The sequence below is a fragment of the Stenotrophomonas sp. GD03680 genome, from assembly GCF_029844625.1.
In the GTDB taxonomy this organism is placed as follows: Bacteria; Pseudomonadota; Gammaproteobacteria; order Xanthomonadales; family Xanthomonadaceae; genus Stenotrophomonas; species Stenotrophomonas maltophilia_P.
This window is the reverse complement of record NZ_JAOCKC010000007.1, coordinates 1-57,671: the sequence shown is the minus strand read 5'-3', so window position 1 is coordinate 57,671 and position 57,671 is coordinate 1. Positions and strand designations below refer to the sequence as shown.

Annotated in this window: 43 protein-coding genes and 1 riboswitch (1 of these 44 running past the window's edge); of the genes, 23 read left to right on the top strand and 20 right to left on the bottom strand. The window is 67.6% G+C overall.

What is annotated here, in order from left to right; all coding sequences use genetic code 11:
* Positions 1–281 carry the 3' portion of a ferritin-like domain-containing protein gene (locus N5J29_RS10705; RefSeq protein WP_164151590.1) on the top strand. It extends 295 nt beyond the left edge of the window, so 281 of the gene's 576 nt are visible here — the last part of the coding sequence; its start codon lies beyond the left edge, outside the window; the stop codon is at positions 279–281.
* A 42-nt stretch (positions 282–323) separates the two neighbouring features.
* Here N5J29_RS10705 and pbpC read toward each other — a convergent pair whose 3' ends face one another.
* From pbpC to prpB, 7 genes are all read right to left on the bottom strand, one after another.
* A complete protein-coding gene (pbpC, locus tag N5J29_RS10700; protein WP_164151588.1) occupies positions 324–2,705 on the bottom strand; it encodes a penicillin-binding protein 1C in 2,382 nt (793 codons plus the stop codon).
* 49 nt (positions 2,706–2,754) lie between these two features.
* Positions 2,755–7,662, bottom strand: a complete 4,908-nt coding sequence (locus N5J29_RS10695; protein WP_193396763.1) for an alpha-2-macroglobulin — start codon at positions 7,660–7,662, stop codon at positions 2,755–2,757.
* Between the two features lie 179 nt (positions 7,663–7,841).
* The gene (locus N5J29_RS10690; RefSeq protein ID WP_164151584.1) at positions 7,842–9,302 is read right to left on the bottom strand and encodes a bifunctional 2-methylcitrate dehydratase/aconitate hydratase; all 1,461 of its coding nucleotides are present in this window, start codon (positions 9,300–9,302) and stop codon (positions 7,842–7,844) included.
* Positions 9,303–9,401: 99 nt separating this feature from the next.
* A complete protein-coding gene (gene prpF / locus N5J29_RS10685; RefSeq protein WP_053518644.1) occupies positions 9,402–10,586 on the bottom strand; it encodes a 2-methylaconitate cis-trans isomerase PrpF in 1,185 nt (394 codons plus the stop codon).
* Between the two features lie 51 nt (positions 10,587–10,637).
* Positions 10,638–13,256 carry a Fe/S-dependent 2-methylisocitrate dehydratase AcnD gene (gene acnD, locus N5J29_RS10680; protein WP_164151582.1) on the bottom strand — a complete coding sequence of 873 codons (2,619 nt, stop codon included), beginning with the start codon at positions 13,254–13,256 and terminating at the stop codon, positions 10,638–10,640.
* Between the two features lie 98 nt (positions 13,257–13,354).
* Positions 13,355–14,512 (bottom strand): 2-methylcitrate synthase, encoded by a 1,158-nt coding sequence (prpC, locus tag N5J29_RS10675; protein ID WP_053518648.1) that lies wholly within the window; start codon positions 14,510–14,512, stop codon positions 13,355–13,357.
* A 36-nt stretch (positions 14,513–14,548) separates the two neighbouring features.
* Positions 14,549–15,442: a methylisocitrate lyase gene (gene prpB, locus N5J29_RS10670; protein ID WP_053518670.1), complete on the bottom strand. Its 894-nt coding sequence runs from the start codon at positions 15,440–15,442 to the stop codon at positions 14,549–14,551.
* A gap of 155 nt (positions 15,443–15,597) precedes the next feature.
* Between prpB and prpR the strand changes: the two genes are divergently transcribed.
* Positions 15,598–17,181, top strand: a complete 1,584-nt coding sequence (prpR, locus tag N5J29_RS10665; RefSeq protein WP_111186368.1) for a propionate catabolism operon regulatory protein PrpR — start codon at positions 15,598–15,600, stop codon at positions 17,179–17,181.
* Positions 17,182–17,228: 47 nt separating this feature from the next.
* On the opposite strand, the gene aacA is transcribed toward prpR, so the two are convergent.
* The gene (gene aacA, locus N5J29_RS10660; protein WP_164151580.1) at positions 17,229–17,696 is read right to left on the bottom strand and encodes an aminoglycoside 6'-N-acetyltransferase; all 468 of its coding nucleotides are present in this window, start codon (positions 17,694–17,696) and stop codon (positions 17,229–17,231) included.
* Positions 17,693–18,292: a pyridoxamine 5'-phosphate oxidase gene (gene pdxH, locus N5J29_RS10655; protein WP_164151578.1), complete on the bottom strand. Its 600-nt coding sequence runs from the start codon at positions 18,290–18,292 to the stop codon at positions 17,693–17,695. The genes aacA and pdxH overlap by 4 nt, the downstream gene beginning before the upstream one ends.
* Before the next feature lie 40 nt (positions 18,293–18,332).
* Between pdxH and N5J29_RS10650 the strand changes: the two genes are divergently transcribed.
* The gene (locus N5J29_RS10650) at positions 18,333–19,160 is read left to right on the top strand and encodes a kinase (RefSeq protein WP_111186370.1); all 828 of its coding nucleotides are present in this window, start codon (positions 18,333–18,335) and stop codon (positions 19,158–19,160) included.
* 6 nt (positions 19,161–19,166) lie between these two features.
* Here the strand turns inward: N5J29_RS10650 and N5J29_RS10645 are convergent, their stop codons facing one another.
* Complete coding sequence (locus tag N5J29_RS10645) at positions 19,167–19,370, bottom strand: dodecin family protein (RefSeq protein ID WP_053518657.1); 204 nt, start codon at positions 19,368–19,370, stop codon at positions 19,167–19,169.
* Positions 19,371–19,468: 98 nt separating this feature from the next.
* Between N5J29_RS10645 and N5J29_RS10640 the strand changes: the two genes are divergently transcribed.
* The 5 genes from N5J29_RS10640 to mdtD all read left to right on the top strand — a co-directional run bounded on the left by N5J29_RS10640 (position 19,469) and on the right by mdtD (position 24,092).
* Positions 19,469–20,011 (top strand): shikimate kinase, encoded by a 543-nt coding sequence (locus tag N5J29_RS10640; protein WP_065174808.1) that lies wholly within the window; start codon positions 19,469–19,471, stop codon positions 20,009–20,011.
* Entirely contained in the window at positions 20,008–21,120 is a 1,113-nt protein-coding gene (aroB, locus tag N5J29_RS10635; protein WP_164151576.1) for a 3-dehydroquinate synthase, read from the top strand. The genes N5J29_RS10640 and aroB overlap by 4 nt, the downstream gene beginning before the upstream one ends.
* A 121-nt stretch (positions 21,121–21,241) precedes the next feature.
* Positions 21,242–21,481 carry a WGR domain-containing protein gene (locus N5J29_RS10630; protein ID WP_053518663.1) on the top strand — a complete coding sequence of 80 codons (240 nt, stop codon included), beginning with the start codon at positions 21,242–21,244 and terminating at the stop codon, positions 21,479–21,481.
* A 36-nt stretch (positions 21,482–21,517) separates the two neighbouring features.
* Entirely contained in the window at positions 21,518–22,591 is a 1,074-nt protein-coding gene (hemE, locus tag N5J29_RS10625) for a uroporphyrinogen decarboxylase (RefSeq protein ID WP_164151574.1), read from the top strand.
* A 91-nt stretch (positions 22,592–22,682) separates the two neighbouring features.
* Entirely contained in the window at positions 22,683–24,092 is a 1,410-nt protein-coding gene (gene mdtD, locus N5J29_RS10620; RefSeq protein WP_164151572.1) for a multidrug transporter subunit MdtD, read from the top strand.
* A 21-nt stretch (positions 24,093–24,113) separates the two neighbouring features.
* On the opposite strand, the gene N5J29_RS10615 is transcribed toward mdtD, so the two are convergent.
* Both N5J29_RS10615 and N5J29_RS10610 read right to left on the bottom strand, forming a co-directional pair.
* Positions 24,114–27,644 (bottom strand): hybrid sensor histidine kinase/response regulator, encoded by a 3,531-nt coding sequence (locus N5J29_RS10615; RefSeq protein ID WP_164151570.1) that lies wholly within the window; start codon positions 27,642–27,644, stop codon positions 24,114–24,116.
* 96 nt (positions 27,645–27,740) lie between these two features.
* Positions 27,741–31,289, bottom strand: coding sequence for an ATP-binding protein (locus tag N5J29_RS10610; RefSeq protein ID WP_164151568.1), 3,549 nt, complete (start codon positions 31,287–31,289; stop codon positions 27,741–27,743).
* 164 nt (positions 31,290–31,453) lie between these two features.
* Here N5J29_RS10610 and N5J29_RS10605 point away from each other — a divergent pair, with 164 nt between their 5' ends.
* Genes N5J29_RS10605 through N5J29_RS10595 form a run of 3 tightly spaced genes read left to right on the top strand, consistent with a single transcriptional unit; the run spans position 31,454 to position 33,243 of the window.
* Entirely contained in the window at positions 31,454–32,098 is a 645-nt protein-coding gene (locus N5J29_RS10605) for a YceI family protein (protein WP_065174806.1), read from the top strand.
* Positions 32,095–32,667 carry a cytochrome b gene (locus N5J29_RS10600; protein WP_053519880.1) on the top strand — a complete coding sequence of 191 codons (573 nt, stop codon included), beginning with the start codon at positions 32,095–32,097 and terminating at the stop codon, positions 32,665–32,667. The genes N5J29_RS10605 and N5J29_RS10600 overlap by 4 nt, the downstream gene beginning before the upstream one ends.
* Positions 32,668–32,670: 3 nt before the next feature.
* Positions 32,671–33,243 carry a YceI family protein gene (locus N5J29_RS10595; RefSeq protein WP_053519881.1) on the top strand — a complete coding sequence of 191 codons (573 nt, stop codon included), beginning with the start codon at positions 32,671–32,673 and terminating at the stop codon, positions 33,241–33,243.
* Positions 33,244–33,312: 69 nt separating this feature from the next.
* Here N5J29_RS10595 and N5J29_RS10590 read toward each other — a convergent pair whose 3' ends face one another.
* Positions 33,313–33,498 carry a thioredoxin family protein gene (locus tag N5J29_RS10590; RefSeq protein ID WP_053519891.1) on the bottom strand — a complete coding sequence of 62 codons (186 nt, stop codon included), beginning with the start codon at positions 33,496–33,498 and terminating at the stop codon, positions 33,313–33,315.
* Between the two features lie 141 nt (positions 33,499–33,639).
* Here N5J29_RS10590 and N5J29_RS10585 point away from each other — a divergent pair, with 141 nt between their 5' ends.
* Positions 33,640–35,022: an L-serine ammonia-lyase gene (locus N5J29_RS10585; protein WP_053519882.1), complete on the top strand. Its 1,383-nt coding sequence runs from the start codon at positions 33,640–33,642 to the stop codon at positions 35,020–35,022.
* 74 nt (positions 35,023–35,096) lie between these two features.
* Complete coding sequence (locus N5J29_RS10580) at positions 35,097–36,092, top strand: alpha/beta hydrolase (RefSeq protein WP_164151566.1); 996 nt, start codon at positions 35,097–35,099, stop codon at positions 36,090–36,092.
* 97 nt (positions 36,093–36,189) lie between these two features.
* On the opposite strand, the gene N5J29_RS10575 is transcribed toward N5J29_RS10580, so the two are convergent.
* The 3 genes from N5J29_RS10575 to N5J29_RS10565 are packed head-to-tail and all read right to left on the bottom strand — an operon-like array spanning position 36,190 to position 39,517.
* A complete protein-coding gene (locus N5J29_RS10575; RefSeq protein WP_164151564.1) occupies positions 36,190–37,257 on the bottom strand; it encodes a homoserine dehydrogenase in 1,068 nt (355 codons plus the stop codon).
* Positions 37,254–38,489, bottom strand: a complete 1,236-nt coding sequence (locus tag N5J29_RS10570) for an O-succinylhomoserine (thiol)-lyase (RefSeq protein ID WP_053519885.1) — start codon at positions 38,487–38,489, stop codon at positions 37,254–37,256. The genes N5J29_RS10575 and N5J29_RS10570 overlap by 4 nt, the downstream gene beginning before the upstream one ends.
* Positions 38,486–39,517 (bottom strand): homoserine O-succinyltransferase, encoded by a 1,032-nt coding sequence (locus N5J29_RS10565; protein WP_053519886.1) that lies wholly within the window; start codon positions 39,515–39,517, stop codon positions 38,486–38,488. The genes N5J29_RS10570 and N5J29_RS10565 overlap by 4 nt, the downstream gene beginning before the upstream one ends.
* Positions 39,518–39,594: 77 nt before the next feature.
* Positions 39,595–39,713, bottom strand: a riboswitch (SAM riboswitch).
* A gap of 135 nt (positions 39,714–39,848) precedes the next feature.
* On the opposite strand from N5J29_RS10565, the gene N5J29_RS10560 reads away from it, so the two are divergent.
* The 4 genes from N5J29_RS10560 to N5J29_RS10545 all read left to right on the top strand — a co-directional run bounded on the left by N5J29_RS10560 (position 39,849) and on the right by N5J29_RS10545 (position 45,252).
* Complete coding sequence (locus N5J29_RS10560; protein ID WP_164151562.1) at positions 39,849–40,733, top strand: M23 family metallopeptidase; 885 nt, start codon at positions 39,849–39,851, stop codon at positions 40,731–40,733.
* Positions 40,734–40,799: 66 nt separating this feature from the next.
* Complete coding sequence (locus N5J29_RS10555) at positions 40,800–42,404, top strand: peptide chain release factor 3 (protein WP_164151560.1); 1,605 nt, start codon at positions 40,800–40,802, stop codon at positions 42,402–42,404.
* A gap of 150 nt (positions 42,405–42,554) precedes the next feature.
* Complete coding sequence (locus N5J29_RS10550; protein WP_053519889.1) at positions 42,555–43,193, top strand: hemolysin III family protein; 639 nt, start codon at positions 42,555–42,557, stop codon at positions 43,191–43,193.
* Positions 43,194–43,278: 85 nt separating this feature from the next.
* Positions 43,279–45,252: an AsmA family protein gene (locus tag N5J29_RS10545; protein WP_164151558.1), complete on the top strand. Its 1,974-nt coding sequence runs from the start codon at positions 43,279–43,281 to the stop codon at positions 45,250–45,252.
* Positions 45,253–45,546: 294 nt separating this feature from the next.
* Here the strand turns inward: N5J29_RS10545 and N5J29_RS10540 are convergent, their stop codons facing one another.
* Genes N5J29_RS10540 through mtgA form a run of 3 tightly spaced genes read right to left on the bottom strand, consistent with a single transcriptional unit; the run spans position 45,547 to position 47,752 of the window.
* Positions 45,547–45,978, bottom strand: a complete 432-nt coding sequence (locus tag N5J29_RS10540; RefSeq protein WP_164151556.1) for a CBS domain-containing protein — start codon at positions 45,976–45,978, stop codon at positions 45,547–45,549.
* Entirely contained in the window at positions 45,938–46,957 is a 1,020-nt protein-coding gene (locus N5J29_RS10535) for a glycosyltransferase family 2 protein (RefSeq protein ID WP_053520200.1), read from the bottom strand. Before N5J29_RS10535 ends, N5J29_RS10540 begins: the two co-directional genes overlap by 41 nt.
* Positions 46,958–47,002: 45 nt before the next feature.
* Positions 47,003–47,752: a monofunctional biosynthetic peptidoglycan transglycosylase gene (gene mtgA, locus N5J29_RS10530; RefSeq protein ID WP_164151554.1), complete on the bottom strand. Its 750-nt coding sequence runs from the start codon at positions 47,750–47,752 to the stop codon at positions 47,003–47,005.
* A gap of 77 nt (positions 47,753–47,829) precedes the next feature.
* Here mtgA and N5J29_RS10525 point away from each other — a divergent pair, with 77 nt between their 5' ends.
* The 3 genes from N5J29_RS10525 to N5J29_RS10515 all read left to right on the top strand — a co-directional run bounded on the left by N5J29_RS10525 (position 47,830) and on the right by N5J29_RS10515 (position 52,819).
* Positions 47,830–48,723: an Hsp33 family molecular chaperone HslO gene (locus N5J29_RS10525; protein ID WP_164151552.1), complete on the top strand. Its 894-nt coding sequence runs from the start codon at positions 47,830–47,832 to the stop codon at positions 48,721–48,723.
* A 117-nt stretch (positions 48,724–48,840) separates the two neighbouring features.
* Positions 48,841–49,689 carry a hypothetical protein gene (locus tag N5J29_RS10520; RefSeq protein ID WP_053520197.1) on the top strand — a complete coding sequence of 283 codons (849 nt, stop codon included), beginning with the start codon at positions 48,841–48,843 and terminating at the stop codon, positions 49,687–49,689.
* Between the two features lie 385 nt (positions 49,690–50,074).
* Positions 50,075–52,819 carry a TonB-dependent receptor gene (locus N5J29_RS10515; protein WP_065174797.1) on the top strand — a complete coding sequence of 915 codons (2,745 nt, stop codon included), beginning with the start codon at positions 50,075–50,077 and terminating at the stop codon, positions 52,817–52,819.
* 139 nt (positions 52,820–52,958) lie between these two features.
* On the opposite strand, the gene N5J29_RS10510 is transcribed toward N5J29_RS10515, so the two are convergent.
* On the bottom strand, positions 52,959–53,561 hold the full coding sequence (locus N5J29_RS10510) for a TetR/AcrR family transcriptional regulator (protein WP_053520195.1): 603 nt from the start codon (positions 53,559–53,561) through the stop codon (positions 52,959–52,961).
* Positions 53,562–53,702: 141 nt separating this feature from the next.
* On the opposite strand from N5J29_RS10510, the gene N5J29_RS10505 reads away from it, so the two are divergent.
* The 3 genes from N5J29_RS10505 (at position 53,703) to N5J29_RS10495 (ending at position 57,636) form a co-directional block, all read left to right on the top strand.
* Complete coding sequence (locus N5J29_RS10505) at positions 53,703–54,620, top strand: alpha/beta hydrolase (RefSeq protein ID WP_065174796.1); 918 nt, start codon at positions 53,703–53,705, stop codon at positions 54,618–54,620.
* Positions 54,617–57,094, top strand: a complete 2,478-nt coding sequence (locus tag N5J29_RS10500; protein ID WP_065174795.1) for an acyl-CoA dehydrogenase — start codon at positions 54,617–54,619, stop codon at positions 57,092–57,094. Before N5J29_RS10505 ends, N5J29_RS10500 begins: the two co-directional genes overlap by 4 nt.
* Positions 57,095–57,168: 74 nt before the next feature.
* A complete protein-coding gene (locus N5J29_RS10495) occupies positions 57,169–57,636 on the top strand; it encodes a hotdog fold domain-containing protein (protein ID WP_065182618.1) in 468 nt (155 codons plus the stop codon).
* Positions 57,637–57,671 lie beyond the last annotated feature (35 nt).

Genomic DNA, 57,671 nt, shown 5'->3' with positions numbered 1-57,671 from the left:
TGGCCGAACGCATCGTCCAGCTCGGCGGCGAGCCGGACCTCAATCCGGACACGCTGAGCGCGCGTTCGCATGCCGAGTACAAGGAGGGCAGCGACCTGCGCGACATGGTCCGCGAGAATCTGGTCGCCGAACGCATCGCCATCGACAGCTACCGCGAGATGATCGACTTCATCGGTGATCGCGACACGACCACCAAGCGCATCCTCGAGGAGATCCTGGCGCAGGAGGAAGAACACGCCGATGAGTTCGCCGACCTGCTGGACGGGTGGATCGGGGAATAGCGCTGCGCGTATCGGATATCGCGTGCCGGCCGGGGCCGGCACCTACCGGAGGACGTTGAAACGCACCTGCGTCCATGCGCCATCGGCGGCCAGTGCGGTCAGCGTATGGGCGCCCGGCTCGGCGAACTCGCGCTGCATCAGCTGAGATCCCCGGGTCTGTGCGATCCAGCGGCCATCCAGCAGCCAGTCCACTGCCTGCTCGCTGCCCAGCGCGCGCAGCTGCAGGCGCACGCCGTGTTCGGCATTGGGCGCGCGCGCCAGCGTGGCCCCGTCATTCAGACCGTCCACGTGCAGCGCCACGCTGGCCTCACGGCCATCGTCGCGGCAGTCCGGTGACAGCGCCGGCAGCTGCGACAGCTCCCGGGTCGCCTTCGGCAGCCACGGCGACAGCAGCGCCGGCCAACGGGCGATTTCGCGCGCCACCTCCTCATGGGGCAGACGACAATCGGCCGAGACGCGCAGACCGGTGCGTGCATCTGCCAGGTAGCGCTGACGGCCCGGTTGCCAACGCCGGGCTTCGCGCTCGGGGAACGTGAGCGGTACGGCGCCGTCGAGCAGGTACGCCGGCATCCGCCGCTGGCACACGGCCGGCGGCAATCCTTCGGCGCGTTCACCGGTCGGCCAGCAGATGTCGCCCAGGCTGACGCTGGCCGGCATCGGTGCCGCCGCCGAATCGCCACGCTGGCGCGGCAGACTGTCGACCACCTCGAACATCAGCGGCAGCGCGGTGACCGCGCCGTACTGGCCCGGCAGGGGCGTGCCGTCGGGCCGCCCCACCCATACGCCCACGGTGTAATGCCGCGTGCTGCCGATGGCCCAGGCATCGCGGTAGCCGTAACTGGTCCCGGTCTTCCAGGCAACGCGGGGGCGCCCTCCCACATCGAAGGTGCCCACGCCATACCCCGGACGCGGGTTCGACTCCAGCATCTCGCGTACGATCCAGCTCGCCCCCGGCGACGCCAGCCGCCGCTCGATCATCGGCTCGTCATCGGTGTAGCGCACGCGGCCGGCGATACCGTTGCGGTTCAGTGCGGCGAATGCCCCGACCAGATCTTCCAGCCTCGCGCCGGTGCCACCGAGTATCAGCGAGAGATTGGGGGGGCTGCCCGCGGGAAAACGCAGCTGGATGCCGGCGTGTGACAGGCGCGCGGCAAAGCGCGCGGCGCCGACCCGCTGCAGCAGGTCCACCGAGGGTACGTTGAGCGACAGACGCAACGCACTGGAGGCGCCGATCGGGCCATTGAACGCCATGTCGAAGTTGCCCGGGCGGTAGCTGCCGAAGCTCTGCGGCGCGTCAACCAGCAGGCTCTCCGAGTGGATCAGGCCGTCATCCAGCGCCATCGCGTACAGGAACGGCTTGAGGGTCGAACCCGGCGAGCGCCAGGCCTGCACCATGTCGACGTGGCCCAGGCGCTGGCGGTCGCCGAAGGACAGCGTTCCCACGTAGGCGCGCGCCTGCAGGGTCTGGTTGTCGACCACCAGCAATGCCGCCGACGTCCGCTCCGGCAGGCTCGAGAAATAGCTGGCCACGCGCTCTTCCAGTGTACGCTGCAGGCCGATGTCGATGCTGCTCCGGATGCGCGCCTGGCCGGGGTGTGCCGCATGCAGCCGCTGCGCCAGCAATGCCGCATGCAGCGGCGGTCGCAGCGACCGCGCCACCACGTTCTCGATGCGTGCATCCTCCACCTCATCCGGTGTCCACGCCCCCCGTTCGGCCATGCGTGCCAGCACCTTGTCACGTGCCTTCTGCGCCGCTTCCGGATGGCGGTCCGGGCGCAGGCGGCTGGGTGCCTGTGGCAGCACCGCCAGCAACGCGGCCTCGGCATGTGACAGCTGCGCGGCCGGCTTGCCCAGGTAGGCCCAGCTGGCAGCCTCCACGCCCTCGATGGTGCCGCCGTAGGGCGCACGCTCCAGATACAGGGCCAGGATCTCCCGCTTGGAAAGATGCACTTCCAGCTGCAGGGCCCGCAGCACCTGCTTGAGCTTGCCCCACGGGGTACGCGAATGCGGGTCGAGGATGCGTGCCACCTGCATGGTCAGGGTCGAGCCACCGGAAACGATGCGGCCGCCGCGCAGCAGCTGGCCGCCGGCACGCAGGATCGCCAGCGGGTTGATGCCCGGATGGCGCCAGAACCAGCGGTCCTCGTAGGTCAACAACGCCTGCAGGTACAACGGCGAGACGCTGTCGATCGAGGCCGGATAGCGCCACACGCCCTCGGCATCGGCGAACGCACGCAGTGGCGTGCCGTCGGCAGCCACCACCAGGGTGCTGGTGTCGCGCTGCTTCGGCAGTGGCGGCGGGAAAACGACGTCCAGTACCAGCAGCAGCGTCAGCAGACCCGCCGTTCCCCAGCGCAGCCACGGCCACAGCGGCCGCAGCCGGCGGCGCAGGTCCGCCCGCCGGGTCGTCATCGCGTTCTTCATTGCAGGTTGCCAGCAGGACGGGCCGCGCCGTCGCGGCCCGTCCGCGCGGTCACGGCTGCACCACCGTGATCGTGGTCGGGTTGCTGCGGCCGACGCCACGCAGCTGCGGCCGGTACATGTCTTCCACCAGCGGCGGCGGCACCGAGTAGGTGCCCGGGGTCACCGCACGCACCAGGTAGAACACATTGGCCTTTCCGCCGCGCGAGAGCTTGAGCGCAGCCACGTAACGGTCGTCGCGGAACTCCTCATGCTTGGTATCGGCCGCGTCACCGCGGTCGCTGATGGTGATGCCATCGACGACCACGTCCGCCCACTGCTTGGCATCGCCCAGGTTGAAGTTCTCGATCTCCAGGCCGGCCGGCAGCAGGTCGGTCAGCAGCGCATCCGGCATGGTGGTGTCGGCACTGACGGTGACCCGCACGATCAGCGCTTCTCCTTCCTTCAGCGGGCGCGGCGACCACGGCTTGCCGTCGGTACCGAAGTAGCTGCGCTCGACACCGATCACACTGTTGTCCGGCGCGGGCGCACTGCGCGGGATGCCCGCCACATCGATGCTGGCGAACATCGGGGGCTGGCCCTGCGGAGTGAAGCGCACTCCGCTGGCCAGTTCGCTGGCGCTGAAGGTGCGGCCGAACAGCTTGCGCTCGCTGATCGATTCACTGTTGCCACCGATCACCAGCTCGCCGGCCACCAGTGCCTTCTGGTTGGCCGCCAGCGCCTTGCCGAGGCGGGCAATGGCGACCTGCTCCTGCGTGCTCAGCCACATCCAGCCGGCGTTGCGGCGCGCATCCAGGCCGCGGCCGAGATCGACCGCACGCGCATCCCATGCCGGCTTCGCCAGCTTGTTCTCGTGGGTCAGCGCGATCATCAGCGCATCATCACGGATCGCGCTGCCGTAGTCGCCGAAGTACGACGGGCGCTCGCTGCTGGACTTGGCGAAGGCAGCTTCCAACGCGGCCTGGCCACGCTTGGCGTCGCCCTGCAGCGACAGCGCCACGCCCAGGTGGACCAGCGACAGGCCGCCAACCGCCTTGCTGCGCTCGTTGTCGTACAGCGTACGCAGCGTACCCAGCGGCGCACGGTTGACCCGGGCCAGCACGTAGCCGGAATACGCCTGGTTGGCGAACTTCAGTTTCTCGCGCTCGTCCTGCCCGTAGAACGGGTTGCCGCCGGACAGCAGATCCTCGCTGAGACGGTTCAGTGCCTTCTGCAGCACGTTGTCCGGTACGGCGAAGCCGGCATCCCGGGCATCAAGCAGGAACTCGGCGATGTACGGGGTCAGCCACGGGTTCACATAACCATCGTCGCCCCACATCGAGAAGTTGCCGTTGGCCACCTGCATCGACGCCAGGCGGCCGAACGCGCCCTCCATGCGTTCGCGGCGGGTCTTGGCATCCAGGCCGTCTGCGCCGAGCATCGACGACGTGGCCTGATCCAGGATCAGCGCAGCGTAGCCCTTGCTGGTGGTCTGCTCGGCGCAGCCATACGGGTAATTCAGCGCGCCCTGCAGAGCACTGGCAAACGGAATCGGGGGCAGCGGGCTGACCAGCAGGCGCGCATTGACCGACTCGGACATCAGGCCATCGGCCAGACCGCTGTCGAGGCTGACCGCCGCCAGCGGGTCGAGCGTGCGGACCTGCGAGCGCAGCACCTGCGGCCATGCCGCACGCACCGGCAGGTCGTAGCGGCGGTCGGCCTTGAAGCCATTGCCTTCCACCCGCACCCGCACCTTGGCCACGCTGTGGCCTTCGCGTGCCGACAGCGGGAAGCTCAGCGTGGTCTTCGCATCGGCGTTGAGCTGCACGCTGCGGCTGCCCTCGCCCAGGGCCAGCGGTCCCTCGCTGTCCACGCGCACGTTGAACTGGCCCGGCTTGCCGGTGAAGTTCTGCACATCCAGCGTCACGGTGCTGCGGTCGCCCGGGGCGAGCACGCGCGGCATGCTGGCCTCGGCCAGGATCGGTGCACGCACCACCGTTTCCACGTCGCGCTTGCCGTACTGGTCATCGCTGTACACCAGCGCCGACACGCGCAGCGTGCCGTTGAAGTCCGGAACTTTGAGGCGGATGCGGGCATTGCCCTTGGCATCAAGCTGTACCGGGCCGGAGAACAGATCCACGGTCTGCACGCGCGCGGTCGGCCGCTTGGCCTGAGGCAGGGACTGCAGCGCCATGTCACCGCCGAACTTCAGCTTGCCGGCGCCGCCGTCGAAGCTCTCGATCACCCGGCTGTAGATGTCATAGGCATCGATGCCGAGGCGGCGCTGGGCGAAGAAGTGCGCGCCGGCATCGGGCACGGGGAAACGGGTGATGTTGAGGATGCCCACATCCACCGCCGACACGGTGACGTGCGCAGCCTTGCCGGCCAGCTGCGGTGCGCTGACCGTCACCGGCAGATCCTGTTCCGGGCGCATCTGCTTCGGCGCCACCAGGCCGACGGCCACGGTGCGGCCCCTGCGGTCCATCGGTACGTGCACCACGCCGACAGCGCGCGCCGGGGTGATCTTGCTCGGCGCACTGCCGCCCCGGAACACCAGCGCGGTGATGTAGACATCGTGGCGCTCCCAGTCAGCGGTGACCGGGATGTTGAAGGTGGCACCGGGTTTGGCGTCGATGTCCTGCACGTACAGCATGCGATCGGTCTCGACCATCAGGATGCCCTTGCCGGCATGCGGCGGCGTCACCGTCACCTGCAGGGTGTCGCCCGCCTTGTAGCCGGTCTTGTCCAGGCCCAGCTTGACCTTGTCCGGACGCGCATCGAGACCGCGATTGTCATCGCCCCAGCTCCAGCCGGCACGGAACGGATAGCGACTGGTCAGGCCGGTGCCCGGATCGAACACGTCCACCCGGTACTCGCCCCACTCGACCGGGACATCGAACGCCACCGCGCTGCTGCCGGCATCGACCGTGCGGGTTTCCTTGTTCTCGAACCGACGGGTGAAATCGTAGTCCCAACGGTTGTCGTTGAAGGTCCAGTGATAGTCACGCAGCTCGCGCACCAGGGTGATCTTCAGGCCCTTGGCCGGCTGCGGCCGGCCGGCCGCGTCCACGCGCACCAGTTCGAAGCGTGCGTTGCTGTTGGAGTCGGCACCATCGTCGGGGTTGAACAGCGGACGCACGCCGACCAGTGCATTGGCCGGCCACATCACCCGCTTCAGGGTGCGGGTCACGGTCCGCCCACCGGTCTCGTACAGGCTGCCGGACAGCACCACCGCGATCGGCGCCTTGGCCTTGGCCGCTTCTTCCGGCAGCGTCACGTCCTCGCGCAGCTGGCCGTTGGCCGGCAGCGTCGTGTCGATCACGTCCTTGGCCTCGCGCGGAAGCTGCAGGGTCGGGTCGCCGAAGAAGTAGCCCGGCAATCCCTCGACCGGCTGCTGTTCGGCTGCCACGGCCAGGCGCGCGGTGAAGCGGTTGCCGTCAGCCGGCGCGCCGTACAGATACGCGCCATCGGCCTGCAGACGAAGATCTTCGCCCGGCTTGAGCGTCTTCTGCGGGCTGTCCAGGTCCAGCTTCATCCGTTCGGGCAGGAACTCTTCGATGCGCAGGGTCATGCCCTGGATCGCTTCCTTGCTGGCCGGATCGGTACGGAACTCCACCTGCCAGCGTCCTGTCGGCGCCTCGGCCGGGATGACCTGCTCGAAGGCGATGTAGCCCTGCTCGCCCGGCTGCAGGCGGGTCTCGCGGAAGGTCTTGCCGTCGGGCTGCTTCAGGCGCAGGAACACCGGCTGCGACTTGACCGGCTTGCCATCATTGTCGCGCAGCAGCGCGGACAGGCGCACGGTCTCGCCCGGCCGATAGAGGTCGCGGCCGGACCATGCGTAGACATCGAACCAGGCATTGTCGCGGCCGGCAACGGCAAACTCGCTCAGGTCCAGGGCCGGCTGGTTGAAGGGCAGGAAGCTGGTGTCGCGACCACTGCTGGCCACCAGCACGTGGGTGGCGTCGAGCGTGTAGTTCAGCAGCGCATTGCCGTTGCCATCGGTACTGCCCTTGAGCACCACCTCGCCTTTGCCGTCGAGCACGCGCAGCTCGACGTTCTTCAGCGGTGCTCCGTCCTTCAGTCCGGCGGTGTGGACGAACAGCTTGTCCTTGTAGGCGCGCGTGTGCAGGCCGATGTCGCTGACCGAGAAGAACGCGGTGTCGAACTCGCCCTCGTAATCGCCCGTGCGCTTGAGCAGTGCGAAGTACAGGCCCGGCTCCTGCAGCTCCTTGATGTCCTGGGTTGGCAGGTAGGTCAGCACCCGCTCGTTCTGCTTGCCGCCGAGGATGAAGCGGTTGACGTAGACCGGCTCGGCCAACGCATTGATCGGGCTGCGCTCGTAGTCGCTGCTCAGTTCCCAGCTGCCACGACGGCCGCCACGCTGGTACTGGCTGAAGAAGGTCGGCAGATCCTTCTCGCGCACGCGCAGGAATTCGACGTCGACCTCGGGAACATTCACGGAGACAACCGGCAGGCCGCGGCTGTCCTTGGCCGGCAGCACGCTGCCCTGCGAGGCGAAGCCGGCCACCGGCTTCAATTCGCCACTGAACACCTTCTGTTTCAGCTCCTTGCCCAGCCGGCTGCCATCGGCGGCCAGCAGGTCCGGCGATACCACCAGGCTGAACTCCTTGCCGGCTTCGACGAACGGATAGCGCAGGGTCAGTCCGTCATCGGACAGGGTCCAGCTGCTGTCGTCGGTGCCGACCTTCTCCTCGAAGCGCACCAGCGTGTCGAAATCCTGCGTGCCGACCAGCGGGCGCGAGAACTCCAGCGCCAGCGACAGGCCGTCATTCTTCTGGTCCGGGTAGGCGCGCAGCAGGGTGAAATCCTTCACCTGCTCGGCCTGGGTGGCAATGGCCTCGCCACTGGCCTTGGGCAGCTGCCCGCTGTCGTTGCGGCAACCGGCCAGACCCAGCAACAGGCCTCCTGCCAGTACCGCCGCCGCCCATCCCCACCGCTTGCGCCGTGCCGGACCGCTCATGTCGTCACTCCTTGATCGAGGCGGCCATTATAGGCGCGCCGCGTCAAGGTGTTGGCGCGGATCCGGCAGGAATACATCGGAACGGTAGCGCCGGGCCATGCCCGGCGGTCCCGGTAGCGGCCGACCTTGGTTGGCGTTGGGCCCGTGCCAACCAAGGTTTGCAACTACCAAGGCGCGCCCTACCCCGGCCGGTACAGATCCACGTAGTCGGTCACCGGCATGGCCGCCAGCGCCACCGGGTCCAGCGAGGCCGCCAGGATGCGCTGCTGCTGGGTGGTGGGGAACCGATGGGCCAGATGCCGCCGGAACTTGTCCATCAACAGGGGCATGCCCTCGTCGCGTCGCCGGGCGTGGCCGAGCGGGTACTCGACCAGGACCTCCGGCAGTTCGCTGCCGTCGTTGAAGCGGACGGTCAGGCCGTTGGCGATACTGCGCTTGTCCGGGTCCAGGTAATCCGCGCTGAGCTGCGGGTCTTCGTGGCAGGTCATTCGCGCGCGCAGCGCATCGATGCGGGGGTCAGCAGCAACATCGTCCTCGTAGTCCTCAGCCACCAGCCGCCCATGCAGCAGCGCGATGGCGACCATGTACTGCACGCAGTGGTCGCGGTCGGCCGGATTGTGCAGCGGGCCGCGCTTGTCGATGATGCGGATGCAGGCCTCCTGCGTGCGGATGGCGATATGCGCGATGTCATCGACGCTGCGCCCGCCTGCCCGCAGCTGCGCGTGCAGCGCGACCGCGGCCTCCACTGCGGTCTGGCCGTGGAACTCGGCGGGAAAACTGATCTTGAACAGCACGTTCTCCATCACGTAGCTGCCCAGCGGCCGCCCCAGCGTCACCGCCTGACCATGCATGGAGACCGCTTCGAAGCCCCAGGTGGGAGCGCTCAACACGCTGGGATACCCCATCTCGCCGCTGGCCGCCATCAGCGCCAGGCGCACGCCGCGACTGGTGGCATCGCCGGCGGCCCAGCTCTTGCGCGAACCGGTGTTGGGCGCATGCCGGTAGGTCCGCAGCGCCTGGCCATCGACCCAGGCCAGCGACAGCGCATTGAGCATGCGCTCGCGATCCAGGCCAAGCAGGCGGGCGACCACGGCGGTGGTGGCGACCTTCACCAGCACCACGTGGTCCAGCCCAACCCGGTTGAAGGAATTCTCCAGGGCCAGCACGCCCTGGATCTCGTGCGCCTTGATCATCGCCACCAGCACATCGTGCACGGTCGGCGGTGGACGACGCAGGGCCGCGGCATTGCGGCCCAGCCAATCGCAGACGGCCAGGATGCCGCCGAGATTATCCGACGGATGACCCCACTCGGCGGCCAGCCAGGTGTCGTTGAAGTCGAGCCAGCGCACCATCGCGCCGATATTGAACGCCGCCTGCACCGGATCCAGCACGTAGTGCGTTCCCGGCACGCGCGCGCCGTTGGTCACGCTGATGCCCGGCACCAGGGGCCCGAGCAGCTTGCTGCAGGCCGGGAAGGACAGCGCTTCCAGGCCGCAACCGAGGGTATCCAGCAGGCAGTAATGCGCGGTCTGGAATGCCAGTGGCGAGTCGATGCGCACGTCGCGCACGTAATCGACGATGTCCTCCAGCAGCGCATCCCACGTGGCACGTTCGTTGGACGGGGTGTGGCTGTCGGACATCGTCTGTTCTCCGCTGACGCCGGACCACGCCCGGCGGTTCATGGGCGGGCCCTGCCGCGCTCGCCGGGCATGGCCCGGCGCTACCGCCATGGTCCCGCGTTACAAGGTGTCGGCCGGTACCCGCACGCTGCCTTCCATCAATACACGGGCGCTGCGGCTCATGATGGCCTTGGTCACTGTCCACTGGCCGTCAACGAGACCGGCCTGGGCGCCCACGCGCAGCGTGCCGGACGGATGCCCGAAGGTCACCGCCTCGCGCTGGCCACCGCCGGCGGCACGGTTGACCAGCGTGCCCGGAATCGCAGCAGCGGTACCGATCGCCACGGCGGCAGTGCCCATCATCGCGTGATGCAGCTTGCCCATCGACAGCGCACGCGCATGCAGATCGATGGCCGATGCCGGGATTGCCTTGCCGCTGGACGATACATAGTCCTGTGCCGGTGCCACGAACGCCACTTTCGGCGTGTGCTGGCGGGTCGCCGCCTCTTCCAGCGTCGAGATCAGGCCCATGCGCAGCGCACCGTGTGCACGGATGCTCTCGAACTTCTGCAGGGCAGCCTTGTCGTCGTTGATCGCCGGCTGCAGCTCGGTACCGCTGTAGCCCAGATCGGCCGCATTGAGGAAGATGGTCGGGATGCCGGCGGTGATCATCGTCACCTCGAAACTGCCCACGCCCGGCACATCCAGGGTATCGACCAGGTTGCCGGTCGGGAACATCGCGCCCGCGTCGCCATCATCGGAGGGATCTATGAACTCAAGCTGGATCTCGGCGGCCGGGAAGGTCACGCCATCCAGCTCGAAATCACCGATCTCCTGCACCTCGCCATTGCGCATCGGCACGTGGGCGATGATGGTCTTGCCGATGTTGGCTTGCCAGATGCGCACGGTGCACAGGCCGTCGCGCGGCACCCGGGCCGGATCGATCAGGCCGTTGGCGATGGCGAACGGACCCACCGCAGTGCTGAGGTTGCCACAGTTGCCGCTCCAGTCGACGAACGCGGTGTCGATCGAAACCTGGCCGTACAGATAGTCCACATCGTGATCGGGCACGGACGCACTGGAGATGATCACGCACTTGCTGGTGCTGGACGTGGCCCCGCCCATGCCATCGGTGTGCTTGCCATAGGGATCGGGCGACCCGATCACGCGCATCAGCAGCGCATCACGTGCCGGGCCCGGCACCTGTGCGGCTGCGGGCAGGTCCTGCAGGCGGAAGAACACGCCCTTGCTGGTGCCACCGCGCATGTAGGTGGCGGCAATGCGGAGTTGCGGAAGAAAGCTCATGGAACGGTTCCTTGCAATGAAAGACGGCCCGTTGCCGGGCCGTCGGTTGTCTCATGCCACCCGGGCACCTTCGAGGAAATCCTGGGCGAAGCGCTGCAGTACACCGCCCGCTTCGTAGATCGCCACTTCCTCGTCGCTGTCCAGGCGACAGGTGACCGGCACGATGATGTCCTGCCCATCGCGGCGGTGGATGACCAGGGTCAGGTCGGCGCGCGGCGTGCGCTCGCCCACCACGTCGAAGGTCTCGGTACCGTCGATGCCCAGGGTCAGCCGGGTGGTGCCCGGCTTGAACTCCAGCGGCAGCACGCCCATGCCGATCAGGTTGGTGCGGTGGATGCGCTCGAAGCCTTCCGCCGCGATCGCTTCCACGCCGGCCAGGCGCACGCCCTTCGCCGCCCAGTCACGCGAGCTGCCCTGGCCGTAGTCGGCACCGGCGATGATGATCAGCGGCTGCTTGCGCTCCATGTAGGTCTCAATCGCCTCCCACATGCGCATCACCTTGCCCTCCGGCTCCACCCGCGCCAGCGAGCCCTGCTTCACGCTGCCGTCGTCGTTGCGCACCATCTCGTTGAACAGTTTCGGGTTGGCGAAGGTGGCGCGCTGCGCGGTCAGATGGTCGCCGCGGTGGGTTGCGTAGGAATTGAAGTCCTCTTCCGGCAGGCCCATCTTCGCCAGGTATTCGCCGGCGGCACTGGAGGCCAGGATCGCGTTGGACGGCGACAGGTGGTCGGTGGTGATGTTGTCCGGCAGCACCGCCAGCGCGCGCATGCCCGCCAGCGTGCGTTCACCGGCCAGCGCCCCCTCCCAGTACGGCGGGCGGCGGATGTAGGTGCTCTGCGGGCGCCAGTCGTACAGCGGACTGACCGCCGCACCCTGCTCCACGCGCACGTTGAACATCGGGTTGTAGACGCTGCGGAACTGCTCGGGCTTCACCGCCGCCTTCACCACTGCATCGATCTCGGCATCGCTCGGCCAGATGTCCTTCAGGCGCACCTCGTTGCCGTCGGCGTCCACGCCAAGCACGTCCTTCTCGATGTCGAAGCGCATGGTGCCGGCAATGGCATAGGCGATCACCAGCGGCGGCGATGCCAGGAAGGCCTGCTTTGCGTAAGGATGGATGCGGCCATCGAAGTTGCGGTTACCCGACAGCACGGCCGTGGCATACAGGTCGCGGTCGATGATTTCCTGCTGGATCGCCGGATCCAGCGCACCGCTCATGCCGTTGCACGTGGTGCAGGCGAACGCGACGATGCCGAAGCCGAGCTTTTCCAGCTCCGGCAGCAGGCCGGCCTCTTCCAGATACAGCTGCACCGCCTTTGAACCCGGGGCCAGCGACGACTTGACCCACGGCTTGCGCAGCAGGCCGCGCTCGTTGGCCTTGCGCGCCAGCAGGCCGGCGGCGATCACGTTGCGCGGGTTGGAGGTGTTGGTGCAGCTGGTAATGGCGGCGATGATCACCGCGCCATCAGGCATCAGGCCCCGCAGCTGCTCGGCCTTGCCGGCATCGAGCTTGGCTGCGTCGGCGATGCCGCGCTCGGCCAGCTCGGCCACCGGCAGGCGGCGATGCGGATTGCTCGGGCCCGCCATGTTGCGGACCACGCTGGACAGGTCGAAGCGCAGCACGCGCTCGTACTGCGCCGTGGCCAGCGCATCGGCCCACAGACCGGTGCTGCGTGCGTAGTTCTCCACCAGCGCCACCTGCGATTCCTCGCGGCCGGTCAGGCGCAGGTAATCGATGGTCTGCCCGTCGATGTAGAACATCGCCGCGGTCGCGCCGTATTCCGGGCACATGTTGGAGATGGTGGCACGGTCACCGATGGTCAGCGCGGCCGCACCCTCGCCGAAGAATTCAAGCCAGGCGCCCACCACGCGTTCCTTGCGCAGGAACTCGGTCAGGGCCAGCACCACGTCGGTGGCGGTGATCCCTGGCTGTGGCCGACCGGTCAGTTCCACGCCGATGATGTCGGGCAGGCGCATCCACGACGCGCGGCCGAGCATCACGTTCTCGGCCTCCAGGCCGCCGACACCGATGGCGATCACGCCCAGCGCATCGACGTGCGGCGTATGGCTGTCGGTGCCCACGCAGGTATCCGGGAAGGCCACGCCGTCCTGCACGTAGATCACCGGCGACATCTTCTCCAGGTTGATCTGGTGCATGATGCCGTTGCCCGGAGGAATCACATCCACGTTCTGGAACGCCCGCTTGGTCCAGTCGATGAAATGGAAGCGATCCTCGTTGCGGCGATCCTCGATGGCGCGGTTCTTCTCGAATGCCTGCGGATCGAAACCACCGCACTCCACCGCCAGCGAGTGATCAACGATCAGCTGTACCGGCACCACCGGGTTGACCTTGGCCGGATCGCCGCCCTTGTCGGCGATCGCATCGCGCAGGCCGGCGAGATCCACCAGCGCGGTCTGGCCGAGAATGTCATGGCACACCACGCGCGCCGGGAACCAGGGAAAATCCAGGTCGCGGCGACGTTCGATCAGCTGCGTCAGCGAGGCGGTGAGCATCGCCGGATCGCAACGCCGTACCAGGTTCTCGGCCAGCACGCGCGAGACATACGGCAGCGTGGCGTAGGCGCCGGGCTGGATCGCATCGACCGCAGCGCGCGCATCGAAGTAGTCCAGCGGGGTGCCGGGGAGGGTCTTGCGGTAATCGGTATTCATGGGCTGGCGGAATGCTTGGGGCGGGCCGGATGCCGGCGAGCGGCAATGAAGGCATCCGGCCGGCACCTGGCCGACCGGATGGAGGGATCACGCGGCGGTCAGGCGCGCTTGTCGATGGCCACGAACTCGCGATCTTCTGGGCCGATGTAGTTCGCGCTCGGACGGATGATCTTGCCGTCGATGCGCTGCTCGACGATGTGCGCGCTCCAGCCGGCGGTGCGGGCGATGACGAACAGCGGGGTGAACATCGCGGTCGGCACGCCCATCATGTGGTAGCTGACGGCGCTGAACCAGTCCAGGTTCGGGAACATTTTCTTGATGTCCCACATCACCGTCTCCAGGCGCTCGGCGATGTCGTACATCTTCATGCTCGACTGCTCTTCGGACAGCTCACGGGCGACGTCCTTGATCACCTTGTTGCGCGGGTCGGACACGGTGTACACCGGGTGGCCGAAGCCGATCACCACTTCCTTGCGCTCGACGCGGGCCTTGATGTCCTCTTCGGCCTCATCCGGGCTGTCGTAGCGCTTCTGCACCTCGAAGGCCACCTCGTTGGCGCCGCCGTGCTTGGGGCCGCGCAGCGCGCCGATGCCACCGCAGATCGCACTGTACATGTCGCTGCCGGTACCGGCGATGACACGGCAGGTGAAGGTGGACGCATTGAACTCGTGCTCTGCGTACAGGATCAGCGAGGTGTGCATCGCCTTCACCCACGAATCCTGTGGCTTCTCGCCGTGCAGCAGGTGCAGGAAGTGGCCACCGATGGAATCGTCATCGGTCTCCACGTCGATGGCGCGGCCGTTGTGGCTCCAGTGGTACCAGTACAGCAGCATCGAGCCGAGGCAGGCCATCAGCTTGTCGGCGATGTCGCGTGCACCCGGATGGTTGTGGTCATCCTTTTCCGGCGCCACGCAGCCGAGCACCGACACGCCGGTGCGCATCACATCCATCGGGTGTGCCGACGGCGGCAGTTCTTCCAGCGCGGCTTTCACCGCGGCCGGGATGCCACGCAGCGACTTCAGCTTGGCCTTGTACGAGACCAGCTCGGCGCGGGTCGGCAGCTTGCCGTGCACCAGCAGGTACGCGATTTCCTCGAATTCGCTGGTGTTGGCCAGATCCAGGATGTCGTAGCCACGGTAGTGCAGGTCATTGCCGCTGCGACCGACGCTGCACAGCGCGGTGTTGCCGGCGGCAGTGCCGGACAGGGCGACGGATTTCTTCGGCTTGAAGGTCGGGGTTGCGGTCGTATCGTTCATGTTTCCCTCCGAAAACTTGATGGTGCAGGGTACTGCTTATTTCTTGGCGGCGAACAGTGCGTCGAGCTGCTGCTCGAACGCGTGGTAGCCGATGCGGTCGTACAGTTCTTCGCGGGTCTGCATGGCGTCGACCACGCTGCGCTGGTGACCGTCGCGGCGCACCGCCTGGTAGACGTTCTCCGCCGCCTTGTTCGCCGCGCGGAACGCCGACAGCGGGAACAGCTGGATGGCGACCCCGGCCGAGGCCAGCTCGTCGCGGCTGAACAGCGGCGTCGCACCGAATTCGGTGATGTTGGCCAGCACCGGCACCTTCACTGCATCGACGAAGCGGCGGTAGGTGTCCAGATCGTAGGCGGCCTCGGCGAAGATGCCATCAGCGCCCGCTTCGACACAGGCGATGGCGCGCTCGATGGCCTTGTCCACGCCGTCCACCTGGATGGCATCGGTGCGTGCGATCAGGAAGAAATCCGGATCGGTCTTTGCATCAGCGGCGGCCTTCACGCGGTCGACCATCTCACCCTGCGAAACGATCTCCTTGCCGGGACGGTGACCACAGCGCTTGGCGCCCACCTGGTCCTCGATGTGGCAGGCGGCCGCGCCGGCCTTGATCAGCGACTTCACGGTGCGCGCGATGTTGAACGCGCTGGGTCCGAAGCCGGTATCGATGTCCACCATCAGCGGCAGGTCGCAGACGTCGGTGATGCGGCGCACGTCCACCAGCACGTCTTCCAGGGTGTTGATGCCCAGGTCCGGCAGGCCCAGCGAGCCTGCGGCAACACCACCGCCGGACAGGTAGATGGCGCGGAAGCCGGCGCGCTTGGCCAGCAGGGCGTGGTTGGCGTTGATCGCACCGATCACCTGCAGCGGCGATTCGGCGGCCAGAGCCTCGCGGAAGCGGGCACCGGCGGAAGAAGGGGCGGAAGCGGTCATGCGGCAATCCATGTTGAGGAACAGGTGGGTAGGCGCAAGCACCATGCCAAGCTGCAAGCGATTGATTTCAAAGGCATGATCGGCTAACAGCGATGAAACATATGAAACATTGAAACAGATGTATCATGAAACACTCCTGTCCCGGTGGCCGCCCCATGTACCTGCCCCGCTCGCCCCTGCGCCATGCCGACGCCGACCCCGGTCGCCCGGTGATCTGGACGGTCAGCGTTTCGCGGCTGACCGGCCTGCTGGGTGACGTCATTCCCGAGTTCGACCGCCGCGCGCGCATCGAGCAGATCAACCTCGGCTTCGAAGAGGCAGTGGAGGTGATCGGCCAACGCCTGCGCCGCGAGCACTGCGACGTGGTGATTGCCGGTGGCTCGAACGCGGCCTGGCTGCGCAGTCGGCTCGACCTGCCGCTGGTGCCGATCCAGGCCAACGGCTTCGACTTGATGGAGGCTCTGGCGCGCGCGCGCCGCATCGCCGCACGCATCGGCCTGGTCACCCATGCCAGCGACGTGCCGGTGTTCAGCGGCTTCCAGCAGAGCTTCGGCCTGGATATCGAGCACCGCCGCTTCGTCACCCGCGAAGATGCGCGCGACTGCATCGCCGATCTGCGTGCCAACGGCATCGAAGTGATCGTCGGCACCGGGATGGCCATCGACCATGCCGAGCAGGCCGGGCTGCCGGGCGTGCTGCTGTATTCGGCCGACTCGGTACGGCAGGCCTTCGAGCATGCGCTGGAACTGACCCAGACCCTGGCACGCTCGGTGGGTCCACGCCCCACCATGCGGCGCAGTGCCGCCCCGCGCGGCGATGCATACGCGCTGCTCGGCGACAGCGAGGCGATGGCGCAGGTGCGCGCACAGATCGCGCTCTATGCACCGCACGACAGCACCGTGCTGGTCACCGGCGAGACCGGTACCGGCAAGGAACTGGTGGCACGGCAACTGCACGCCGCCAGCGGCCGGCGCGGTCGTTTCGTCGCGCTGAACTGCGGCGCGATCAGCGAATCGCTGCTGGAAGCCGAACTGTTCGGCTACAGCGATGGCGCCTTCACGGGCGCACGTCGTGGCGGCCGGGTCGGCCTGGTCGAAGCGGCCGATGGCGGCACACTGTTCCTTGACGAGATCGGCGAGCTGCCCTTGCCGCTGCAGACCCGCCTGCTGCGCGTACTGGAAGAACGTGAAGTGCTGCGCGTCGGCGCCACCGAACCAACACCCGTGGACCTGCGGGTGGTGGCCGCGACGCTGCAGTCGCTGGAGCATCGCGCAGCTGCCGGCAGCTTCAGGCGCGACCTCTACTACCGGCTGGCGGCACTGCGCATCGCACTGCCCCCGCTGCGTGCCCGGCGCGCTGACATCCCGCTGCTGACCCGGCACTTCTTCCGCCAGCTGCGCGGTATCGACGCCCCCCTGGACCAGGACGCGATGGCAGTGCTGGGTGCCGCCGACTGGCCGGGCAATGTGAGAGAACTGCGCAATCTGGTCGACCGCCTGCGCATCCACTGGCAGCCGGCAGACGGGATGATCGACGCTGGGCGCCTGCTGCAGCTGGCGCCGGAACTGGCGCGCGAAAGCACCCCGTCCCTGCGGCTGGAAAGCAATGGCAGGCGCCCGGCACGGGCCCAGCTGCAGGCGCTGCTGCAGGAACACCGCAATGACCGCGAAGGCATGGCCCAGGTGCTCGGCGTGTCACGCACCACCTTGTGGCGCTGGCTGCGCGCGGAAGGACTGTAGGCAGGCGCAGCGCGGACCGCGCGGCGCGCCGCCAGCCAAGATTGGCACTACCCCCGCGTGGCCGCGTCCAGCTGCATGCGGAAATAGACCACCCGCTCGGTCTCTTCAAAGCCACAGGCGCGGTGTGCCGCGTGCGCCTCTACGTCCTCCAGGCGGCTGTCCGAGGCCAGCTCGCTGCAGCCCGCGTCCCGCGTCCACGCCTGCACTTCCGCCAGCAGGGCACGGCCGACAGCGCGGCCCTGCCACTGCGGCGTTACATACCAGCCTTCCAGGAACCCGACCGGCGAGGAACCGGTGCCGTTCACATAGTTGTGGCGCAGGCGCACCTCGGCGAAACCGACCGCCTCACCATCAGCCGCGCACGCCAGGAACACCGCACCTTCCGGATCGGCCAGCGACTGCGCCAGCTCCTCCAGTGGATCATCGGCGTCGGGCCACAGGCCCACGCGCAGCTGCGACCATGCAGCGGCATCGGCCGGTGTGGCCTGGCGGATCGTGGCAGCGCAGCCGCTCACGGATACAACAGGTGCTTGCTCCAGCGCCCCTCGGCGCCGGCCTCATAGCACCACCGCTCGTGCAGGCGGAACTGCGCGCCGTACCAGAACTCGATGCGGTCGGGCACCACGCGCAGGCCACTCCAGCCGTCCGGACGCGGCACGTCCTTGCCCTCGAAACGTGCCTCGACCTCGGCCACGCGCGCATCGAACTCTTCGCGCGTTGCAAGCGTCTTCGACTGCTGCGAGGCCCACGCGCCGATCTGGCTCATGCGCGGACGGCTGGCGAAATAGGCGTCTGCTTCCGCATCGGCCACCTGTTCGACACGGCCTTCGATGCGCACCTGGATGCCGGCCTCGCGCAGGCTGCGCCACAGGAACAGCAGGGCCGCCTGCGGATTGGCCCGCAGCTCCTGGCCCTTGTGGCTGTCCAGGTGGGTATAGAACACGAAGCCACGCTCATCGAAGGCCTTCAGCAGCACGGTGCGCGCCGATGGACGACCGTGCAGGTCGGCACTGGCCACGGTCATCGCGTTGGGCTCGACCTCGCGGCTCTGTTTGGCCTCGTCGAACAGGGCCGCAAACGTGGACAGGGCTTCGGCGTACAGGTCGCTCATGATTGCGTTCTTCTCACACGGATTGATCTATTGTGGCGGCATGGTCGCTGCTGCGTATATGCCCCAGGTGAAAGGATTTCCCGAAACATTGGCCGAGCAGGCACTGGATGATGCGCTGGGCAGCGGCGCGGCGGTTCCAGTATTGGCGATCAGCGGGCTGCAGGGGAGCGGCAAATCGACGCTGGCCGAGCAGGTGGTGGCGCGCGCCCGGAACCGGGGCCTGAACGCCGCGACGCTGTCCATCGATGATGTCTACCTGACCCGCGCGCAACGGCAGCGGCTGGCACGCCAGGTCCATCCGCTGTTGATCACCCGGGGGCCGCCGGGCACCCACGACCTGCCGCTGGTCCACGCGCTGCTCGATGCCGCCGCCGCGCGCGAACCACTGGCGCTGCCGCGCTTCGACAAGCTGGCCGACGAGCGCCTGCCACAGGCGCAGTGGCCACGGCTGGAAAAGCCGCTGGACCTGCTGGTGTTCGAAGGCTGGTTCCTGGGCACACCGGCGCAGGAGGAATCCGAACTGGCTCAGCCGTTGAACGCCCTTGAACGTGATGCCGACAGCGATGGCCGCTGGCGCCACTGGTGCAACCAGGCCCTGGGCCGCGACTACCCGGCATTGTGGCAACGCTGTGACCGCCTGTGGTTCCTGCAGCCGCCGGACTTCTCGGTGGTACCGCGCTGGCGCTGGCAGCAGGAGCAGAGCCTGCAGGCGGCCCAGCCCGGCCGGCATGGCATGAGCCGGCCGCAGCTGGAGCGCTTCGTGCAGTACTTCGAGCGGGTCAGCCGGCAGGCACTGCATGCACTGCCGGCCCTCGCCGACCGGGTGGTGGTGCTGGATGCGCAGCGCCAGGTACAGGCACTGCGCTGAGGCCCCTCATTCCACCAGGAAAGTCACCCGCAGATTGACCCGCCACTCGGTGATCTCACCGCTGCCATTGGTGACCACCTTGGTCTCGTTGATCCAGGCCCCCTGGATGCCCTTCACGGTTCCGGAGACCTTCTTCAGGCCGCTGCGCACGGCATCCTCCACGCTCGTGGGCGAAGAGGCGGTGATTTCGATGACCTTGGCAACCGACATGGCCTGTACTCCGTTGAACGCGGGAATCCCCGCAGGAAGTCCCACCCTGACGTGAAGGACGTAAAGGCCGGGGCACGGAGGTGTTAGCATCAGGGCGCATGAATCCTGCTCCGAACCTGATCCTGATCGGCCCGATGGGCGCCGGCAAAACCTGCATCGGCCGCCGCCTCGCCGAGCGCTTCACGCTGGACTTCGTCGATGTCGACCAGTCCATCGTCGACGCCGCCGGAGCCAGCATTCCCACGATCTTCGAGCACTCCGGCGAAACCGGCTTCCGCAGCCTCGAGCGCGACGCGCTGGCCCGCCTCCTGCAGGGCCACGGCCAACTGGTCTCGACCGGCGGCGGAGCGGTACTGGACCCGGACAACCGGGCATTGATCGCCCGCCGTGGCTTCGTGGTCTACCTGCGCGTCAGCGTGACCGCGCAACTGGAACGGCTGGCCCGCGACAAGGCCCGGCCGTTGCTGCAGCGCCCCGACCGCGAGCAGGTGCTGCATGACCTGGCCGCCCATCGCGATCCGCTGTACCGCGAACTGGCCGACCTCACCCTTGATACCGACCCGTACACCGCTGCCGACGCCACCGCCCAGCTGGTCGTCAAGCTCGCCGCGCAATGGCAGCGCCAGGACCTGATCGCATGACTTCCCCCACTCCGCTGCAGGTCGCCGTTGGCGGTGACCGCCCTTACACCATCTCCATCGGCGCCGGCGTCCAGAGCAATGGCCCTGCCCTCGCCCGCCACGTGCGGGGGCGCCACGTCCTGCTGCTCAGCGACAGCGACGTCGCCCCGCTGTACCTGGCGCGGCTGAAGCAGACCCTGCTGGCTGCGCGTCCGGACCTGGTCGTCGGCGAACACGTGCTGGCCGCCGGCGAAGCCTCCAAGACCCTGGCTGAATTCGGCCGCGCCATTGAAGCGCTGGCAGCCCTGGGCGCCACCCGCGATGCCTGTGTGTTCGCGCTCGGTGGGGGTGTCGTCGGCGACCTGGCCGGCTTCGCCGCAGCCTGCTGGATGCGGGGCATCGACTGCGTGCAGCTGCCGACCACGCTGCTGGCGATGGTCGATTCGTCGGTGGGCGGCAAGACTGCCGTAGACATTCCTGCCGGCAAGAATCTGGTCGGCGCCTTCCATCCGCCGCGCGCGGTGGTGGCCGATACCGCGGTGCTGGCCACCCTGCCGCCGCGCGAGCTGCGCGCGGGGCTGGCCGAGGTGGTGAAGTACGGCGCACTGGGCGATGCGGATTTCTTCGACTGGCTGCAGCACCACGCCGACGCGCTGTCCGCTGGCGAGGACGCGGTGCTGGCCGAAGCCATCGCCCGCAGCTGCAGGCACAAGGCCGCCATCGTCGAGCGCGATCCGTTCGAGAAGGGGGAGCGTGCCCTGCTGAACCTCGGCCACACCTTCGGCCATGCCATCGAAACCGAACAGGGCTATTCGGCGCCGGGCCGCGATGCGCTGAACCATGGCGAGGCGGTGGCAGTGGGCATGGTGCTGGCGGCCAGGCTGTCCACCGATCTCGGCCTGGCCGACGATGCCGACCGCGCGCGCCTGCAGGCGCTGCTGGAAAGGCTCGGGCTGCCGGTCGCGATCCCGGCCGGCCTGGATCCGCAGGCCCTGCTCGGCCGCATGCGGCTGGACAAGAAGAACGTGGCCGGTCGACTGCGCCTGGTGCTCTGGCGCGGCATGGGTCGGGCCGAGGTGGTGCCGGACGTGGATGAAGCAGCGGTATTGAAGGTGCTGGGCCAGGGTTGATCGCTTCCGCGTTCGCCGGGCATGGCCCGGCGCTACCCGGGGTTTCCTGAGCGTCCGCCGGGCATGGCCCGGCGCTACCGCGTTGCGGCCGGGGTCACCCTGGCCCCGCTACAATCGGGCCATGCATGTCTACCTGCAACATCCCGAGGCCGGTGCGCAGGCACCGCGGTTCCTGCGCCTGAGCCTGCAGCCGGATCTTTTCGGCGGCTGGGAGCTGCTGCGCGAAAGCGGCCGCGTCGGTGGCCGCTCGCAGCTGCGCCGCGAGCTGTTCCTGCAGGCCGACGAAGCCCGCCACGCCTTCGAGAAGGCGCGCGATGCCGAACTGCATCGTGGCTTCCAGATCCTTTCGCACGGCGACTGACGCCGCTGCCCACCTTTGATCCAAGGAACGTTCAACGTGACCAGCCCTCTCCGCAACGATCGCCTGCTACGCGCTCTGCGCCGCGAACCGGTGGATTGCACGCCCGTCTGGCTGATGCGCCAGGCCGGCCGCTACCTGCCGGAGTACCGCGCGACCCGGGCCAAGGCCGGCAGCTTCCTGGCGATGGCCAAGAACCCGGAGATCGCCTGCGAAGTCACCCTGCAGCCGCTGCGGCGTTTCCCGTTGGACGCCGCCATCCTGTTCTCGGACATCCTCACCATCCCCGACGCGATGGGGCTGGAGCTGTACTTCGTCGAAGGCGAAGGCCCCAAGTTCCGCCACCCGGTACGTGACGAAGCCGCCATCGCCAGGCTGGCGGTGCCGGACATGGAGCAGGACCTGGGCTACGTGATGGATGCGGTGCGCCTGATCCGCCGCGAGCTGGATGGCCAGGTGCCGCTGATCGGTTTCTCCGGCAGCCCATGGACACTGGCCTGCTACATGGTGGAAGGCGGCGGCAGCAAGGATTTCTCGCGCATCAAGGCCATGGCGCTGAACCACCCGCAGGCGCTGCACCGCCTGCTGGAGGTCACCACCGACGCGGTCATCGCCTACCTGGGCGCGCAACGCGCCGCGGGCGCACAGGCCCTGCAGGTTTTCGACACCTGGGGCGGCGTGCTGTCGCCGGCGATGTACCGCGAATTCTCGCTGCGCTACCTGCAGCGGATTGCCCAGGGCCTGGACCGTGGCGAAGCCAGCGAGCGTACGCCGCTGATCCTGTTCGGCAAGGGCACCGGCCTGCACCTGGAAGCACTGTCGCAGACCGGTGCGGATGCACTGGGCCTGGACTGGACGCTGGACCTGGACGAAGCGCTGCGCCGCACCGGTGGTCGCGTTGCCCTGCAGGGCAACCTCGACCCCACCACGCTGTACGCTTCGCCCGATGCGATCGCCACCGCTGCCGCGCGCGTGCTCGATACCTACGCCGCCGGCAATGGCGGGTCGCGCGAGGGCCACGTGTTCAACCTGGGCCATGGCATGTCACCGGACATGGACCCGGCCCACGTGCAGGTACTGGTCGACGCGGTGCACGCGCACAGCCAGCGCTGAGCCGTGCGCATACGGTTGCGGCGCGGTGTTGATCGCGCCGTGACCCGCAGTGCGCGATCATGGCGCCCCCACGTTGCACCGGCCACAACCCATGTCCACATCGCCATCGACCTACAACCGCCAGCGCCCCCTGCTGTGGCTGGTGTCCCTGGCGATCTTCATGCAGATGCTGGACTCGACCATCGTCAACACGGCGCTGCCGGCGATGGCGGCCAGCCTGGGCGAGAGTCCGCTGCAGATGCAGTCGGTGGTGTTCAGCTATGCACTGGCGGTCGCCACGTTCATTCCCGCCTCCGGCTGGATCGCTGACCGCTACGGCACCCGGCGCACCTTCCTGGTGGCGATCATCCTGTTCACCCTCGGCTCGCTAGCCTGCGCGCTGGCCCAGCACCTGCATCAGCTGGTGGGTGCCCGCGTGCTGCAGGGCATCGGCGGTGCGATGCTGCTGCCGGTCGGCCGCCTGGCGGTGATGCGTTCGGTGCCGCGCGAGGACTTCCTGCGTGCGATGAGCTTCATCGCCATCCCCGCCCTGATCGGCCCCTTGATCGGCCCGACGCTGGGCGGCTGGCTGGTCGAGATTGCCTCCTGGCACTGGGTGTTCCTGATCAACCTTCCGATCGGCGTGATCGGCTTCATCGCTGCGATGAAGATCATGCCGGACCATTACGCCAGCCACCGCACCCGCTTCGACCTGCGCGGCTACATCATGCTGGCCTTTGCGATGGTGGTGCTGTCGCTGGCGCTGGACGGCATCTCCGGGCTGGGTACGCCGCACGCGCTGGTGATGCTGATGACCGTGGCGGGGCTGGCCGCACTGGTGGGCTATTGGCTGCACGCGGCCAACTCGACCACGCCGTTGTTCTCGCTGGCGCTGTTCCGTGTGCCCAGCTATCGCATCGGCATCCTCGGCAACCTGTTCTCACGCATCGGCAGCAGCGCCATGCCGATGCTGATTCCGCTGCTGCTGCAGGTGGGCCTTGGCCTGGGACCGATGAACGCCGGACTGATGATGGTACCGGTGGCCGCGGCTGGCATGGTCTCCAAGCGGCTGGCGGTGAAGCTGGTCGAACGCTACGGCTATCGGCGCGTGCTGATGACCAACACCGTGCTGGTGGGCCTGGCCATGGCCAGCTTCACCCTGATGACGCCGGGCCAGCACCTGGGCTGGCGCCTGCTGCAGCTGGCCTTCTTCGGTGCGGTCAATTCGCTGCAGTTCACCGTGATGAACACCGTGACCCTGCGCGATCTGGATCGGGAGTTCGCCAGTTCGGGCAACAGTCTGCTGTCGATGGTGATGATGCTGGCTGCCGGCTTCGGCGCGGCGGCGGCAGGCAGCCTGCTGGCCGCCTTCGGCACGCACCTGGAGGGCCACGGCGCGACGGCGGCGTTGCACGCCACGTTCCTGTGCGTGGGCGCGATCACACTGACTTCGACGATGATCTTCTGGCAGTTGCCGGACACCAAGCCCGAACCCCGCCAGGTCGAACACGTCGCGGAGTAGCCTGCCGGACTGTGCCCGGCCTCAGCGCCCCAACACCTTGGCGATGGCCTCCACCAGCAGCTCGCCCGTGACCGGCTTGCGCAGGAAACCGCCGATCCCGGCCGCTTCCACCTGCTTCTGCAGGTCCGGGTCCGTGCGCGCGGTCACCGCCAGCAACGGCAGCGTGTACCCCTGGTTGCGCAGATGCTCGGCCAGCTCGAAGCCGCTGAGGCCCGGCAGGTCCAGGTCAAGCAGGGCCACATCGAAATCACTCCCGCTGATCTCGCGCAGCGCCGCCAACGCATGCCCGGCATGCACCACCTCATGGCCGCGCGCACTCAGAAGACCCTGCACGACATCGGCAACCGTTGCGTCATCCTCCACCAGCAGCACGCGCAGGGGGGGCATGTTCGCTACTGCATCCTCGCTCCGCGCGGCGCTGTCCGCATCGGCGTCGGCGTCCACTTCCAGCGGCAGGGGCAGCATCACTCCAAAGCAGGTTCCGCGCCCCAACTGGCTTTCGACCTGGATCCGGCCCTGCATCGCCTGCGCCAGCTCGCGGCAGATCGCCAGCCCCAGGCCGCTGCCACCATACTGCGCCGCGGTACGTGCACCGTCAGCCTGCTCGAACCGGCGGAACAGGCGCAGCTGCTGTTCCTGGCTGATGCCCGGCCCGGTGTCACGCACTTCGAACTGGAGTGCACGCATCGCCTCATCGCACCGGGCATGCAGGGTGATGGTGCCACGGCTGGTGAACTTCACCGCGTTGGACAGCAGGTTGAGCAGGATCTGCCGCACCCGGATCGCATCGCCGGTGGCCTGCAGGCCGGGCGGCAAGCGATTGTCCAGGACGAAACGCAGTCCCTTCTGCGCGGCCAGCGGCCCCATCAGCGCGGCCAGGTCCTGCAGCAGGCAATGGAGCGCGAACGGCCGGGACTGCAGTTCCAGGCGCCCCGATTCGATCCGCGCCAGGTCCAGCGCATCGTTGACCAGATGCAGCAGATGCTCGCCCGCCTGGCGGATGGACTGGGTGTAGCCGCGCTGCTGAGGATCCAGCGGCGAGGACAACAGCAGCTCGCTCATGCCCATCACACCGGTCATCGGCGTGCGGATCTCATGGCCCAGATTGGCCAGGAAGCGTGTCTTGGCCGCCGAGGCCTGCTCGGCAAGTTCCTGCTTGTGCAACGCCAGCTGGTAGGCGTGGCGACGCTGCAGGCGGCGACGGTACAGCCATGCAAACCAACTGGTCAGCAGCAACGCGATCGACGTCAGCACCAGCAGGCCCGACAGGCTGCGCCACCACGGCGGCTGCACGCGGAACTCCAGGGTCTGCACCCGCGACCAGACGTGGTCGGCCGAGCGCGCCTGCACTTCCAGCCGATAGCTGCCCGGCGGCAGCCGCGAGAACAGGCGTTCACCGGCGGGCCCGACCTCGACCCAGTCCGGGTCATAGCCGGCCAGGCGGTAGCGATACGAATTGGAGGCCGAATCGGCGAAGGACAGCAGGCGCGCCACGATGCGCAGATCGCGGTCGCCGTCGGCGATCAGCAACGGGGCGTCGTGGGTCAGGTCCAGCACCTGCTCGTTGCGGCGCACCTCCACCCGCTCGATCACCAGCGGTGCGCGGCGCACCGAAGGCCGCACCTGTTCCGGATCGAACACCACCACGCCGGCCGGGGTTCCTGCCACCAGCCGTCCCGAAGACGTCGCGATCAAGGTATGCGCGCGGAACTCCTGGCTGGGCAGGCCATCGTGCACGCCATACAGGCGCACGCTCTGGCCGTCCGCGCCGACCCGCACCAGGCCGCGTGCGCTGGTGGCCCAGGCCACACCCTGCGCATCGACCACCAGACCGGTGGCGGAAACCGCCGGATATCCCTGTTCGGCACCAATGACCCCCTGCCGCTCCAGACGCCCCTGGCTCCATCGATAGCGCGACAACCGGCCGTCCTCGGACAGCCACACCTGGCCGTCGCTGCCGGTATACGCCGCGTACAGTGCCGTTGCCGGCGCGCCGGGCACCGGCTGGAAGCGCTGCTGCTCAGGCTGCCACTGCAGCAGCCCGCGGCTGCTGGCCAGCCACAGCTGGTTCTGCGGACCGCATACCAGATCCTGGTTCAGCTGGCCGGTCTGCAGTCCGTTCTGGCCATTGTCCAGTTCGAGCAGCAGCCGACCTTCCAGATCGCGCTGCTGCAGGCCGGCGGGCATCATCAACCACAGGCTGTTGCTGTCGCAGATCATCAGTGCGTCGACATCGCCCTCCATCGCGGCATCGGCAGGCGCGTCGCGTCCCCAGCGGCGCAGCTCGTCGCGTGCCGGGTCATAGCGCAGCAGCGCTCCGGACGAACCGATCCAGACCCGACCATGGCGGTCCTCGCGAACCGAGGTCAGCCAGTGGATGCCATTGACGCCGCGCCGGAACTGCTCGATCTGGCCGGTACGGGGATTGAAGCGATCCAGCGCGCCGTGGCTGCCGACCGTCCAGACACCTCCGTTGCTGGACGCACTGGTGCCGAATACGTAGGCGTTGCGCAGTGACGATGCATCGTCCTCCAGACGCGAGAACACCGAGAACTGCCACCACCGTGGCAACAGATGCCAGAGACCGGCATTGGTGCTGGCCAGCCAGATGCCGCCCTCGCGATCCTCGTAGGCGCCGGTCCAGTTCGGCCGCACCTGGCCGCGCGCGATCGCGCTGTACAGCGGCACCGTCTGGTACTGGCCATCGACCGCGCGACCGAGTCCGCTGCGGGTGTCCAGCCAGTAGCCCCCCTGCTCATCGCGCAGCATCATGCCCAGCACCTCGTCGCCGGCCGGCACCGACCAGGGTTGCCGCTCGAAGCGACCATCCGGCCGGCGCACGAATGCGCCGGCCAGCGTACTGATCCACAGGCTGCCGTCAGGCTCGGCGGTCAGACCGTTGATCAGCTGGCCGGGCACCTGCTCGTCGCCGACCCGCTCGAAATCGCTGCCGGTCCAACGCGCCACGCCATGCTTGGTGCCCACCCACAGGCTGCCGTCGGGCAGCGTGGCCAGATAGGGCACCGCAGCGGCCGGCAGGCTGCGCGGATTGTTCGCCTCGGGCAGGAAGCGCTGCACCCGATCATTGCCATCCACCCGGTACAGCCCGCCTTCGTGGGTACCGAACCAGATCGAGCCATCGGGGGTGGCGGCCAGGCTCCAGATCGTATTGGTGCTCATCAGCGGCTGGCTGCTGCGGTCGAAGAACCGCAGCTGCCGGCGGTCGGCCGACATCCTTACCAGGCCGGCATTCTCGGTGCCGATCCACAAGCGGTTGCGGGTATCGACCAGTACGGTCCAGATGCGGTTGTCGCGCAGGCCATCCTCGGAGCGCCAGACCCGGTAGTTGCGGCCGTCGTATCGTGCCAGCCCGTCATTGGTGGCGATCCACAGGTAGCCGTAGCGGTCCTCCGCCATGCGGTTGACGGTGTTGGACGGCAGGCCATCGAACACCGTCACCTGCCGGGGCGTGGGCGGTACCGGCTGTGCGGCAGCGGGCGCCAGGCAGCACAGCAGAAGCATCAGCAGCATCGCCGCCCGCAGATACGCCACTGATCGCCTCCTCACGCGTTCCCAGATGGTGCCCGTCGTGCGGGCGTCGGCATGGTAAACCGAAAGTCGCGCCGTTCACGCCCGGCGCCGGCGCAATCAGCCCTCACCCTGGCGCTTGCTGCGAGCCTGCACGATGGCCGCCACCAGCATGTCGCCCGTGACCGGCTTGCGCAGGAAGCCGTCGAAACCGGCGGCCAGCACCTGCGCCTCCGCATAGGCATCGGACCGCGCGGTCACCGCCACCAGTGGCAGCTCATAGCCCATGGCGCGCAGCTGACGGGCGATCGCCGTTCCGTCCAGGGCCGGCAGATCCAGGTCGAGCAGACCGACATCGAACCCCTCGGTCGCGATCTCCGACAAGGCCCCCAGGCCGTGCAGCACGTGCACTACGTCGTGGCCACGACCGCGCAGCAGGCCGGCGATGACGTCCGCTACCGTGGCGTCATCTTCGACCAGCAGGATGCGCAGCGGCGGCAGCGGCGGTGGCGACGCCCTGTCGGAACCACTGTGGGCAGCCTGGCGGGTCCACGGCAGCGGCAGCTGCACGCGGAACCGTGCGCCCCTGCCCGGCTGGCTGTCGACATCGATGCGCCCACCCATCGCCACGGCCAGTTCCTGGCAGATCGCCAGGCCCAGCCCGCTGCCGCCATAGCGCGATGCTGTCCGCGGGCCATCGGCCTGCTCGAAGCGATGGAACAGACGCTGCTGCTGTTCGGCATTGATGCCGGGGCCGGTATCGAACACCTCGAAGCACACCCCGCCGCCATCCTCCTGCAGCCGCACGCCCAGGCCGACCTGGCCGCGCTCGGTGAACTTGATGGCATTGCCGAGCAGGTTCAGCAGGATCTGGCGGATGCGCATTTCATCGCCACTGACGCTGATCGGGCCGGGCAAGGCATCCTCGCGTACAAAATCGAGCTGGCGCTGCTGCGCCATCGGCCGCATCAGCATCTGCACCTGGTCCAGCAGCGCGGCAAGATCGAACGGACGCAGGTCCAGCTCCAGCCGCCCGGCTTCGATCCGGGCCAGGTCCAGGGCATCGTTGACCAGACGCAGCAGATGGCTGCCCGCCTGCTGGATCGATCCGGCATAGCTGCGCTGTACCGGATCCAGTGATGTGGCCAGCAGCAGTTCGCTCATGCCCAGTACGCCGGTCATCGGCGTGCGCACCTCATGACCCAGCGTGGCCAGGAAGTGGCTCTTGGCCTGCGAGGCCTGCTCGGCGAGCTGCTGCTTGTGCACGGTCAGCTGCCACTGCTGGCGCCTTCTCAGACGGCTGCGGATCGCCCATGCCAGCACCAGCAGCAGCAACGAGCCCAGCAGCAGGTAGCCGAAGATCGCCATGCCGCTGCGCCACCAGGGCGGCAATACCTTCACCTGCAGTTGCTGCGACGGCGTCCACGGACCACTGTCGGTGGCCGCCTGTACTTCGATCACGTAGGCACCGGGCGCGAGGCGCGACAGCGTGCGCTGGCCGTCGCCGCCCTGCTCCACCCAGTTCTGGTCATAGCCCTGCACCCGGAACCGATAGCGGTTGCCCTGCGGGTTGCCGTACGAGAGCAGCCGCGCGTCGATCTGCAGATCACGGTCATCCGGACCCAGCAGCAGCACCCCGGTGGTCGGCAGGGGTTGCCAGCCGCGCGCATCGTCGCGACGTACGCGCACCTGCGCGATCACCAGCGCGGAGAATGGCAGCGGGGTGTCGGCGGCATTGACGTCGAAACCGACCGCGCCGGTCTGGGTCACCGCGAGCACGCGGCCATCGGCGTTCACCGCAGGCGGCCGGCCGGTGAATTCGGCATCGGGCAGTCCGTCGCGCTCGGTGAACTGCCTCAGCCGCTTCGTTTTCGGATCCCAGCGCAGCAGACCGCGCGGCGTGGTGGCCCACAGGCGGCCATCGTCGGCCAAGGCCAGCCCACCCATGCTCAGGGGTGGCACGCCGGCGGCAGCATCGACGCGCTGCACCAGGCGCAGGCTCATGCCATCCCACTGGTAGCGCTCGAAGGCGCCCTGGCGGGCGAGCCACAGCTGCTGCGGATCGATCCACACCAGGTCGTAGATCGATCCCCGCGAGACGCCAGGAACCGCCTCGAAGCGCTCACCCTGCTGGCGCCAGAGGCCCATGTCACCCATCACCCAGGCCTGCCCGCGCGGATCGAATCGAATCTGTTCGATCGGCGCATCGCCCAGGCCGCGGAATCCCTCGACGGGGAAGCTGCGCAGCACCCGGCCATCGTCCAGACGCTGCTGCACGCCGACATTCATCACCGACACCCAGGCGGTGCCATCCGGCGCCTGCCGCATCAGGTCGATGCGCTGGCGCAGGTCGGAGCCGCCGTCGATGCGCCACTCCCGGGTTGCGCGGGTAGCCGGGTCATAGACGGTGATGCGCCCGGCGCGGCCCAGCCAGAGGCGGCCGTCCGGCCGCGGCAATACCGACCAGACCGCGCCACTGCCCAGCTCGCGATCACTGGCAAGCAGACTCAGCACGCCCTGCGCATCGATCCGGTACACGCCGTGTGCCGAACTCACGTAGTAATTCCGGCCATCGGTGGCCGCGCTGAGCAGGTACTGGCTGTCCAGCGGTTTGCCGTCGAGCTGGTTCCAGGTGGAGAAGCGGCGCCAGTCCGGCGGCAGATAGGCCAACCCCTGGCTCAGCAGGGCCACCCAGACCCCGCCTTCGTGGTCCTGCAGCAGATCGAGCACGCCGCTGTGGGCGGTCAGGAAGCCGCTGCCGCGATCGCCCTCCAGGCGCCACAGTGTCTGCGCATCACCGCGCAGCAGCCCATCCGAGGTACCTGCCCAGTAGCCTCCCTGCCGATCCGCCAGCACCAGTGCCGAGCGAAAGCGATCACTGCCGGACCAGCGTGGACGGCTGACGCGGTCCTGGGCATCGATGCGGAACAGGCCTTCGTTCTGGCTGCCGACCCAGATCGATCCATCGGGGTCGCGGCTGAGACGCAGCACGCTGACCCTGCCCAGCTCGCGCGGCGCGATGGCCTCGAAGCTGTTGCCGTTCCAGCGGGCGACACCGGCCTCGGTACCGACCCACAGGCGGCCCTGCGCGTCGACCAGGCTGCTGAAGATGGTGTTGCTGGGCAAGCCGCCGGGGCGCTGCGGATCATGCTGGAAGAAGCGCAGGCTGCCATCCTCGCCGAAGCGGCACACGCCATGGCCGCTGGTGCCGATCCACAGCGCATCGTCCGCATAGGCCAGTGTCCAGAACTGGCTCTGGCATTCATTGTTCACCGCGGCGAAGCTGGAGAAACGCTCGCGATCCGCGTCCAGCCGGGCGATGCCCTTGCCGTTGATGCCGACCCACACCCGGTCCAGCGGATCCACCAGCAGGGTCTCGATCTCGTTGCCCGGCAGCGAACCTGGCCGCTCCGGTTCATGCTGCCAGACCCGCAGCGTCGTGCCGTCGTAGCGGGCCAGCCCACCATCGGTGGCCGCCCAGATGTACCCCTGGCGGTCCTCGGCCAGGGCCACGACCATGCGCGACGGCAAGCCCTCGGCGGCGCCGAAGCGGCGCAGTCGTGGTGTCTCCCCAGCCATGTCCAGAGTCGCGGCCACCGTGGCGCTTGCCAGCAGCAGCAGACCCGTTACTGCGATGCCTCGGCACCACAGACGCCAGCCACTCGTCATCCTGAACCCCCGATCCAGCCGCGATTGTCACACAGCCCAGGCTTCACGACTGCAACAGCCCGTTTCCAGTGGCATCGCCACCACGAACTGTTGCAGCCATGCACGCAGCGTTGTCAGGGGGCTGTGCGTATGATCGCAGCGTCCCCTCCCGGAGCCCGCCATCGATGCGACCCCGCCTGCTCCTGCTGCCGTTGCTGCTCGCCGCTGCGCCCGCCTGGGCACAGCTCGATACCTACCGGCTGGATCCGGTGCACACGCGGGTGCTGTTCATGATCGACCATGCCGGCTACTCGCAGGCCATGGGGACGGTATCGGGCAGTGAGGGCCACCTTCAGTTCGATCCCGACAACTGGCGCGAGGCAACCCTGCAGGTCGATGTGCCGGTCGCCCGGCTGGATCTGGGAGATGCCAAATGGAACCAGGCCACGCTGGCCCGCAGCCTGCTTGATGGCGAGCGGTTTCCCAGCGCCCGGTTCGTATCGTCGCGGGTCGAACCGATCGATGCGAACCACGCCCGTGTGTTCGGCACGCTGACCCTGCGCGGGGTCAGCCAGGAGGTCGCGCTGGATGTGACCCTCAATGCCATCAAACGCTATCCGTTGCCGCCGTTCCGCCGCACCGCCGGTTTTTCCGCCAGCACCACGTTGAGCCGTCGCGCGTTCGGCATCACCGCCTGGCCCGGGGTGATCGGCGACGCGGTACAGGTACGGATCGAGGCCGAGGCCTTCCTCGACCGCAGCGACAGGCCGGGAACTCCTGCCCCGGTTCCCCACTCCGACAGCAAGACGGCCCCCAAGGACCCCGCATGACCGCCAAGAACTCCCCTGCCGCCTGGGGCAGTGTCAGCCAGACCCTGCACTGGTTGATCGCACTACTGATCCTCGCCCTTGGCGTGGTCGGCCTGACCATGGGCGAACTGCCCAGGACGCCCAAATACTTCTGGGTCTACACCGCGCACAAGTCGATCGGCATCACCGTGCTGGCCCTGGTGCTGCTGCGCCTGGTCTGGCGCCTCTACGCCGGTGCGCCCAAGCCGGTGCCGGGTGTGCCCAGCTGGCAGGAGCGCATCGCCAGCGCTACCCACGTGCTGCTGTACGTGCTGATGTTCGCCATTCCGCTTTCGGGCTGGCTGTACGACTCTGCCAGCGGGCTGCGGCCCTTCCGCTGGTTCGGCCTGGTCGATGTGCCCAAGCTCAGCGGACCGGATCCGCAGGTCGTCGCCGTGTCGCATGCGATCCATGAGTACGGCTTCTGGCTGCTGATCGCTGTGGTGCTGGCCCATGCCGGCGCTGCCCTTTACCACCACCTGTTCCAGCGCGACGCGACGTTGAGCCGCATGCTGCCGCGTGGCTGGCTTGCCTCTCCCCAGAAGGACTGACCGATGAATCTGAAACTGACCACCCCGGCGGCCGTGGCCGCTGCCCTGGCCGGCATGCTGGCCACTGCCCCGGCGTTGGCCGCGGACTATGCACAGGCTCCCGGCGCGGGCTCGATCCTGGTATTTGCCAGCAAGTACGACGGCGAAGTGTTCACCGGCAGCTTCCCGGGCTTCGCCACCAAGCTCAGCTTCGATCCCGCCAATCCGGCGGCCGGCTCACTCGACGTCGTGATTCCGCTGGCCGGCGCCAGGAGCGGCAACAGCGATCGTGACTCGACGCTGCAGAGCGCGGACTTCTTCAATGTCGGCAAGTTCGCCACCGCGCGTTACACCGCGAAGGGCTTCCGCGCCATCGGCAATGACCAGTTCGCCGCCGATGGCACGCTCGAGCTGCGTGGTGTCAGCAAGCCGGTGACGCTCACCTTCACCTGGAAGCCGGGCACGCAGCCGGTGCTGACCGGCAAGGCCACCGTCAAGCGCCTGGACTTCAGCGTCGGCGCCGGCGATTGGGCCGACACCAAGACCATCCCCGACGAAACCGCGATCAGCACGATCGTGAAGTTCGACGCGAAGTAAGCCACGGGCCATGCCCGGCTCCACCTTGGAACGGTGATACAGGGTGGCGCCGGGCCATGCCCGGCGGCTTCACCCCGCAGCCAGCCAGGCCCGCACCCGCGCCGCATCGAAGGGCCAGTCCAGTTCGCGGCCGCCCGCCTCGTCGCGCAGCACCGGTACCCGCGCGCCGTAGTGCGCCTCCAGCGCTGGATGGTCATCCAGGAACACCGATTCGAACTCGGGCGCGCGTGCCTTGGCCAGTTCGGCCAGGGCCATATCGCACAGGTGGCAGTCGTCACGCTGGAACAGGGTCAACACCGGCTTGCCTCGCTTGGCGGAAATGCTGCGCCGCAGCCATCGGAGGGCCCGGCAAGCCGCTAGAATAGCCGCTTGTCCGGTACCCGCAGTTTGGCATCCATGGCTGTCAGCACGTTCGACGTCTTCAAGATCGGCATTGGCCCGAGCTCTTCCCACACCGTCGGACCGATGAAGGCCGCCGAGCGGTTCATCCATCGCTGGCTGCTCGACCCCGGCCGCCTGCACGAGGTCGCACGCATCCGCGCCGACGTCTACGGTTCGCTGGCGCTGACCGGTCGCGGCCATGGCACCGACAAGGCGATCCTGCTTGGCCTGGAAGGCCAGCGCCCCAACCTGATCGATCCGGACATCATTCCGTCCACGCTGGATCGCATCCGCAGCAGCAAGCGCATCCAGCTGATGGGCCAGCATGAGATCGCCTTCGACGAGAAGCGCGACCTCGGCATGAACAAGCGGCAGAAGCTGCCGTACCACACCAACGGCATGCGCTTCACCGCGTACAACGCCGACGATGAAGTGATCGCCACGCGCGACTATTACTCCGTTGGCGGTGGCTTCGTGGTCAACCAGGACGACGCGGCCGATGACCGCATCGTGCCCGACGAAACCCCGCTGCCCTATCCGTTCAAGAGCGGCGACGAGCTGCTCGCGCAGACCGCGCGCAGCGGCCTGAGCATCGCGCAGCTGATGTTCGAGAACGAGAAGTGCTGGCGCAGCGAGGACGAGATCCGCGCCCAGCTGCGCGAGATCTGGAGCGCGATGCAGTCGTGCGTGACGCGCGGCATCCGCGAGGAAGGCGTGCTGCCGGGCGGCCTGAAGGTCGGCCGTCGCGCGCCGGCGCTGTACCGCGAGCTGTCGTCGAAGCCGGAAGCGGCGATGCGCGATCCGCTGACCACGCTGGACTGGGTCAATCTGTACGCGCTGGCCGTGAACGAGGAAAACGCCGCCGGTGGCCGCGTGGTGACCGCGCCGACCAACGGTGCGGCCGGCGTGCTGCCCGCGGTGCTGCATTACTTCGACCGGTTCTGCCCGGGCGCGAACGAGCAGCGCGTGTTCGACTTCCTGCTGACCTCGGCGGCGATCGGCATCCTCTACAAGGAGAATGCTTCGATTTCCGGTGCCGAAGTAGGCTGCCAGGGCGAAGTGGGCGTGGCCTGCTCGATGGCGGCCGGCGGCCTGGTTGCGGCGCTGGGTGGCAATCCAAGCCAGATCGAGAATGCCGCGGAAATCGGCATGGAACACAACCTCGGCCTGACCTGCGACCCGATCGGTGGGCTGGTGCAGATTCCCTGCATCGAGCGCAACGCGATGGGCGCGGTGAAGGCGATCAATGCCTCGCGCATGGCGATGCGCGGCGATGGCAAGCACAAGGTGTCGCTGGACAAGGTCATCAAGACCATGCGCGACACCGGCCGCGACATGCAGGACAAGTACAAGGAAACCAGCCGCGGCGGCCTCGCGGTGAATGTCATCGAGTGCTGATGACGGGCATCTGCCGGACGACACCGTCACCGCATTCCGGTTAGGCTCGGGCGTCCCCTGTCACGGAATGTCCCATGCGCGTGATCGCCGCCCTGCTGCTGGCCTCCCTGCCCCTCACCGCCGCTGCCGCACCGGCCTATGGGCCACGGCTGGAGGGCTTCGATTACGGCCATCCGGTACAGACCTTCACCCTGGAATCGCAGCAGCAACCGCTGCAGATGGCCTATCTGGATATCGCGCCGACGACCGCGCCGATCGGCGTGGTGGTGCTCCTGCATGGCAAGAATTTCTGCGCGGCGACCTGGAAGGAAACCATCCCTCCCCTGCTCGCCGCCGGTTACCGCGTGATCGCACCTGACCAGGTCGGCTTCTGCAAATCCAGCAAGCCCGAGCGCTACCAGTATTCATTCGGCCAGCTCGCCGCCAACACCCATGCACTGCTGCAGCAGCTGCAGCTCGGCGGCCTGCCCGTGCACCTGGTCGGCCATTCGATGGGGGGCATGCTGGCGGTGCGCTATGCACTGACCTATACGCAGGACCTGCGCAGCCTGTCGCTGGTCAATCCGATCGGCCTGGAGGACTGGAAGGCGCTGGGCGTGCCGTGGCGGAGCGTCGATGCCTGGTATGCCGGCGAGCTGAAAACCAGTTACGAGAGCATCCGCCGCTACCAGATGGACGTGTACTACGACGGCACCTGGAAGCCTGCCTATGAAACCTGGGCACGCATGCAAGCGGGCATGTACGAGGGCGACGGCAGGCAGGCGGTGGCCTGGAGCCAGGCACTTGCCTCGGACATGGTGTTCAACCAGCCGGTGGTATACGAGCTGAAGAATCTGAAGGTGCCGACCGCGCTGTTCATCGGCCAGAAGGACCGCACCGCGATCGGTCGTGACCTGGCACCGGCAGAAGTGAAGGCACGGTTGGGCAACTATCCGGCGCTGGGCAAATCGGCCGCTGCGGCGATTGCCGGCGCGACGCTGGTCGAATTCGCCGAACTGGGCCATTCGCCGCAGGTACAGGACCCCAGGCAGTTCAATGCCGCGCTGCTGAAGGTGTTGAAAGGGCGCTGAAACTGCGTATCCGCCGGGCATGGCCCGGCACTACCGGGACGGACACGACATTGCAGGTAGCGCCGGGCCATGCCCGGCGGGCGCAGCGGGACCCTGCTCATCCCACGATGCGCAGTACGTCATCCAGCAGTGCGGCAGCAGTGACTTCCGCGCCCGCTCCCGGTCCCTGGATCAGCAACGGCTGGGTGCGATAGCGGTCGCTGTGGATCGCGACGCGGTTGTCGGTGCCCGCCCCCTGCGCCAGTGGATGATCGGCCGGCAGTTCACGCAGCCCCACCTGTGCGCCGTCAGCGTCGACCCGGCCGACGAAGCGCAGAACACGGCCGCTGTCCGTCGCCTGCTGCCAGCGCGCCTGCAGCGGTGCGTCCAGCTGCTCCAGTTCGGCCAATGCGTCGTCCAGCGGCAGCGCAGCCAACGCCGAAGGCACCAGTGAATCCACGTGCACCTGTGCGGCATCCAGCGCCAGTCCGCTGCTGCGCGCCAGAATCAGCAGCTTGCGCCGCACATCCTCGCCGGACAGATCCAGGCGCGGATCCGGTTCGGTGTAACCCGCGGCCAGCGCCTCGCGCACTGCAGCCGAGAACGGCGAACGGCCGTCATAGCGATGGAACAACCAGGCCAGGGAACCGGACAACACCCCCTCGATCGCGTGGATGTGATCCCCCCCGGCCACCAGCGCGCGCAGGCTGCTCAACAGCGGCAGTCCCGCCCCCACGGTGGCACTGTCGCCGTACCGGGCGCCGCTGTCGGCGCAGCTCTCGGCGATGGCGTTCGCGCGTGACAGCTGCCCGCCCCGGCCCAGCTTGTTGGCCGTCACTACATGCACCCCGCGCGCCAGCCACTGCGCATGGCGGGCGGCCACGTCTTCGCTGGCGGTGGCATCAACCACCACATCGCCACGCTCCAGCCCTTCGGCACCGGCCCACGGTGGCACGCTCTGGCCGCCACGCGGTGCGCGCCGCGCCAGTTCGAGCGGCAGGGCCAGATCGCGGTCAATGGCCAGCGCAGTACGCGAGTTGGCCAGCCACTGCACGCTGGGCAGTTCCAGACCGCGCGCCTGCAGGGCCTGGTAGCGCTGCACGAACGCAGAGCCCACCGTCCCGGTGCCCAGCAGTGCCAGGCGACCGCCGCCCAGCGCCGGAATCTCGGCAGCCAGCGCGCTCATGCGTCCACTACCTGTTTGCGACGTGCGGCAGCGTCGATCACCGCTTCGGCGCGGGCCAGCGCCGCACCCAGATCGGCCAGCAGGTCGCGCTCGGCCTCGATGCCGACCGACAGGCGCAGCAGCCCTTCGCTGATGCCAGCTGCAGCACGCGCCTCAACGCTCATCGCTGCGTGGGTCATGGTCGCCGGATGCGCGACCAGGCTTTCCACGCCGCCCAGCGATTCGGCCAGGGTGAAGCAGCGCAGTCCATCGACAAACGCGCGCACGGCAGCGTGCGGATCCTCGCCGGCGCAGTCGGCCAGCTCGAACGACAGCATCGCGCCGAAGCCGCTCTGCTGGCGTGCGGCGATGGCATGACCGGGATGGTCGGCCAGGCCGGGGTAATACACCCGGGCCACGGCGGGGTGCGCGTCCAGCAGCGCGACGATCGAGGCCGTGTTCTCCTGGTGCACACGCAGGCGTGCATCCAGCGTGCGCAGGCCGCGCAGGGTCAGGAAAGCATCGAAGGGAGAGCCGGTCAGCCCGAGTGCGTTGCCCCACCACACCAGCTGTTCGTGCAGCGCGGGATCACGTGCGATCACCGCACCGCCGACGACATCGCTGTGGCCGTTGATGTACTTGGTGGTCGAATGCAGCACCAGATCGGCACCGAAGGAGAGCGGCTGCTGCAGCGCCGGCGACAGGAACGTATTGTCGACCGCCACCAGCGCCCCGGCCTTGTGCGCCGCCTCGATGACGAAGCGCAGGTCGGTGATGCGCAGCAGCGGGTTGGACGGGGTTTCCACCAGCACCAGCCGTGGCTGGGTGGCCAGGGCCTGCGCCAGCGTGCGCGGGTCGGTGAGGTCGGCGGTGACCAGTTCGAAATGCCCCTTCTTCGCCAACGCGTTGAACAGGCGCCAGCTGCCGCCGTAGGCATCGTGCGGTACCACCAGCGTGTCGCCCGGCTGCAGCAGGGCATTCAGCACCAGGTTGATGGCGCCCATGCCGGTAGCGGTGACCACGCCACCGGCTCCGCCTTCCAGTTCGGCCAGTGCTTCGCCCAGCAGGTCGCGCGTCGGGTTGCCACTGCGCGTGTAGTCGTACTGGCGCTTGTTGCCGAAGCCTTCGAAGCTGAAGTTCGACGACAGCACGATCGGTGGAGTGACCGCGCCATGGGCGGTGTCACGATCGATGCCGGCGCGGACGGCGGCAGTGGTGCGACAACAGGACGGCTCGGCGGCGTGCAGGCTCATGCGGACTCTCCAGAAGTGCGGAAGGCGGTAGCGAGGATCGCGTCGATGCGATCGGTTTCTTTGAGGAAGGCGTCGTGGCCGTATGGGGAGCGCAGCACGCGCAGGCTGCCGCGCGGACCCAGCCCCTCGACCAGGCCGACCAGGTCGGCCAACGGCACCAGCCGATCGCCTTCCACGGCCACCACCACGGTTGGCGGCAGGATGGCGGTGGGATCCACGCGATGCAGGTCGATCGATTCGGACAGGCGCAGGTAGGCGGTCACCGGGGTGCGCGCGACGTACTGCGCGCCCGCCGCGTCGAGGTAGTCCTCGGCGGCCACGCGGACGCGGCCGTTGACCACCTCGGGCGGAGCGTCGAAGCGCTCGCCGAACTCTTCCGGCGTGCGGTAGCTGAGCATCGCGAACTGCCTGGCCAGTGCCAGGCCATGGTCTTCACCGCATTGCAGCTGTCCCAGGGCGACCGCCCGGCGCTGCAACGCACGCCACGCCGCGGCATAGGGGTGCGGACGGTGCGCACCACTGGCCAGCACCAGCTGGCGCACGCGGGCGCGATGGCGGACAGCGAACTGCTGCCCGACCAGGGCGCCATAGGAGTAGCCGACAAACGCCTTCAGTGTGCGGATGCCCAGGTGATCCAGCAGCAGGGCCAGCGCGTCGGCCTGGTCGGCCGTGTCGATCGGCACGTCCAGCGCGCCATCCGCACCGATGAAGTCGAACGCCAGAACGCGCAGCTGCTGCGGATCGAGCGTGCGGCCACTGCCGACCAGTTCCTCGGCCCAGCCCTTCTCGGCGAACTGCGCGTTGGACGCCACATGGCGATGGGCGGAGATGCCGCCAGCCAGTACCACCACCGGTGCATCGACCGGTCCCACCCATTCGTAGCGAACGCGTACCGGGCACGCGCCGGCGTGGCGCATCGACAGCACCGCGGCGAACTCGCCGCGCTCGGCGTGCACGCGGTCTTCGACCGGCACGCTGACGGGGACAAAGGGTTCGGGGCGAAGCGTGGTGCTGGGGGCGAAGCTCATGGCGGGATCCGTTAGGGGAATCGGCCATCGAGCCTTCGCGGGGCTCGCGTTCGAGATGCACCTGCGGTGCATGGTTCGAACCATCTTCCGGTGGACGCCACGGTCCCCGCAGGATTTGGCACCTACGCCGGCGCTTGCGCGCCTGCGGGCTGCCCCGGCTTCAAAGGGCCTGTCCCTCTGCCGGTCTCGATGGTGGAGCCACGATGCCATCGCTTTCCGCGCATGTCAATCCCTTCATGCGGATAAAGCGATGAATACCCGGAGCGATCGCTGCGGCCCACCTTTTGCGGATCAGGTACAGTCGCGGCGGTCCCCCTGTCCGGAACGCCCGATGCCGCGCCTGCCCTTGTCCTGCCTGCTGCTGCCGCTGCTGGTCAGCACCACCGCCGGAGCGGCCGACTGGCGGCAGGGCTGGGGCCTGGTGCCCTCACCGGCCCCCGCCCCCGGCACGCAGGGCATCGGCCAGGCGGCCCCCATGGCGCAACTGCGGCTGCAGCAGGTGGGCGAATACTGGCAGGCCCGGATCGACAACACCCTGGCCGGCCCATTACAGGTTGAACTGCGCGCTGGACCCGGGCGCCCCATCGAGGGCCTGCCGGTACGGTCGCTGGTGCAGGGCGACAGCAGCTTCGTGGTCGGTCACCTGCCCCCGCCCGTGGGCGGCAGCACGCTCGACGTACGCCTGCAGTCGGTACCGGGCCGTCCCGACGCCCGCGCCGAAGACGTGGCCTACCGCCTGCCGTTCGACGCCGCACGCCTGCGCGTGGACCAGGCGCCGCAGGGCCGGTTCAGCCACGATGACGAGGAGAACCGCGACGCCGTGGACTTCGCCCTGCCCGAGGCGACGCTGGTGCTGGCCGCGCGCGAGGGAACCGTGATGCAGATCCAGGACGGCTTCCGCGGCAACGGCCAGGACCGCGAGCGCGACGGCGGCAGGGCGAATTTCATCCGTGTCCTGCACAGCGACGGCAGCATGGCGCTGTACGGCCATCTGCAGGCAGGCGGCATGCGCGTGCGTCGTGGCCAGGCCGTGCAGGCCGGACAGCCGATCGGCCTGTCCGGCAACAGCGGCTACAGCAGCGCCCCGCACCTGCATTTCGTGGTGCAGGTCAACCGCGGCATGGCGCTGCGCTCGGTACCCGTGCGCATCTTCGCCTCCCAGGGACAGCTGCAGTTCGCCCGCCAGGGTGATGCCGAGGGCGCGGCCGGGCGCTGACCGGCCGCGGCCGGTATAATCAGGCGCTTATCTCTTTGAAAAGCGCCCCGGGCGGGCGCCACTGCCATGTCCGAAGTCGCCACCGAAGCGTCGCGTCGCCGCACCTTCGCCATCATCTCCCATCCTGACGCCGGCAAGACCACGCTGACCGAAAAGCTGCTGCTGTTCGGAGGCGCGATCCAGATGGCCGGTTCGGTCAAGGGCCGCAAGGCGGCCCGCCATGCCACCTCCGACTGGATGGCGCTGGAGAAGGAACGCGGCATCTCCGTCACCTCCTCGGTGATGCAGTTCCCGTACGAAGGCAAGATCGTCAACCTGCTCGACACCCCCGGCCACGCCGACTTCGGCGAGGACACCTACCGCGTGCTGACCGCGGTGGACTCGGCACTGATGGTGATCGACGTGGCCAAGGGCGTGGAAGAGCGCACCATCAAGCTGATGGAAGTGTGCCGCCTGCGCGACACCCCGATCATGACCTTCATCAACAAGCTGGACCGCGAGGGCAAGGATCCGATCGAACTGCTGGATGAAGTGGAAACCGTGCTGGGCATCCAGTGCGCGCCCGTCACCTGGCCGATCGGCATGGGCCAGCGCCTGAAGGGCGTGGTCCACCTGCTGACCGGCGAGGTGCACCTGTACGAACCGGGTCGCAACTTCACCCGCCAGGATTCGACCATCTTCCCGTCGATCGACGCTCCCGGCCTGGCCGAGAAGATCGGCGCACAGATGCTGGCCGACCTGCGCGATGAACTGGAGCTGGTGCAGGGCGCCAGCCATCCGTTCGACCTGCAGGCCTATCGCGAGGGCAAGCAGACGCCGGTGTTCTTCGGTTCGGGCGTGAACAACTTCGGCGTGCAGCCCCTGCTGGACTTCTTCGTCGAGCACGCGCCATCGCCGCAGGCACGCGCCACCACCGGCCGCGAGATCGCCCCGGAAGAGAGCAAGCTGACCGGCTTCGTGTTCAAGATCCAGGCCAACATGGACCCGCAGCACCGCGACCGCGTCGCCTTCATGCGGGTGTGCTCGGGCCGCTTCAGCGCGGGCATGAAGACCTTCCACGTGCGCACCGGCAAGGAGATGAAGCTGGCCAACGCCCTGACCTTCATGGCCAGCGACCGTGAAATCGCAGCCGAGGCCTGGCCGGGCGATGTGATCGGCATCCACAACCACGGCACCATTTCCATCGGCGATACCTTCACCGAAGGCGAGGCCGTCACCTTCACCGGCATCCCCAACTTCGCCCCGGAGCTGTTCCGCCGTGCGCGCCTGCGCGATCCGCTCAAGCTCAAGCAGCTGCAGAAGGGCCTGGCCCAGCTCTCCGAAGAGGGCGCGACCCAGTTCTTCCGGCCGCTGACCAGCAACGATCTGATCCTGGGTGCGGTGGGCGTGCTGCAGTTCGACGTGGCCGCTTACCGCCTGAAGGACGAGTACGGCGTGGAAGCCACCTTCGAGCCGGTCAGCGTCACCACGGCGCGCTGGATCCACTGCAGCAACGAGAAGAAGCTGGAAGAGTTCCGCGAGAAGAACGCACTGAACCTGGCGCTGGACGCCGCCGGCCATCTGGTCTATCTCGCGCCGACCCGGGTCAACCTGCAGCTGGCACAGGAGCGCGCGCCCGACGTGCGCTTTGCCGCCACCCGCGAGGCCGCGCACACCGTGTCGGTGGCCTGAGCCTGGGGTCGGATCCCTTTCCGCAGGAAAGGGCTCTGACCCCAGCACCCAGGGATTCATTGACCATACGGTAACCGGCGTGCATGCGCCCGCCATCGCGGCGATGATAGGGGGGCGCGGGTCCCCCTCCCCGCGAATGATGCCTACGCCATGTCCTCGACTTCCGTTGCTTCGATCCGCGAAGAAATCGCCAGTGCGCTGACCCACGGTCTCGGCGCCGTACTGGCGCTCGGTGCGGGTGCCGTGCTGATCACCCTGGCCGCCATCTACGGCGATGGCTGGCAACTGGCAGGTGCGATCGTGTTCGGCATCGCGCTGCTGCTGCTGTACACCGCCTCCACCCTCTACCACGCCATCCAGCATCCGGTTGCCAAGGGCAGGCTGAAGGTCTTCGACCACTGCGCGATCTATGTACTGATCGCCGGTACCTATACGCCGTTCACGCTGATCGGCCTGCGTGGCCCGTGGGGCTGGGGTCTGTTCGCCGCGATCTGGACGCTGGCCCTGGCCGGCGTGGTGTTCAAGCTGTTCTATACCGGCCGCTTCAAGCGCCTGTCCACCGCCATCTACGTGGCCATGGGCTGGCTGGTGATCGTCGCGGTCAAGCCCATGCTGGCCTCCATCGATGGCTGGACGCTGGGCTGGCTGCTGGCCGGAGGTATCTCCTACACGCTGGGAACCTACTTCTATCACCGCGAATCGATCCCCTATTCGCATGCGATCTGGCACCTGTTCGTGATCGGCGGCAGTGTCTGCCACTTCGTCGCGGTGACCATGCAGGTGCTGTAGATATCCGTGCCACACGCGTTCCTGTGCACACCGCGCACATGAACGCTTCGCGCTGCGTCCACCCGCGCAGGGCAACCATGGCAGCGTGAATGCGACTGCCTCCCCTGCTCCGCCGCGTCCGTCGCGCTGGCGCTTCCGCCGCCCTGGCCCGCGAGGCCAGCGCTGGCTGGCGGTGCTGGTGTTCCTGCTGGCGGCCATGCTGGTATTGATCGCGCTCTGGGACTGGAACTGGTTCAAGGGGCCGGTCGAGCGGGCGGTACAGGCGCGGACCGGCCGCGTGCTGCAGATCGGCCACCTGGATGTCGACCTCGGCCGTACCAGCACGATCCGCGCCGACACCGTCACGTTCGCCAATGCGTCATGGGCGAAGCAGCCGAACATGGCCAGTGCCGACCGGGTCGAAATCGACCTGCGGGTGTGGCCCCTGCTGCGGGGCAGCGTGCAGCTCCCCGAGATCCGCCTGACCCGTCCCGACGTGCTGCTGGAAACCGCCCCACGCAAGGGCGAGCCGGGCAACTGGGATTTCCTGGGTGACAGCCGCGGCGGCGCCACGCCCCAGCTCAAGCGGCTGCGTATCGATGACGGCCGCCTGCAGTTCATCGACGCGGCGGGTCGCACCGACATCCATGTCAATGTGCGTAGTGGCCGGCCCAGGCAGGCGGATGCCGCGCCGCCCCTGCTGGTGCAGGGCAAGGGTCGTTGGCAGGGCAATCCTTTCACCCTTCGCGGCGGCACCGAATCTCCGCTGGAACTGACCGACAGCGATCATCCCTTCCGCATCCATCTTGATGGGCGTGCAGGTGCCACCCATGCCGTCGCCCGTGGCACCCTGACCAATCCCTTCCAGCTGCAGGTGCTCGACCTCGCTTTCGCGCTCAGTGGCCAGGATCTGGCCGACCTGTATCCCCTGCTGGGCATCGCCATTCCGCCTTCGCCGCCCTATGCCCTGGAGGGGCGCCTGAAGCGCGACCATAACGTGTGGCGCTACGAGCAGTTCACCGGCAAGGTCGGCGACAGCGATCTCGGCGGCAATGTGAAGTTCGAAACAGGTGGTGCGCGCCCGCGCCTGACGGCCACGCTGGAGTCCCGCCGGCTGGACTTCGACGACCTGGCCGGCTTTGTCGGCGCCCCGCCCAGAACCGGTGGCGGCGAGACCGCCAACGCCGAGCAGAAGGCCGAGGCCGCACGCGTGGCGGCGCGTACCAGGGTGCTGCCGGACACGCCGTACAATCTCGGCAAGCTGCGCGCGATGGATGCCGATGTGCGCTGGAAGGCACATCGCATCAACGCACCATCGCTGCCGCTTGACGATATGGATGCGCATCTGCTGCTGGACGATGGCGTGCTGCGGCTGGACCCGCTGAACTTCGGTGTGGCCGGTGGTGACATCCGCAGCACGATCCGCATGGATGCGCGGCAGCCGCAGATCGCCACCGCGCTCAAGGCCAGCGTGCGCGGCGTGCAGCTGGGACAACTGTTCCCGGATGCGAAGCTGGCCGAGCAGGCCAAGGGCGGCATCGGTGGCGAAATCGACCTCAGCGGCCGCGGCAACTCGATCGCCGCCATGCTGGGCAGCAGCAATGGCGATGTGGGCCTGGCAATGGGACGTGGCCACGTCGGCAATCTGGTGATGGAACTGGCCGGGCTGGACATCACCGAGGCAGTCAAGTTCCTGGTGACCGGCGACAAGCAGATTCCGCTGCGCTGCGCCTTTGCCGACTTCGGCGTACGCGAGGGATTGATGACAAGCCGCACGTTCGCCGTCGATACCACCGACACGCTGATTCTCGGCGAAGGCACCGTCAGCCTGCGCGATGAATCGCTGGACCTGCTGCTGAAGCCACGGCCGAAGGACCGCAGCATCCTCGTGCTGCGCTCGCCGCTGCACATCGCCGGAACGTTCAAGGATCCTTCGTTCCGCCCGGACTTCAAGGCGCTCGGCGTCCGCGGTGCGGTCGCCCTGGCACTGGGAAGCATCGCGCCACCGGCCGCGCTACTGGCCACGATCGAACTGGGCCCCGGCAAGGACGCCGACTGCGGCGGGCAGTACGCGAAGTAGGCACGTTTGTTGGATCGCGAATTGAGGGGCGCGCGGAACGACAAAGTGTTGCCAACCCAGATTGGCCGCTACCCACCGCGCTCGCCGCAATGTATCCAGAAGCGGAGGGCATGGCCGTGCAGGACCGTTGGCGCCATGGATGGCGCCATCGAGCCCCCATGGATGGGTTTACGGCGTGTCCTGCACGGCCATGCCCTCCGCCTTCCGGCGCATCAGCAAGGCGCCGCTTTGGCTTCGGCTTCGGCTTCGGCTCCGAACAGCGGGCCGGCGGGCCGCAGGCCCGCCAGCGAAAACTCATCCCGCCACGATGTACTGCTGCAGCTGGTCCAGCTCGCGGCGCTGTGCATCGATCACCGACTTCACCAGATCGCCGATGGAAATCACGCCCAGCACCTGTCCCCCCTCCACCACCGGCAGATGGCGGATACGGTAATCGGTGACCAGCTGCAGGCAATGTTCGACCTGTTCGCCGGGCGCCACCGTCACCACCTTCGCAGTCATGATCTCGGCTACCGCCGTATCGCGTGAGGAACGATCGCGCAGCACGATCTTGCGGGCGTAATCACGTTCGGACAGGATGCCGAGCAGTCGCGGCCCTTCCATCACCAGCACCGCACCGATGCCCTTCTCGGCCATCAGCCGGATCGCATCGATCACCGCCGCGCCGGGCGCGACCGCATGCACTTCAGGGGACTTGCCGTCCAACAGTTGCCGTACCGACGTCATCTGCCTGCCCTCCCAGGGTGGGTTGCACGACGGAGTCTGCCACGGACGATGCTAGCCAGGCGTCAACCAGGTACAGGGGACGCTGCTTGGACTCCTCATACAGGCGCCCCAGGTACTCGCCGATCAGGCCCAGCGCGATCAGCTGCACGCCGCCCAGGAACAGGATCACCGCCATCATCGTCGGCCAGCCCGCCACGCGGTCGCCGTACATCGCGGCCTTCACGATCACCCAGACACCGAACACGAAGGCCACCGCCGCAGTGGCCAGGCCCAGATAGGTGGCCGCGCGCAGCGGCACGGTGGAAAAACCGGTGATGCCTTCCAGCGCGAAGTTCCACAGCCGCCACAGGCTGAACTTGCTGCTGCCGGCCACCCGCGGGTGGCGCTGGTACGGCACCGCCACCCGGCGGAAGCCAACCCAGCTGAAAAGCCCTTTCATGAAACGGTGACGCTCGCGCATTTCACGCAACGCGCTCAGCGCGCGTGGCGACAGCAGGCGGAAGTCGCCGGTATCGGCGGGAATCGGCGTGCGCGACAGGCGGCCGATCACCCGGTAGAACATCGCCGCGGTCGCACGCTTGACCCAGCTCTCGCCCGCGCGCGCCCGGCGCGTGCCATAGACGTTGTCATAACCCTCGCGCCACCGCGCCACGAACTGCGGCAGCAGCTCCGGTGGATCCTGGCCGTCGGCATCGAGAATCATCGCCGCACCCTCGCGGACGAGATCCAGCCCGGCGGTCAGCGCGGCCTCCTTGCCGAAATTGCGCGACAGCTTCAGCGCCGACACGCGTGGCTCGGACTGCGCCAGCGTGGCGATCACCTCCCAGGTTCCGTCCTGGCTGCCGTCGTCCACGTAAAGGATGTGGCCATCGATGTCCGGCATCGCATCCAGTACCGCGCACAGGCGCGGGTGCAGTACCGGCAGCGCCAGAGCTTCGTTGCAGGCGGCAATGACGACGGTGAGGCGTTCACGGATCATGCCCGGATTGTACGTCGCCAGTGCGGAGCGGCGCAGACGCCCGCCTCAGTCCTCGGCCACGTACGCAGCGCCGCCCAGCTGCCGGGCCTGGCGCTGGATCCACGCGGCGCGACGCTGTACGTAGGGACCGGGCGAGGCCGCGCTGTAGCGCCGCGGTGCCGGCAACACGGCCGCCAACCGTGCGCTCTCGGCCGGGCTGAGGCGCGCGGCGTCCTTGCCCCAGAAGGTCTTCGCCGCCGCCTGCGCACCGTACACGCCGTCACCGAACTCGGCGATGTTCGCGTACATCTCCAGGATCCGCTGCTTGGGCCACAACGTTTCGATCAGCACCGTGTACCAGACCTCCAGGCCCTTGCGGATCCAGCTGCGGCCCTGCCAGAGGAACAGGTTCTTGGCCACCTGCTGGCTGATGGTGCTGGCCCCGCGCAGCCGGCCGCCCCGCGCGTTGTGGTCACGCGCCTTCTCGATGGCCTGCAGATCGAACCCACTGTGTTCGGGGAAACGCTGGTCCTCGGCCGCCACCAGCGAAATCGGCAGGCTCGGCGCCATCTGGTCCAGATCCCGCCACTGGTAGTGCAGCCGGTAGGCCCAGTCGCCCGCACCCAGCGCCTCCCCGTAGCGCCACAGCATCACGCTGGAAATGGGCGGATCCACGAAGCGCAGCACCAGCACCTGCAGGCAGCTGAAGGCCACGAACAGCACCGGCAGCCACAACAGCCGCTTCCAGTGCCAACGCCGGCGGCGCGGAACGTCTCCGGCCACCTTCACCTTGTCCTGCTCTCCCCCTGCCCCCATTAGTGGTGCATCCTTCTTCTGCCTGGCTGTCGGCGCATTATCCGGCAACCACCCCTGTTTCCGCGCGATGTGAGCCGATGACCGCCCAACCTGATTCCCTGATCCGCTTCCTGCTTCCCGACGCGGGTGTCCGCGGCGTACACGTGCGCCTGCAGGCCACCTGGCAGGAAATCCTGTCCCATGCCCATTACCCGGATGCCGCAGCCGAGCTGCTCGGCGAAGCCTGCGTGGCCTCGGCGCTGTTCACCGGCCACACCAAGGTCGACGGCCGCCTGTCCATCCAGCTGCGCAGCAGCACCACGCTGCGCACGCTGTTCGCCGAATGCACCGCCGCCGGCACCCTGCGCGGCATCGCCCAGCTCAGCGAGGGCGCCGACGCGCCGCGCGACCTGTCCAGCCTGGGCGATGACGCCCTCCTCGCCATCACCATCGAGAACCCCGGGCTGGACCCGCGCGAACCGCAGCGCTACCAGAGCCTGGTCGGGCTCAGCGCCGCGGAACTGGACGAGGCCTTCGAGGACTACTTCCGGCAGTCCGAGCAGCTGCCGACGCGACTGCTGCTGGCCGCCGACCGCACGGGGGCCAGCGGCCTCCTGCTGCAGAAACTGCCCGGCGACGAGGGCGACGAAGACGGCTGGTCACGCGCCAGCGCCCTGTTCGAGACCCTGGGCAGGGCAGAGCTGCTGGCGACCTCCGCAGAGCAGCTGCTGCACCGCTTGTTCCATGAGGAGAAGCCGGAGCTGATGGGCAGCAAGCCACTGTCTTTTGCCTGCTCCTGCTCGCGCGAGCGGGTTGCCTCGATGCTGCAGTCGCTGGGCGAGGAAGAGGCGCGGGCGGCGGCCGAAGCCACCGGCGAGGTCGAAGTCCGCTGCGAATTCTGCGGACGGGAGTATCACTTCCCGTTGACGGAGTTCGGCATACTGTTCCACGGTGCCGAGGGGGCTGTTCCGGCACCTGAACGCCTTCAGTAAGCGGCGGGTCTTGCACCTGGGGAGGATCAAGGCTTGTTAAGAAATCATAAACACCCTAGGATCGAGTCCCCGCCCCTGCGGGAACTTCCGTTGTCTGTCCCTGTCTGAACTGGTCCGATGCGTACCTATCTGCGTCTACCGCTGGCCCTGCTGATCGCCCTTGGCGCGGTCGCGGGCGCGCATGCGCAGAGCAAGGACACCCGCACGGTGCTGCCGGTGTGGAACAAGGGCAGCGGCAAGGTCGAAGCCCTGCTCTACCTGGAACCCACCGGTGAGCAGGCCGCTGGCGCCCGCTGGCATTTCGGCCGCAATTCGCTGGATGCGGCCTTTGGCCTGTCGTCGGGCGACTCGCTGGGCCTGCTCTGCAGCAACAGCAGCAGTACCAGCATCAGCGGTCTGGCCAGCCACTGCATGCTGGCCAGCCTGGGCGACGACGATGACCTCAGCAGCCGCCGCTTCACCGGCACGGCTGCCCTGAACCGGGGCAGCGGCCGCCTGGGCATCACCGCCGGTACCGGTCGCGAAACACTGCCCGCCTGGCTGGCCGGCCCGAACAAGACGCCGTCCCTGCGTGCCGAGCAGAACGACCTGACCGTGTTCGCGCAGAAGAACATCGGCCGCGAAGGATTCGTGTCCATCGCCGGCACCTACGCCAAGGCACGCCTGGTTCCGCTGGCCGATGCCTCGCCGGCCCTGGTCGATCGCTGGGACAGCAAGAGCCTCAGCCTCGGCGCCGGTTACGGCAACTTCACCGGCAGCATCATCGGCCGCGTGGTCGACGTGCCCGGCCGCCCTGGCAAGTGGGAAGGTCTGGGCATCGGCCTGACCTGGCGGACGCCGTGGTCCGGCCAGCTCACCGTCGGCGCCGAGAACGTGATCAGCCGCGGCAAGAACCCCTTCTCTCCACGCAACGAGAGCAACGACGACGGCACCGTGCCGTATGTGCGTTACGAGCAGGATCTCTGACCGCTCACACCTCCCTCATGCAGTGACATCGCGGGCGCCGGAAGGCGCCCGTTGCGTTTGCGTGCACCGCCTTCCTTTTGCGCCCCCTCCGGCGCTGTCGCAATGTGTGCGTTTCTCGCCGCCGCGACATGTTTCGATACATATCAATGGAAACTTTTTTCATCATTTTTTTTTAACAAACGAGGCACCATGCCACAAACCCTACTGCAAGCCGTTGAAAAGTATTGACATTCCATGAATTTACACAAATCACAGCTTTGATTAACACAGCTTTAATTCTTTGCAGGCGCCCGCTACTATCGGCTCAGCCTCGCGATTTGGAAGCGCACTTTCGCTTCCCCGCCGGGCATAACCCCAGCCAAGATTTCTTGGAGAGAGAGAGCCAATGAATTTCCAGTCCAACAAGCTGCGTGACGCTGTTGTCGTCGCGCTGATCGCGGGTGCGGCCACGTCCGTAACCGCCCAGGCGCAGGAAGCGACCAACCTGGATCGCATTTCGGTGACCGGTTCGCGCATCAAGAGCACCGACATCGAAACCTCGCAGCCGGTCCTGAGCCTGACCCGCGCCGATATCGAAAAGCAGGGTGTGACCTCGGTTGCCGATATCCTGCAGCGCGTCGCCGCCAACGGTGCCGCACTGAACCGCACCTTCAACAACGGTGGTGACGGTTCGGCCGGCGTCAGCCTGCGCAACCTCGGCGCCGAGCGCACCCTGGTGCTGGTCAACGGCCGTCGCTGGACCACCGGTCTGGACGGCAGCGTCGACCTGAACACCATCCCGACCGCGATGATCGAGCGCATCGACGTCCTGAAGGACGGCGCTTCGACCATCTACGGTTCGGATGCCATCGCCGGCGTGGTGAACATCATCACCAAGCAGAACTTCGACGGCGCCGAGGCAAACTTCTACAAGGGCCAGTACAGCCAGGGCGACGGCGATCGTGAAGCCTATGACTTCACCATCGGCACCACCACCGACCGTGCGTCGCTGGTGCTGGGTGCGTCCTACGTGAACGAGAAGGAGGTCATGGCCGGCAATCGCAAGATCTCCGCTGGCGGCCCGCCGTTCTTCAGCGGCCAGAGCGGCACCGGCATCCCGGGCTCCTACGTCCGCAATGATCAGCGCTACGTCATCATCAATGGCGTGGAAACCCCGTTCGTCAGCAACGTGCACGGCTACAACACCGCGCCGGACAACTACCTGCTGACCCCGAACGAGCGCACCTCGCTGTTCGCTGTGGGTTCGTACAACATCACGGACAACATCTCCTTCCGCACCGAGGCGATGTACAACGAGCGCAAGTCCGAGCAGCTGCTGGCGGCCATGCCGGTGACGGGCATGACGCTCAGCGCGGACAGCATGTACAACCCGTACGGCCAGGACCTGACCGGCGTGAACCGTCGTTTCAATGAAACCGGCGGCCGTTCGTTCAACCAGAACGTCAAGAACTGGCACTTCTACGGTGGCTTTGAAGGCTTCTTCGAGTTCGCCGACCGCAACTTCGACTGGGATGTCGGCTACCGCTACGACAAGACCGACCAGAACGACCTGACCTACGGCCTGTTCAACATCCAGCGTCTGGATGAGGCGTATGGTCCGTCGGCGCTCCGCGATGGCCAGGCTGTCTGTCTGACCGCAGGCGGAGCCGTCATTCCGGGCTGCGCACCGATCAATCCGCTGGGTGGCGAAGGTTCGATCTCGCAGGCGGCACTCGACTACACCTCGTTCACCGCGCACGATTCGGCCAGCCTGGTGTCGAAGAGCTACTACGCCAACATCTCCGGTGAGATCGTGCAGCTGCCGGCCGGTGCGCTGGGCTTCGCTGCCGGTTATGAGAACCGCAGGGAAAGCGGCCAGTTCGACCCCGACGCCTTCATCGCAGCGGGCCTGAGCACCGGCAACGGCGCTGCGCCGACCAAGGGTGCTTACGACCTGGACGAGTTCTACCTGGAACTGTCGATCCCGGTCCTGGCCGATCTGCCGGGCGCCCAGCTGCTGGACTTCAGCGTGGCGACCCGTTACTCGGACTACAGCAACTTCGGTAACACCACCAACAACAAGTTCGGTTTCCGCTGGAAGCCGATCGAAGACCTGATGGTGCGTGGTAACTATTCCGAAGGCTTCCGCGCTCCGAGCATCAACAACCTGTACCGCGGCGACACCGATTCGTTCGAGACCTACGCCGACCCGTGTGCCCGGGCCAACAACCCGACCGGCGCAGTGCTGGCGCAGTGTATCGCCCAGGGCGTTCCGGCGAACTTCGTCCAGCCGAACACCGATGGCGAGTCTGGCCCGCTGCAGACCGTCGAGCCGTTCACCTGGAAGTCGAACCCGGATCTGAAGCCGGAAACCTCGACCAGCAAGACGCTGGGCCTGGTGTGGAGCCCGAGCTTCGTCTCCGGCCTGAACGTGACCCTGGACTGGTGGCAGATCAAGATCGAAGACGCCATCACCCGTCCGGCGATCGGCGACATCATGGATCGTTGCTACGGTGGTACCGCGCAGCAGCAGGCAGCCTACTGCGGTCTGATCACGCGTGACCCGAACTACGGCACCATCAACGAGCGCTACACCATCACCAACGTCGACATGCCGCTGATGAACCTGGCGTCGTACAAGGTGGAGGGCTGGGATCTGGGCGTGCTGTACAAGCTGCCGGAAACCTCGTTCGGCCAGTTCACCGTCAGCCTGGACGGCACCTACCTGAGCAAGTGGGAGACCAAGTCGACCGAAGATGCTCCGGTTGATGGCCGTCAGGGCCGCTATCTGGACCAGGATCCGTACTGGCGCGTCCGTTCCAACCTGTACGTCGACTGGTCCTACGGTGACTTCGGTGTCAACTACGGCCTGCGCTACAAGTCGGGCATGACCGAAGACTGCCTGCTGGGCGCATCCACCCGTGCCTACTGCTCGGATCCGGAAGGTCGCAAGAACCACATTGGTGCCACCACGTACCACGACATCCAGGTGCGCTACAACACCCCGTGGAAGGGCACCATCATGCTGGGCCTGAACAACGCGTGGGACAAGGATCCGCCGGTCTCGTACACGGTGTCCTACAACATGTTCGACCCGCAGTACGACCTGCCGGGCCGCTACATGTACATGCAGTACAAGCAGAAGTTCTGATCGGTTGATCGATCGATGACTGCAGCAACGGCCCCGCAAGGGGCCGTTGTTCTTTCTGCACTGCCGGCGCGTACCACCCTGCACCGGCAACAAAAAAGCCGCGATCAGGTCGCGGCTTTTTCGTGGGCAACGGAAACCGTCAGCCGTTCGGGATGAGCGTCTCGATCAGGTGTTCGACATAGGCCTCGAAATCCTCCCGCGCCTGCTTCGGCTGCTGCAGCTGCAACGACAGCTGCAGGAAGCCCACATAGGCCGCATAGGCCAGGCGCGCACGATGGCGTGCGTCGGTAGAGCTCAGGCCTGCCTGGCGGAACGAGGCGATCAGGTAATCGAGACGACGCTGCGAAACGCGGTCGATCACCGGCCGCACCATCGGATGGTCCAGCGCCTTCAGCAACTCGCTGTAGATGATGTGCGGCTGCACTTCGTGCGCCACCATCTGGAACAGCTGACGCAGGCGCGCGCGCGGATCCGGCACGTCTTCCAGGCTGCCGAACACCTGCTCCTGCTCGAACAGCTCCCACCGCTCCAGCGCCGCCTGCAGCAGGGCGTCGCGCGAGGGGAAATGCCAGTAGAAGCTGCCCTTGGTGACGCCGAGGCGCCGCGCCAGCGGTTCCACCGCGACGGCACCCACGCCTTGTTCAGCAATCAGATCGAGGGCCGCCTGGGCCCAGTCTTCGGCGCTCAGGCGGCTGTTGCGGCCGGCGCGCGGTTCGCCGGCAGAAGCGTCAGGTTGATTCATGGAGTGATTTAACCATACGGCGGGGTTCGTTGCAGTACGCGGATGCAGCCGAAGGGCTCCGCTGTGCAGACCAGCCACCTGACGCGCCGCACCATACCATGCAGTATTGACATACCCTGCAACCGATCCATACTAGCAAGTATGGTTACTTCCCCCACTCCCGTTGCGTTCCACGACCTGCGTCTGGAAGCCGCGCACGGCACACGGCTGGCCGCCACGGCCAGCGATCACGGCCGCCGCGGCCGGGTGCTGTTCGCCCACGGTTTCGGGCAGACCCGCCATGCCTGGAACGCCACGGCCCGCGCGCTGTCTGCTGCCGGCCTGCAGACACTGGCCTACGACGCCCGCGGTCACGGCGATTCGGACTGGAATGCCGCCGACCTGCCCTATCACGGCGAGCAGTTTGCCGACGACCTGATCGTGCTGGCCGGCGAACAGCCGCGCCCGCCGGTGCTGGTCGCCGCCTCGATGGGCGGCCTGTTCGGCCTGCTGGCCGAATCGCGCTGGCCGGGCCTGTTCTCGGCGATGGTGCTGGTGGACATCACCCCGCGCTGGGATACCGCGGGCGTGGAGCGCATCCTCGCCTTCATGACCGCCCATCCCGATGGCTTCGCCTCGCTGGCCCAGGCCGCCGACGTGATTTCCGCCTACATGCCGCACCGGCCTCGCAAATCCGAGCAGTCGCTGCGCGCGCTGCTGCGCGAGGATGGTCACGGCCGCTGGCGCTGGCACTGGGATCCGCGCCTGGTCGCCGAGCTGGCCCGCGACAGCGAGCAGCACCAGGATGCGCTGGCCGATGCCGCGCGGCAGGTGAAGTGCCCGATGCTGCTGGTCAGTGGGGGTCGCAGTGACCTGGTCACGCCGCAGACCGTGGCCGAATTCCTGGCGCTGGCCCCGCACGCGCGCCACGTGCAGTTGCCGCAGGCCACGCACATGGTCGCCGGCGACGACAACGACGCCTTTACCGCTACTGTGTTGGACTATCTGGACGTGTTGCCTGCGGTGGACGCCGCAGCTTCGTCCGTCACAAACGAGCACGTCACCGGAGCACGCTCATGAGCATCGTTCTTCCCTTCCTTGCCCTGCTGCTGGCAGGCGCATTCGCCGCCTACCACCGCATGCGGCTGGTCACCTGGACGCTGATCAGCGCCGCGCTGCTGGTCGCCTGCTGGTTCATCCCCTACGTCAACCAGACCGCCACGATCGTCGCCGCCGCCGTGCTGGCCGTGATCGCCGTACCGCTGCTGCTGCCGTTCATCCGCAAGCCGCTGCTGACCGGTCCGATGATGAAGGTGTTCCGCAAGGTACTGCCGCCGCTGTCGCAGACCGAGCGCATCGCACTGGAAACCGGCTCGGTCGGTTTTGAAGGCGAGCTGTTCACCGGCGATCCGGACTGGAACATCCTGCTCAACTATCCCAAGCCGCAGTTGACCGCCGAGGAGCAGGCCTTCCTCGACGGCCCGGTGGAAGAGCTGTGCCGGATGGTCAACGACTGGGAGATCACCCACGTCCACGCCGACCTGCCGCCCGAGCTGTGGGCCTTCATCAAGAAGAACAAATTCTTCGGCATGATCATCCCGAAGGAATACGGCGGCCTGGGCTTCTCTGCGCTGGCCCACCACAAGGTGATCCAGAAGCTGGCCTCGGTATCCTCGGTGGTCAGCTCGACCGTCGGCGTGCCGAACTCGCTGGGTCCGGGCGAACTGCTGGTGCATTACGGCACCCAGGAGCAGAAGGACCAGTACCTGCCGCGTCTGGCCGACGGTCGTGAAGTGCCCTGCTTCGGCCTGACCGGCCCGTTTGCCGGCTCCGATGCCACCTCGATTCCCGACTACGGCATCGTCTGCCGGGGCGAATGGAATGGCGAGCAGGTGCTGGGCGTCAGGCTGACGTTCGACAAGCGTTACATCACCCTGGCTCCGGTCGCATCGCTGATCGGTCTGGCCTTCCGCATGTACGACCCGGATGGCCTGATCGGCGAGACCCGCGACATCGGCATCACCCTGGGCCTGCTGCCGCGCGATACCGCCGGCGTCGAGATCGGCCGCCGCCACTTCCCGCTGAACTCGACCTTCCAGAACGGCCCGATTCGCGGCAAGGACGTGTTCATCCCGCTGACCCAGCTCATCGGCGGCGCTGCCATGGCCGGCAAGGGCTGGAACATGCTCAACGAATGCCTGGCCGTGGGTCGTTCGATCACGCTGCCGTCCACCGCCAGCGGTGGCGCCAAGGCCGGCGCTGCGGTGACCGGCGCCTACGCGCGCATCCGCAAGCAGTTCGGCCTGTCGGTCGGCCGCTTTGAAGGCGTGGAGGAAGCACTGGCCCGTATCGGCGGCAAGGCCTACAAGATCAGCGCGCTGTCGCAGGCCACGGCTGCCGCCGTCGACCGCGGCGACGTGCCATCGGTACCGTCGGCGATCGCCAAGTACCACTGCACCAGCATGAGCCGCGAGGTGATCTCGGACGTGATGGATGTCATCGGCGGCAAGGGCATCATCCTCGGCCCGCGCAACTTCGCCGGCCGCAGCTGGCAGGCTGCGCCGATCGCGATCACCGTGGAAGGCGCCAACATCATGACCCGCAGCCTGCTGATCTTCGGCCAGGGTGCGATTCTCTGCCACCCGTGGGTGCTGAAGGAGATGAAGGCTGCACAGGATCCGGATACCCGTGCCGGCCTGCAGGAATTCGACCGCAGCCTGTTCGGCCACATCCGCTACGGCATTTCCAACGCCGTGCGCTCGTTCTGGTTCGGCCTGACCGGCGCCCGCTTCGGTGCCGCCCCGGGCGATGCCTACACCCGCCGTTACTTCCGCAAGCTGGACCGCTATTCGGCCAATCTGGCGCTGATGGCCGACATCTCGATGATGACGCTCGGCGGCAAGCTGAAGTTCAAGGAATCGCTGTCCGGCCGCCTGGGCGATGTGCTGAGCCACATCTACATGACCAGCGCCATGCTCAAGCGCTACCACGATGAGGGCGCACCGCAGGCCGACCAGCCGCTGCTGGCGTGGGCCTTCCATGACAGCGTGCACAAGATCGAAGAATCGCTGTCGGCCGCCCTGCGCAACTTCCCGATCCGTCCGATCGGCTGGCTGATGTGGGCACTGATCTTCCCGCTGGGCCGCCGCGCCGAAGCACCGGGTGATCGCCTGAGCCGTCGCGTCGCCGCTCTGCTGATGGCGCCGAACGAAGCGCGCGACCGCCTGGCACAGGGTGTGTTCCTGACCCCGTGCGAGAACAACCCGGGCGGCCGCATCAACAGCTATCTGGCCAAGGCCATCATGGCCGAGCCGGTGGAGCGCAAGTTCCTGAAGGCGCTGAAGAGCAAGGGCATCGAGGCGCTGGACTTCCAGAGCCAGCTGGACGAAGCCGTGGCCGAAGGTGTGATCACCCAGGACGAGCGCACGCTGCTGGAAGAGCTGCGCACGCTGACCCTGGACACCATCACCGTGGACGACTTCGACACTCACGAACTGCGCGCGGCCAGCTACTACGACCGCCAGCACAAGGACCCGCACTCGCAGGCCGCCTGATCGCCCGCGACACGCGTTGCCTCGACGGCGGGCCTCGGCCCGCCGTCGCTTTATCCGCCCAACGGAATCCCACCATGTCCACGCCCCTGCTCTCGCTCTACAACCGCCTGCAGCGCTGGCCTGCCGGCACCTGGCTGTTCTCGCGCGCGGTGTGCTTCAAGGCGCCCTACTTCGCCAGCATCGCGCCGCGCATCACCCGCCTGGAAAACGGCCGCTGCGAAGGTACGCTGGCGGACCGACGCAGGGTGCGCAACCACATCGGCACGGTGCACGCGATCGCGATGTGCAATCTGGCCGAACTGACGGCCGGGCTGATGGTTGATGCATCACTGCCGAAGGGCATGCGCTGGATCCCCAAGGGCATGCAGGTGCAGTACCTGGCCAAGGCACGCGGCACGCTGCAGGCGGTGGCACTGCCGGCGCAGCCGATCGTGGTCGCGGCCCAGGGCTATGCGCTGCCGGTGACGGTGAGCGTGCGCGACCGTGCAGGGACCGAAGTGTTCAGCGCGGTCATCGACATGTGGATGTCGCCGGCCAAGTGAGGTTCCGGCCAACGGCGCAGCCCCTCGTGGGTTGG

Coding starts and splice junctions, on each gene's coding strand:
- prpF (WP_053518644.1), bottom strand. CDS start 10,586: ATGAGCTTTCTTCCGCAACTCCGCATTGCCGCCACCTACATGCGCGGT.
- N5J29_RS10505 (WP_065174796.1), top strand. CDS start 53,703: ATGGTTACTTCCCCCACTCCCGTTGCGTTCCACGACCTGCGTCTGGAA.
- N5J29_RS10585 (WP_053519882.1), top strand. CDS start 33,640: ATGGCTGTCAGCACGTTCGACGTCTTCAAGATCGGCATTGGCCCGAGC.
- prpR (WP_111186368.1), top strand. CDS start 15,598: ATGTACCTGCCCCGCTCGCCCCTGCGCCATGCCGACGCCGACCCCGGT.
- mtgA (WP_164151554.1), bottom strand. CDS start 47,752: ATGGGGGCAGGGGGAGAGCAGGACAAGGTGAAGGTGGCCGGAGACGTT.
- N5J29_RS10695 (WP_193396763.1), bottom strand. CDS start 7,662: ATGAGCGGTCCGGCACGGCGCAAGCGGTGGGGATGGGCGGCGGCGGTA.
- N5J29_RS10565 (WP_053519886.1), bottom strand. CDS start 39,517: ATGAGCTTCGCCCCCAGCACCACGCTTCGCCCCGAACCCTTTGTCCCC.
- N5J29_RS10600 (WP_053519880.1), top strand. CDS start 32,095: ATGACCGCCAAGAACTCCCCTGCCGCCTGGGGCAGTGTCAGCCAGACC.
- N5J29_RS10535 (WP_053520200.1), bottom strand. CDS start 46,957: ATGATCCGTGAACGCCTCACCGTCGTCATTGCCGCCTGCAACGAAGCT.
- N5J29_RS10540 (WP_164151556.1), bottom strand. CDS start 45,978: ATGACGTCGGTACGGCAACTGTTGGACGGCAAGTCCCCTGAAGTGCAT.
- prpC (WP_053518648.1), bottom strand. CDS start 14,512: ATGAACGATACGACCGCAACCCCGACCTTCAAGCCGAAGAAATCCGTC.
- N5J29_RS10520 (WP_053520197.1), top strand. CDS start 48,841: ATGCGTACCTATCTGCGTCTACCGCTGGCCCTGCTGATCGCCCTTGGC.
- N5J29_RS10645 (WP_053518657.1), bottom strand. CDS start 19,370: ATGTCGGTTGCCAAGGTCATCGAAATCACCGCCTCTTCGCCCACGAGC.
- mdtD (WP_164151572.1), top strand. CDS start 22,683: ATGTCCACATCGCCATCGACCTACAACCGCCAGCGCCCCCTGCTGTGG.
- N5J29_RS10515 (WP_065174797.1), top strand. CDS start 50,075: ATGAATTTCCAGTCCAACAAGCTGCGTGACGCTGTTGTCGTCGCGCTG.
- N5J29_RS10595 (WP_053519881.1), top strand. CDS start 32,671: ATGAATCTGAAACTGACCACCCCGGCGGCCGTGGCCGCTGCCCTGGCC.
- N5J29_RS10610 (WP_164151568.1), bottom strand. CDS start 31,289: ATGACGAGTGGCTGGCGTCTGTGGTGCCGAGGCATCGCAGTAACGGGT.
- N5J29_RS10550 (WP_053519889.1), top strand. CDS start 42,555: ATGTCCTCGACTTCCGTTGCTTCGATCCGCGAAGAAATCGCCAGTGCG.
- N5J29_RS10650 (WP_111186370.1), top strand. CDS start 18,333: ATGGTCGCTGCTGCGTATATGCCCCAGGTGAAAGGATTTCCCGAAACA.
- pdxH (WP_164151578.1), bottom strand. CDS start 18,292: ATGAGCGACCTGTACGCCGAAGCCCTGTCCACGTTTGCGGCCCTGTTC.
- aroB (WP_164151576.1), top strand. CDS start 20,008: ATGACTTCCCCCACTCCGCTGCAGGTCGCCGTTGGCGGTGACCGCCCT.
- N5J29_RS10590 (WP_053519891.1), bottom strand. CDS start 33,498: ATGGCCCTGGCCGAACTGGCCAAGGCACGCGCGCCCGAGTTCGAATCG.
- prpB (WP_053518670.1), bottom strand. CDS start 15,442: ATGACCGCTTCCGCCCCTTCTTCCGCCGGTGCCCGCTTCCGCGAGGCT.
- N5J29_RS10575 (WP_164151564.1), bottom strand. CDS start 37,257: ATGAGCGCGCTGGCTGCCGAGATTCCGGCGCTGGGCGGCGGTCGCCTG.
- N5J29_RS10500 (WP_065174795.1), top strand. CDS start 54,617: ATGAGCATCGTTCTTCCCTTCCTTGCCCTGCTGCTGGCAGGCGCATTC.
- N5J29_RS10495 (WP_065182618.1), top strand. CDS start 57,169: ATGTCCACGCCCCTGCTCTCGCTCTACAACCGCCTGCAGCGCTGGCCT.
- N5J29_RS10570 (WP_053519885.1), bottom strand. CDS start 38,489: ATGAGCCTGCACGCCGCCGAGCCGTCCTGTTGTCGCACCACTGCCGCC.
- N5J29_RS10605 (WP_065174806.1), top strand. CDS start 31,454: ATGCGACCCCGCCTGCTCCTGCTGCCGTTGCTGCTCGCCGCTGCGCCC.
- pbpC (WP_164151588.1), bottom strand. CDS start 2,705: ATGAAGAACGCGATGACGACCCGGCGGGCGGACCTGCGCCGCCGGCTG.
- N5J29_RS10555 (WP_164151560.1), top strand. CDS start 40,800: ATGTCCGAAGTCGCCACCGAAGCGTCGCGTCGCCGCACCTTCGCCATC.
- N5J29_RS10560 (WP_164151562.1), top strand. CDS start 39,849: ATGCCGCGCCTGCCCTTGTCCTGCCTGCTGCTGCCGCTGCTGGTCAGC.
- N5J29_RS10525 (WP_164151552.1), top strand. CDS start 47,830: ATGACCGCCCAACCTGATTCCCTGATCCGCTTCCTGCTTCCCGACGCG.
- N5J29_RS10510 (WP_053520195.1), bottom strand. CDS start 53,561: ATGAATCAACCTGACGCTTCTGCCGGCGAACCGCGCGCCGGCCGCAAC.
- N5J29_RS10690 (WP_164151584.1), bottom strand. CDS start 9,302: ATGTCCGACAGCCACACCCCGTCCAACGAACGTGCCACGTGGGATGCG.
- acnD (WP_164151582.1), bottom strand. CDS start 13,256: ATGAATACCGATTACCGCAAGACCCTCCCCGGCACCCCGCTGGACTAC.
- N5J29_RS10630 (WP_053518663.1), top strand. CDS start 21,242: ATGCATGTCTACCTGCAACATCCCGAGGCCGGTGCGCAGGCACCGCGG.
- N5J29_RS10580 (WP_164151566.1), top strand. CDS start 35,097: ATGCGCGTGATCGCCGCCCTGCTGCTGGCCTCCCTGCCCCTCACCGCC.
- N5J29_RS10640 (WP_065174808.1), top strand. CDS start 19,469: ATGAATCCTGCTCCGAACCTGATCCTGATCGGCCCGATGGGCGCCGGC.